Raw genomic sequence first — 55,761 nt, forward strand, 5'->3', positions numbered from 1 at the left:
CAGGGGTTCCCGCCCGGTTTTGCGCATTATCCGCTCTATTTTTCGTCCGCAGAACAAGCGGAGTTGATAGAGGTGGTTAAGCAAGGCGTGGCCCAAGCGCCATTTTTTCAACCTGTAATGCCGCGAACGGGCGCGCCGCTCTCTGTTGTGATGAGTAATTTTGGCGCGCTAGGCTGGGTAACGGATAAAGATAAAGGGTATCGATATGAACCGCGTCATCCCAAGACAGATCAGCCTTGGCCAGAGCTGCCTGCAGCTTTGGGGCGGCTCTGGGATAAGCTCACGGATTATCCAGCCCAGCCCGAAGCCTGCTTGATAAATTGGTATAAAGAAGACAAAGCCTCTAAAATGGGGATGCATGTTGATAATGACGAAAATAATTTGCGCGCGCCCGTCGTCTCGGTCAGCCTCGGCGACCCAGCTATGTTCCGCATAGGCGGGCCTAAACGCGGCGGCCCAACTAAAGGCATAAAGCTCTATTCAGGTGATGTTGTTGTCCTCGCGGATGACGCAAGGCTTTGCCATCACGGCGTGAGCAAAGTTTGGTATGGGAAAAGCGCGGTCGTGCCGCGCGGCGGGCGCATAAATTTGACTATGCGGCGGGTGAATGAGGTCAGCACATCATGACAGTCACCCCCTACGACATTCTCGGCATTGGCGGGGTTATTATAATCTTGCTGGCTTACTTACTGCTTCAGCTTGAAAAGCTTTCCGTTTTGGATTGGCGATATTCAGCGGCGAATGGTTTGGGCGCGATTTTAATTCTTATCTCGCTCTATTTTAGTTTTAACCTTGCCTCATTCATCATCGAAATTGCATGGCTACTCATCAGTATTTTTGGGCTTTTCAAGGCGCTATCTTCACGGCAATAGGTGAGGATAAGAAATTCGCCGCCATAAAGAGCTCCTATGTCCCATATTTTTACGCCCCTCACACTGCCGAATGGACAGACAATATCAAACCGCTTGTGTAAGGCGGCGATGGAAGAAAATATGGCGGAGCCGGGCCAAGTCCCAGGAGAGGCGTTGGTTAATCTCTATCAGCAATGGGCCGATGGCGGCGTCGGCATTATCCTGACGGGCAATGTTATGGTCTCGCCGACCGCTATGACAGGGCCGGGCGGGGTTTATCTGGGCGCCGAGACTTTGGCCCAAGGGGATAATAAGACACGTTTTCAGAGCTGGGCCGCCGCAGGGAAATCTGGCGGCGCGCAGCTTTATATGCAGATTAGCCATCCGGGCCGTCAAATCTATGCCGCTCAAGGCACTGAGCCTGTTTCGGCCTCCGCCACCAAAGTGACAATGGAAGGCCCGGCAGAGAAGATGTTCACGACAGCACGTGCGCTGAGCGGTGATGAAATTCTCGGCATTATTAAGCGCTTTGCCGATACGGCCCATGCTGCCGAGATGTGCGGCTTTGACGGCGTGCAAATTCACGCGGCGCATGGCTATTTGCTAGCGCAGTTCCTCTCGCCTTTGACGAATTTGCGGGAGGATGAGTGGGGCGGGCCACTGGAAAACCGTGCCAAATTATTGCTTGAAATTGTGCGCGAAATTCGCGCGCGCGTGGAGCCCGGCTTTGGTGTTGCGGTCAAGCTAAACTCGGCGGATTTTCAAAAGGGCGGCTATGATATTGGTGATGCGAAACAGGTCGTGGAGTGGCTAAACGGCGAAGACGTGGATTTTGTCGAAATCTCTGGCGGCAGTTATGAGAGCGCCGCGATGATGGGAATGAGTGAGGATGGCCGCGCCCAAAGCACGATTGACCGTGAAATGTATTTCATCGACTTTGCTAAGGATATTGCAAGCTCAGCTAAAATGCCTTTGATGGTAACGGGCGGCGTGACGAAACGCGCCACGGCTGAGGATGCTTTGGCGGATGGTCAGGTTGCGATGGTCGGGATTGCCCGCGCGATGGGCTATAATCCGAATATACCGAATGACTGGAAAGCTGGAGAAAATTTGCATGTGCCGCTACCTGTCGTGAAGTGGAAAAACCAAACTTTCAAAGCTCTGGCAAATATGGCGATGACGAAAATGAACCTTTACCGAATGGGAGACGGCTTCCCGCCCAAAGCCAAGCCCAGCCCATTGGGGTCGTCACTAAAACAGCAATTAAAGAATTCTGCGCAAACCAAGCGCTATAAAAAATGGCTTGAAACGCGCGGGTCTTAACTTATCAGGCCCTAAACATATTTATCTCTAACGGAGTGTTCCATGAAACTTGATTCCTCATTTACAGCTATTGTGACGGGCGGCGCGTCCGGCCTTGGCGAAGCGACAGCACGGGGCCTTGCGGCCAAAGGCGTAAAAGTCGGTATTTTCGATATGAATGAGGAGCGCGGCGAAATGGTCGCCTCCGAGATCGGCGGCACTTTTGCCAAAGTTAATGTCGCCGATACGGAGAGCGTTGATGCCGGGCTGGACGCCCTCAGGGCGGCGAATGGCCAAGAGCGTATTATGGTCAATTGTGCTGGTATTGGCGGCGCGGAGAAAACCGTTGCGCGTAAACGTGATACGGGCGCAATCGTGCCGCATGATATTGAACGTTACGTTCGCATCATCAATATCAATCTTATTGGCTCCTTTATTTGCGCGTCTAAATCAGCCGCTGGCATGATGGCGCTTGAGCCGACTGAGCCCGATGGAGAGCGCGGCATTATCATCAATACAGCGTCTGTTGCGGCGCAAGACGGCCAAATTGGCCAAGTCGCTTACAGCTCGTCCAAAGGCGGCATCCTCGCTATGGCACTTCCTATGGCGCGTGATCTGGCCCGCGAAGGCATTCGCGTAAATACGATCTTGCCGGGTTTTTACGAAACGCCGATTTATCAGCAGATGAATGATAACGTCAAAGACGCCCTGCGCGCCCACGTACAATTCCCCAACCGCTTTGGTAATCCAGCGGAATACGCCCAAGTCGTCGAATTTATGTGCGAGCACACATATATAAACGGCGAATATATCCGCACCGATGCAGGCGCGAGAATGCCCCCGCGCTAGGGTCCAAACTACATCTCTTCAAAGGCGAGCATGCTGTGATATTGGGCTCGCCTTTTTATGGTGCGGTTTAAGCGAGGTAGTTTTTGTCCCATTAGAACGTGTGTGTTTAACGATTTCAGTTACTTGTTGCGCAAAACTGCGCCTCAGCGCTACGGTTGCGTACATGATAAGAGATTATATTGTTAAGGCGGCTACCTTATTGTTATTTGTTGGCTTTGCGAGTGGACTTGTTGGGCAAGTTGAACTTATGAGGCCTGGAATTTCATTCATCAGCCCCGAGTTATGGACTAAAATTTTACCCGTGCATGTTTGGGCGATGATCATATCGACTGCTGTCATTGTCTTAAGTACCATTTCGCTCATTGGAGATAGAACGATTTTAGGGCAATGGGCTATTTGGCTTGGTTTCAGTACAATTGCGCTTTTATGTGGAGCACTGTTAAATTTGGCGCTTTCAAATGTTCAATCTCCTGATAGCTTTATAACGGATACTTATTTTATCACGGCGAACCGACATGCTTACGGAACCGCACTCTTACTTGTTGCGCTAGGAGGATTGAGCGCCTTGCAGAAAGTGAAGTTTGAAAGTCTGCCTCTTAAAACCTCTTTTGTGTTTGCTTTATTAGTCACCAGCACAGGCATTGCACTGGCGTTCTTACAGTCTCAGCTCGGTTTATATGGCTTGCCGAGGCAATACATTGACTATCCAAATGAGTTCGCCTCGTTGCAACTTTATTCTAGCATCGCGGCGATTACTTGCTGCCTTCTATCTGTTGTTTACATAATAATCTTGTGGCATCATTCAAATAAGAAGGTTGGCACAATTGAAGAGGTTTTCTGAGACTAACTTAAGTCAATTTTTGCTACTTTCCTAAGGGACAGAAAATCGTTTCAACTAACACAGTCCGAGTCATTGTGCTGATTATGCTTCCCTAAATTTATTAATTTCCCCAACCACTTGCATTAACCCTAATCTGTCTCGCAATGAAACAGCGGCTTAGCCGCTATGTTACGCCTCAGGGGCGATTCCCTTAAAAACCGCGCGAATCTCTTTCTAAATCTCTCCCTTTTTAGGGGAACGCGCCCTGCGGGACTGGCACGGCTCTTGCTCCCCTTATGAGCGAGACACTTATTAAACCCGTTTACAAGGATTAGGGGAACGCCATGACCAGTAATATTGACCTTCACGTTGGAAAAAGACTTCGCCGCCGCCGCCGCTTGCTTGGCTTAACGCAGCAAAGCCTAGCCGAAGAAGTCGGCATTCGCTTCCAACAAATCCAAAAATATGAATGCGGCGCCAACCGGGTTTCAGCGGCGCGTCTATTTGAACTGTCCGAAGCACTCTCTGTACCGATCCAATATTTCTATGAAGGCCTGTCTGAGAATGATCCGCTCATGCGCGGCACGCCCAATCCTGAAATTATTGCGGCGGATGTATTATCGAAAAAAGAAACAATGGATCTTGTCCGGGCTTATTATTCCATGGGCGAAGGACCGCGGAAACATTTGCTTGATTTGGCCAAATCACTTGAAGCTAATTCAAAGCCTGCAACGGCAGGCTTGCGATTAGTGACGCCATAAATAACTGACATTGATAGAGCCGCGTGATATGCGGCCCTATGACTGATTATTCCGAGACTGAGCTTAAATCCCGCCTCGCCCACATCGAGGTGCTCGCGAAAGCGGCGCGTGATATCACGTTGCCGCTTTTTGCGTCTGATATGGACGTTATCAATAAGGCCGAAGGGTCTGATTATGACCCCGTCACAGCGGCTGATGTTGAAGGTGAGCGGGCCATGCGGACGCTTATTACGACCGCTTTCCCCGATGACGGCATAGAGGGTGAAGAGCTGCCCGATATTCCGGGCCAAAATGACTGGCTCTGGACGCTCGACCCAATTGACGGTACGCGCGGATTTGTGGCGGGCGTCCCTGTTTGGAGCACCTTGATTGCTGTTAGCTATAAAAACCAACCTGTTTTGGGCCTGATTGATGTCGCGGCGCAGGATAAACAGTTTTGGGGCGCACCGGGGCGTGCCTGGCTTGTTCATGGCGGCGAAACAAATCCGCTAAAGACAAAGAGCTGCGGGGGTGATCTGACAGCCGCTATTTTGGGCTGCACGGAACCCCTCGCTATGCTGACCGCGCGAGAGCTTAGCATTTATAATACAATTCGGCGCGACGTACGCTTCTCCCGCTTGGGGCTTGATGCTTATGGTTATGGCCAAGTCGCGGCGGGGCGGATGGATATTATTATCGAGGCGCTTTTAAAGCCCTGTGATGTGCGCGCCTTGATGCCTGTGATAGAAGGCGCTGGCGGGAAGCTCACGAATTGGGAAGGCGGCTCCGCTGTGGATGGAGGACGGGCTGTGGCTGTGGGCGATCCGGATTTACTGCCCGAGCTCTATAAGCGCCTTAAAGACGCGCCGCCAAATTAAAGCGCATTTTTCTCTAGGAATGTTTCGAAAGTTTCAAAGAACTGGTCGCGGTAAACATCGCGTTCTAAAAACAACTCATGCAAGGCGCCGGGGACGACTTTAAAGCTCGCGCGGGCTTTGGCGGCAAATTCCTCATTGGAGGCCGGGTCCACAATCGGGTCAGCCCCTGCGGCCACAATGAGGCAGGGAATATTCAGCTCACCCGCATTACGGTTGACCCAAGCCATGGATTTCAAGGCTTGTACAATCCAGCCATAGGTGGGCGGCCCGACGCGCAGACGCGGCGAGGTTTGAAAATAAGCGGCCCAATGACGATAACGATCTTTGTCAGAGGTCAGCTTGTTAATATTAAACGGAATAGGCAGACCGTTTCGCTGCTTTTGGAAAGGCAAGTTTTTGGCCTTCAAGCCAAGGGCAGAAAGACCCCTGATCGCCCATTTCATGATTGGTGTGTCCAAATCGTAAAGCCCCAGCATAGGCGCGGAGCAGACCACAGCAGAAGGGTTGATAACGCCGCTTAAAACGGCTTGCAGGGCGATGGTGCCGCCCATGGAATGGCCCATAACAATATGAGGTTTAGGCAAAAGTGAGTTTAGCTCTTCGGCGACATAGGCCAGATCATCTGCATAATCTTGGAAGCTATCAACATAGCTTTTCATCTTATCTTCGAGAAGGCGATCTGACAGCCCTTGTCCGCGCGGGTCAACTATCAAGATATTAAAGCCGCGCTCGATAAAGTCTGTCGCGGTTTCAAGATATTTTTCGATAAATTCGGTGCGGCCCGGAGAGAAAATAATAGAGCCGCGGGGTTCATCCACGGCGGCGTTGGCTAGCATTATGCGCAGCCGGATGTCGCCATGTTGTATAAAATAAGTTCCCATACGCGGTTCAAGCGCTTCGGGTATAGGGCGCCCGCCAGGCTGAATAATATCAGCTTTTTCGTATGTAGGAGGTAATCCAGCCATATATAAAGGGGGCAAGACGCCCCCTTCATCAAACCCTATTGGGTCTGATTACATATTTGAGAATATGCTCTGAAGGCCCATAGCGACAGACATGTCACCTGCGACTTTGAGTTTGCCTGACATAAAAGCCATCATCGGATCGAGATTGCCTTCTGCTAAGGCGATGAAGTCATCTTTGGAGACAGAAATGGTGCAATCCGCGTCATTGTCTTCCGTTGTCGCTTCCGTGCCAGAGGCGAAGACTTGACCGTCATCACCAAAATCGAATTTAACTGATTTATCTGTGCCGCCAGCTTTGCCGAGCGCTTCTGTCATCTTTGCGGCGATTTCTGCATTATCCATGATGTATTCCTTTCAGTATATGCAACTTGTTGCACACTATATGGGGCGGGAAGCTCCAAAGTGCTAGATTTATTTTCAGCTCTTAGAGCGGCTTCTGGAATTTAAGTGTTGCGCGGTCAGATTCACCAATATTTTTAAACAATTCAGCATCAAATCCTTCAGGAATCTCTTTTGCATCTTTGGGCACATAAGAGGCAGGCGGCAATGTCCAGACGCCAAAGGGGTGATCGGCTGTATCGCGTGGATTTGCATTGACTTCTGAACTTGCGATAAATTCAAAACCTGCGCGTTTGGCCATATCTTTTATAAAGCTTTCCTGCACATAGCCCGCTCCGCCATCGGGGTCTTGAGTGGCAGATTCTGGCAAGCGGTGCTGAACAATACCCAGAGTGCCGCCAGGCTTAAGGGCTGCATAAAAATCAGCAAAGGCCTTATCGCCATATCCTCCGCGCATCCAACTATGAACATTGCGGAAGGAGAGCAAAACATCAAGATCGCCTGTCTCTAGGATTGGCGTATCTTCACTGCCAAATTTGCCAATCTCAATGGTACCAAAACCCTCAGCGCCAACATATTTATCCGTGAAAGCGGCATTACGCTCAAGGGTGCGCTCGCCAGTGCCTTGGCGTAGAATGGCGACATAGGTTCCGCCGTTTTCAGCCAAGTAAGGGGCAATAACAGGTGTGTACCAACCCGGCCAGACTTCACCGACTTTTTTGCCAGGCGCGACGCCGAAGAATTCTAACGTTTCTTTGGGATTACGGAATTGATCACGGGCTGTGTTTTCCGCGCGGCGGGGATGGGCGAGTACTTCTGCCAAAGTTGCGGGGGCCTGAACGACTTCGGCTTTTGGTGCTTCAGTTTTTGTTTCTGAGCCCGTTCCGCCGGAACAAGCGGTCAGGGCTATTAGCGACGCAGCGGCAGAGGCCGTAAATAAATGTTTTAAAGTCATGATGTCTCTCTCAGTTATGAGCGAGTTTTGTAACTTATGGTCAACGGGGTCAATAATAATTACGAGTGAACGTCCTCCTCCCAGCGTTTTTCAAGAACGCAGGAGCGGGGTGAGGACTTTCATTCTGAAATTTCAGTAAGGTGCCTTGAAACCCAAAAGCGGTTTCTTATCTGGGAGTGTGGGACGCTATTACGGGTCCCGTTTAAACCTAAAGGCCGCTCATGGTGAGGGCCTGAAACTAACATTGCTAAAAGGATGTTTAACATGAGAACTTATGATTTTTCACCGCTTTACCGTTCATTTGTAGGCTTTGACCGCATGGCCGGGTTGATAGATGCTGCCAGCCAGCAAGCCGCCGCGGGTAACGCTTATCCCCCTTATAACGTCGCGCAACTTTCTGAAAATGCTTACCGCATTGAACTAGCGGTCGCTGGATTTTCCGAAGACGAGCTTGACCTTGAAAGCCATGAGAATGTGCTGACAATCTCAGGCCGTAAAGAAGCAAGCGCCGATAATGATGAGGCCGAATACTTACATCGCGGTATTGCCGAGCGCGGTTTTGAGCGCCGTTTCCAACTGGCGGATCATGTCTTGGTCGAAGGCGCTGAGCTTAAAAACGGCCTTTTGGTGGTCTCACTAAAACGTGAACTCCCAGAAGCGCTGAAACCGCGTAAAATAAGCATTAATGACGGAAAATTAATTCAGGCGAAGCCTAGCGGTAAGGCTAAAGCTGCCTAAATAGGATCTATGCAAAAGGGCGCCTCTTCCTTCCTCCCCTGAAGATTTGGCAATTACCCTGCATATGACGCGGCGTCGTGAGAGCTCCTCCCTCCCAGCTCACATGGCGCCGCACTTTTATTTCAGAGGACCTTCAAAAGTTTAAGAATATCCGCCCCGCTCATTTTCGGGGACACACCTCTTTTAAAGGCCGCCTGAACGGCTTCGTAAATCGCCGTATTATAAGGCGCGGTTAGCCCCGTGGACTTAGCAAGCCTGACGATTTCGCCTTGCAGATAATCAATTTCAGAGACGCGGCCCATTTCCAAATCATCAAGCATGGATGAGCGGGCCGCTGCATCAATCTTGACGATTTTATTCATAATGATTTTATAGGCAAAATTGGGTAGGCGCAGGATTTTTATCATCTTTGCAGCGTCTGCTTTGCCAAAGGCGGCGGGCTCTATACCGCTACTTTTTACAACGTTTAAACCTTCCTCGACAACGAGTGCTAAGGCACGGCGATAATCGCGCTGCAGGAGGCCTTGTTTCAAAGTTCCGCCCGTTAGGGTGTTCAGGGCATTATTGAGATTAACCAGAAGTTTCCCCCATTGAACGGCCAAAATATCATGTGATAATGCGAGGCCCTCTCCGGCTTGGTAGAATAGAGTTTGTAATGTCTCCAAGCGGGCATCGCTTAAATGTTCAACGGTTAAGTCGCCTTCGGTCCCGCAATGAAAACGGCCCGGACCTGTTCCCGTAACATTAAAAGGCACAACAGCCCCAAGTACAGTTTGGGAGAGGTTTTCCCGCAGGATATCAGGATTGCTCACCCCGTTTTGAAAGCTAATTATAATCGCATCCGCTTTGGCATGGGGCGCAAGGGACTTTGCGGCTTTGGAGGTATCTTGGGACTTGGTCGTCAGCAAAATAATATCTGCAGAGGCTATATCTTTGGGGGTCAAAGAGAATGTAAATTGATCCGCTGAGAGCGAGATCTCTTCGCGTTCAAAATGGGTCAGGGTGAGGCCATGAGACTCGATATCAGATTTAAAGCGTTGCCGTCCAATAAAGGTAATATTTGCACCCGAATGGGCGAGTTGCCCGCCAAGATAACATCCAATAGAGCCAGCCCCGAAAATGGCGACCCTTAGTCTTGAGGCTTTCATGCTGTTTTCAACGCCTGCTCAATTTGCCAGACGCGGTCTTTGCCGAAATACATCTCGTCGCCTAAGAAAAAAGTCGGCAAACCAAAGGCCCCGCGATCAACACAGGCTTGGGTGGCCTCCATCAAGCTTTGCTTAACAGTGGGATCTTGGGTGGCGGCGACTAAGGCTTGTCCGTCAAGTCCGGCTTCGGTCAGTACCGCGGCTAAGATATCGGGCTGGCTGATATTTTTATCATCCTCCCAAATGGCTTTGAAAATGGCGGGATAAAAAACCTCGTGAACACCGGCCTCTTGAGCGGCGATGGCCGCCCGCATTGATAGCAACGTATTAACTGGAAAGGCCGAATTAAATTTAAAATTTGTCAGGTCATGGCCTTTGATAAAGCGTTGAATTTCCAGCTGCATATATTTCATTTTATTTGGCACATTGCCAAAGGCCTGCCATGGGGGCTGATTGCCTGTGGATTTGAAGATGCCGCCAATCAGGACGGGATGCATAATGACATTCAGGCCCGTGCGTTCGCTCACGCCCTCCAAGGCTTTCCAGGCGAAATAGGCATTGGGACTGCCAAAGTCATAATAGAAATCCAGATCAAGGTTTTGGGTCACCATTTTTCTCCGTAAGGGCGTAAGTCCAGCTCGAATGTCCAGGCATCGCGCGGTTGGTGATGCAGCTGAACATAATTTTTTGCAATATGGTCAGGGTTGAGGATGAGGCTTTTCTCGCGCATCTCATCGACTTTGGGAAATATTTCGCGAATGAAATTTGAATCTATCGCGCCGTCAATAATAGTATGGGCGACGTGAATGCCTTTGGGCCCCAATTCTCGGGCGCAGCTTTGAGCGAGAGCGCGAAGACTGTGTTTCGCAGCGGCAAATGCGGAAAAACCCGCTGCGCCGCGCATAGAGGCCGTCGCGCCCGTAAATATCATCGTGCCGCGCCCACGCGCCGCCATGTGAGGGGCCACATTATGGGCCATCAGAAATCCAGCAAAGCTCGCCATTTCCCAGACCTTGCGAAAGACGCGCGGCGTTGTGTCTGCGATGTTAAACTTTACATTCGCGCCAATGTTGAAAACCGCGACATCTATCGGGCCGATTTGCGTTTCGATTTCAGTAATAAGCGCGGCCATGGCATCTTCATCACGCGCATCCACACCATGCGGCGAGGCTGAGCCGCCTTCCGCCGTAATAGACTCCGCCAGAGCGGTAAGCTTATCCAGTCGTGCGGGCCGCCGCACCACACAGACATGGTGGCCTTCACGAGCAAAGGCCCGCGCAATCGCGCTGCCGGTATCATCTCCTGCGCCAATGATCAGGGCTACATTTTTTTGAATTTCCATCATACGAAGATAAAGCCTTATAATTATGCCGCTGGCAAGGCTATGACGCGTATACAGTTATGAATAATAGGAACGGCTCAATGACCGGATTTAATGAGATAGCAAATAAGCTCACTGTTCAGGGCGAAGGCTATGCCGCGCACATACCCGAAGATTGGCGTCAGGGGCGGACCGCATATGGCGGCTTGACGGCGGGTCTATCGCTTGCCGCCGCGCAAAAGCAATTCCCTGACTTACCGCCGTTTAGAAGCGTCACGGTCAATTTTATTGGACCCGTTTCAGGCCCGCCTGTCTTCACCTCTCGCTTGCTCCGCCAAGGCCGTAATGTCACATCAATAGAAACAGAAGGCCGTGTTGAGGGTAAAGTGGTCTCGTCTTGCACCTTCATTTTTGCGGGCCTACGCGACTCTAGCGTTAGCGTGGACTGCGCCGCTCCTGCGGCTCCCGCCCCGAAGGATTGCGAGCCTTTTACGCCGCCCGGCGCAGAAGGGTTCGTGCCAGCTTTTTTCAACCGCTTTGAGACAAAACTCATTGAGGGCGCCCGCCCAATGAGCGGTGCCGATAGGGGCTATATTCGGACATGGTCGCGCCATGCCGACCCAGCCTCACGCGAGGGGATAGCCAGTCTTTTAACCTTGGGGGATGTCCTGCCGCCTTCGGCTGCGCCGCTCTTTAAGCAACTTGGCGCTATCAGTTCAGTCAATTGGATTTTCACTGTTCTTATGGATGACCCTAAGACAAATGACGGATGGTGGCAGGTTGAAACGGATTTAACGGCCGCTGCCGGAGGTTATTCCTCTCAAGTCATGCGAATTTGGAACACTGACGGAGAGTTAGCTGCCGAAGGGATGCAATGCGTTGCAATATTTATGTAGGCAACGGCTATCCAATGAGGTCTTGAAATTGAGGCTTGGTAATACAGGCTCGGCAATAGGGTTTGGCCGCTTGCGGGTTTTTTAAATGCGCGGCATAAGCTGCCTTAACGGGAGAGATTTATGCAGCTGATATTTGCCGCAGACGGCACGATGTCTGACACGATGGAAATGCTGACAGGCACAGCCGTACGCGGTCTAAACATTCTTGGTTCGTTGTTTTTGTTTGTGCTCGGCATTCTTGCAGCGGCCATCATCATTTTATTTATTATCGACGTAACCCAGACCAAAGATACGGTGCGCCGAAACTATCCTGTGCTCGGCCGCTTTCGGTCTATATTCTCTAAATTGGGTGAGTTTTTCCGCCAATACTTCTTTGCGATGGACCGTGAGGAAATGCCTTTTAACCGGGCGCAGCGCGACTATATCAATGATATATGTGATGATGGGCATGAGACGGTGCCCTTTGGGTCAACCAAAGTTCTTGCCCCGGGCGAAGCGATTTTCGCCAATGGCATGTTCCCTAAATTAGAGGGTATGCATAGCCCCCATGCGCCTTATATTATAGGAGCAGACGCAAAGCGCCCTTATGCGCCGACCAGCCTGTTTAATATTTCCGCTATGAGTTACGGCTCTTTGTCAAAACCCGCTGTGCAAGCCCTCTCCCACGGCGCGCAAATGGCGGGGTGTTGGCTCAATACAGGTGAGGGCGCAGTCTCGCCTTATCACCTTGAAGGAGAATGTGATATTGTCTGGCAGCTCGGCACAGGCAAATTCGGCGCGCGCAATGATGACGGCACACTTAATGCGGATAAATTACGCAAAACCTGTGAAGATAACCCTGATATTAAAATGATGGAAATTAAAATCTCCCAAGGGGCCAAGCCCGGTAAGGGCGGCATTTTGCCGGCTGAAAAAGTCACGGCTGAAATTGCTGAAATTCGAGGTCTCAAAGAAGGGCAAGCCGCGATATCCCCTAACCGTCATGTCGATGCGGGGAGCCCTGCTGAATTATTGGATCTTATCCATGCGGTGCGCGAGGCCTCTGGGCTTCCAACAGGCATCAAATTTGTGGTCGGGAACATTGCGCCCATACATGATTTCGTCAAAGAGATAAAAAAGCGCGGCAAAGCTTCGGCCCCGGATTTCATCGCGGTGGATAGCGGCGACGGCGGGACAGGCGCGGCGCCGCTTCCGCTAATGGATAATATGGGCCTGTCTATTCGCGAAGGCTTGCCGCTTATGGATGATTTGCTTCGAGAAGAGGGCCTGAGAGATCGTATCGCGCTGATTGCGACAGGAAAGCTTATTACGCCCGCTGATGTGGCTTGGGCTTTTTGTGTCGGCGCTGATTTTGTCAATGCCGCGCGGGGGTTCATGTTTGCTTTGGGCTGCATTCAAGCGCTGAAGTGTGATGAAAACACATGCCCGACCGGCATTACGACCCACAACAAACGTCTACAACGCGGGCTAGACCCGACCAACAAAGCGGTGCGCGTTATGAATTATTGTAAGACTATTCAAAAAGAAGTCGAAATGATCGCCCATAGCTGCGGAGTCGATCATCCGCATGAATTGACCCGAGACCATGTCATGATTGTTCAAGCCAGCGGGCGCAGTAAGCCCTTTTCACAGACATGGGATATGTCGCGTTATATGTGAGATGTCTGAGGAAACGCGCAGACATTAGCTGAACGTCTCAAACGCCCCATATAAGAGCTCATTTCGCAGAGAGTCCTGCCTGATTTTATAGGGGGATAGGGTTGAGTGTTGTAAGTATTTAATGTGGCGATAAATCCTCATTGCAGACGTTATCTTAGCGGGTAATTCGCCGAGGATGTTTGATGTTCACATCATTAAACCAGCTTAGCGAATGTCTTTAATGTTTTTTTCTATAAAGTTTTTAAGCTCGAGGATTCTATTAGTGGCTTCCGTCACTAAGTGTTTGCGTTTTTCTTGATCAAATAAAAATTCTCTTTTATCAATCTTACTAAAATCAAATAAAGGTCCATAACATGGCCACCAAAGATTAGATTCATAAAAAAATGTCTTGATTTCTTCGCCATTCTTTGAATGTAAAAGTTTAGTAAGTTCGATAACAGGCTTCTCGCTTTCGTCTAAGACAAGGCCAACAATTAAGTTACTTCTATGGATTTTTGGCTGGCCTTCAATCTTAATATAAAACTCATTGTCCAAATTTGTATGGCAAAGATACATCCCTGAGTAGTTTATTGAAAGATCATCATCATATACAACTTCCCAGTCGTTTGTGGGGTTTTTAGATAGTTCTTTTTCTATCTCATTGAACATGAGTTTGACTGCTGATAATTCAGCTGCCTCGACTGAATTGGCGATAGTGAGTGCGGTGGGATAATTTTCTTTAATCTTAGCGAGTAAATCTTCATTCATTGTTTTGTCCGAGAGTTGATGCGTTAGTTTTTTGACTAGAATGATATATTGGCGAATGCTCTCTCTTAGAATCGAGGAATCATGAGCAATATTTTGGCATTCTACCAGCCATTCAATTACATGTTCAGCATATGATATGCATTTAAAGTCTTTTCTTTCATCCAAATCTCCAGCACTTTCTTTTGAGGGGGATGAACCGAAAAGCGTTAGATAATACACACTATTTTGATTTTGTTTTCGCTTATAATTTACATATCTTTCAATTTGATGTTTCTGGTCAGGGGCATATATCTTATTTTCAATTGAGATTGAGTTGCCCGCAAAATCAGTTATGAAAATGTCAATTCGCCCACCGGTCCGTTGCGAATAATTTACTGGACCAATATATTCTTCCGTATTGACAGTAGCATATTTGGCGTTTTTTCTTAGGCCTCCTTCATATTTAACTGTATCCAAAAATTTTTCTAAGAAAGCAGCTTCCATATTATGCGAACCTTTAGGGTTTAGAAGTTCCGCGATAAACGCTGAATGGGTGGCATCCTCGCGGCTTTCCATCTTCAGAATTGAGAAGAGGTTAAAACTTTCCCCTGTTTCATTCTCTTGTTTTATTTGCTTACAGATAATTTCGTTCGCATCACTAAGCAGACTTTCAATTTTCTTAAGGTTGCGAGAATTCAGATTATATGAAGTCATTATAGTCTTTCCATTTTCGACTTAAATTTAAGTATAGCGGCCATAACCCCATGATATGATCTGGTTGTAAAACTGCTTCTGCCGATTTAAGCTGAACGTCACATTCAGAGATTAAAGATATAGCCGACTCAAGATTAGGAATATTGGGTAACCAAAGGCCATTCATTTCTATTGATTCAGGCTGATAGCCGTCTTGATTGGACAGACTCATCAATTGGGGCACCTTTGACGGTTCCTTGAGGAAAAATACATTTTGGTTAAATTTTTTCGCTGCTTTAGCAAGTAGCGTTGAAAGACCTATATTTCTGTTCGATGTAAAATCTGCTAGCAGCAAATAGGATACGTAGGAACTTGACGATTTTTGAGTGGTATCTTTTAATAACGAGACACGCACTTTTACGACATATAAACCCATTTTGTGAGAATAAGCTAAGAGTAAACCCAAAGCCTTTTCGTTCTGAATTTTTGTTTTATCGGGCTGATAAGCTGAAATAATTCCAAGATCGTGTTCATCCATGATAAGTCGTGAATCTAACGCCTTGCTTTCTTCGTCCATTGTTTCCGACTCCCAGATTATTTGTTTCTTCGACTTAATGGATCTATATTTCGTATTCCACGGAAACTGGAATCTGTCACTTGATGGTTCCCGAGTCGAGAATTCACCGAAACTGTAAAACACGTTACAGTTTTTTATGCCAAGATAAATAAAAAAGCACAACATTCTAAGGTGTGCTGCCACTGCCGTGGCCTTATCCGATTCAAGTAGCACAAAAAAGGGAGCCGTTAGGCCCCCCAAATAATGCACTTAATTTGGTGTGATTTACTCCTCACTCTCCAATGTCTCCATGGCGGCCTCGCTCATTTCGAAATTATGGAAGACGGTTGACACGTCATCGCAATCTTCAAGGGCATCCATAAGGCGTATTACAGATGCAGCTTGGTCAGGATTGTCGATGTTATTTTGGGCTTTCCAGACAAGGTTTACGGATTTGGCTTCTCCAAATGTCTTTTCCAATTCTGCAGCGACCGTGCCCAAATCATCCCGCGCTGTCCAAATCGTGTGAACGGGTTCATATTCGTCCCATTGGTCATCGGCGGCGTCATCGGATTCGCAATCATCTGCGCCCGCCTCAATTGCCGCTTCCATCATGCCGTCTTCATCCGTCACGGCGAGAGGATATTCAATCTTGCCCGCTTGGTCGAACATAAAGGCGACAGACCCTGTTTCGCCAAGTGCGCCGCCATTTTTGGAAAAGGCTGTCCGCACAGCCATGGCCGCGCGGTTTTTATTATCTGTGCTGGCCTCTACGATGAAACCAATGCCGCCCGGGCCAAAGCCCTCATAGCGGATTTCTTCATAATCTTCTCCGTCGCCGCCCGCGCCTTTATCAACCGCACGCTGGATATTATCCTTGGGCATGGATTGGCCTTTGGCGTTTGCAATGGCGAGGCGCAGACGCGGGTTCATATCGGGGTCAGGGCCGCCCATCTTTGACGCAATCGCAATGTCTTTTGCGAGTTTAGAAAAAAGCTTAGAGCGGGCCTTATCCTGGCGACCTTTGCGGTGCTGGATATTGGCCCATTTGGAATGGCCTGCCATGGGAATCCTCTATGTATTTTAATATGACTTATCTAATTTGCTGTGCTCTTAAATGCTCGGAGAGCAAAGAGCAACATTTCAAAGACGCTCGGCTAGCTTAACCTTAGCTCATTCACATCGCGAAGATCGCCTAATTTTCCTTTGATAAAGCTGTTAAATGATACGGAATATCGCGTGTCTTTAGACATATTGGCCTGGACGAAATGCTGAAGACGAGAGGAGAACATAATCAGTTCTCCTTTCTTAGGCGTCACCACATTCATCGTCGTGTTATAGATATTTTTCTTATCATTATCAGGCGTGAGCTGGAGCTGCTGATAGGTGGTGTGACGGTCAAAAATCATACTGGCAACAGGTTTAGGCATATCTGTATAATAAAGGGCACCTGATACAATCGAATTGGAATGGGAATGTCCGTGCATGCCCATATTTGGTTGATTAATCAAAGACCAAGATTGGGTTGGATAGAGCTTTTGCGAAATTCCCATCACTGTCTTGGCATAAATATCCAAAGCCTTTTGTACGGCATTTTTAATGGATTTCAGCTCTTTGTGGTTGAAGATATACAAATCTTCGGAAATCAGATTAGACTTATTTTGAACCATTTTCAGGTTCTTGATAATCTCTACTTGTTTGTCGCTAATCGCATGGCTGATATTCGCCCTGAAAAGTGGCTCCGCGAATAATGGATGCACCTCATACTCTATCTCTGCCACAGTAACTCCCCTAACCATGTGCTTAATTTGGAATGAAATTACACCAATGAGGTTGCGGGGGCAAGTTGCCTGCAATATGCGGTTGGCAAGGCTTACACCTTCAAGACTTCATCTACCCATTGCGGCACTAATGTCCCTGCAGCGCCTAAGCGGCTCTCATCAAAAAAGTGCGAGCCTTGAGAGCGTTCCAAATTAAGCTCTAATGTAGCTTTGCCTATAGAGCTTGCCATTTGCACAAAACCCGCAGCAGGATAAACAGCCCCGCTTGTTCCGATAGAGACAAAGAGATCGCAATCCGACAGGCGCTCTTCTATCACATGCATGGCATAGGGCATTTCCCCGAACCAAACGATGTCAGGACGGGATGTGTTTTTGACATAACATTTTGGGCAAGACAGATGCGGTGAGGCGTCTTCTAAATACTCCCAACGATGCTCACACGTCCCGCAGAGCATAGAGGTTAAAATGCCATGCATATGGATGACCTCTTTTGTGCCGCCGCGCTCATGCAGATCATCAACATTTTGCGTGACAAGGGTGAGCTGACCACCATTTTGTTTTAGCCCGTCTTCCAGCTTCGCCAGAGCGACATGGGCAGCATTCGGTTTCACAGTTTTTAAGGCGGCGCGGCGCAAATTATAAAATCGGTGTACAAGTTCGGGGTCTTTGGCAAAGCCTTCGGGCGTGGCGACATCTTCGACGCGGTGATTTTCCCATAACCCGCCCGCCGCGCGAAAGGTCTCAATCCCGCTTTCGGCGGAAATACCAGCCCCCGTCAGGATAACTATCTTTTTGCTTTTCATATCTTTCAGCCTAGAAGATAATCATGATGCCGCCAATCCTTCCGCCAAAAGTATTATTTATTTGTTTGGGAAATATATGCCGCTCCCCCACGGCTGAGGCTGTGTTTCGGGCACGGGCCAAATCGGCGGGGCTTGACGTCATAATAGATAGTGCGGGCACAAGCGGTTGGCATATAGGCGAGCCGCCTGATCACCGCAGTATCGAAGCGGGCGAGATGCGCGGCTATAGCTTTGCAGGGCAAGCCTCCCGTAAGGTTATTCGAGCTGATTTTGCTAAGTTTGACTATATTCTCGCGATGGACCTGAAAAATGCAGCCGCGCTGAAAAAGATATGTCCCGAGAATTATATTTCGCGTATTGGTTTGTTTCTGGATTATGTGCCTCAAGCAAAGATAAGCGAGGTGCCAGACCCTTATTATGGCGACGGCGATGGATTTACAAAAGTCCTCGACCTCATAGAGCAAGCTAGCGACGGCTTGATTGCGGCTTTAAAGCAATAGACACCACGCCTAAATCCCGCTAATCGGGCGGCAGAATAACAGCTAAGGTTTCGGCTATGACTAAAGGTTTAATCACTGTTTTTGGCGGCTCCGGGTTTCTCGGAAAATATGTGATCCGTGAGCTTGTGAAAGAAGGCTGGCGCGTGCGCGTACCCGTCCGCCGTCCGCATACGGCCCAAGAGCTAAAAGTCATTGGAAATGTTGGGCAAGTTCAGCTCGTTCAAGCTAATTTACGATTTAAAGACTCTGTAGAGCGGGCCGTCGCCGGTTCTGACGCGGTCATCAACTTGGTCGCGCTGCTCTTTGAAGAGGGCAAACAAAGCTTTGAAAATCTTCACGTCAAAGGGGCTGAGACGCTTGCCAAAGCAGCGGCGGCGCAGGGCGTTACGAATTTCGTTCAAGTCTCTGCTATTGGCGCTGATGCTGAAAGTGACAGTGATTATTCACGCACTAAAGCCGAAGGCGAGCGCGCCGTGCGGGACGCGGTGCCAACAGCAGATATTATGCGCCCGTCTATTATTTTTGGCGCTGAAGACCAGTTCTTTAACCGCTTTGCAGCCATGGCACAGCTTGCGCCTGCGCTCCCTCTGATGGGCGGCGGGGATACAACATTCCAGCCTGTCTATGTCGGGGATGTCGCGCAAGCCATTGCCAAAGCTGTAGGACATGGCACGTCGGGTAAAACCTATGAGCTGGGCGGGCCGCGGCGCTATACTTTCAAAGAGCTTATGCAATTCATGCTCGAAACCATTGACCGTAAACGCTTCCTCGTGCCTGTGCCTTGGGCGGCCGCGAATTTCATGGGAGCTATTGGTGAAATCTCTGGCATGGCGCCTTTTGTGAAGCCCTTCCTCACGCGCGATCAGGTCAAAAACCTAAAAGTCGATAATGTTGTCTCAGATGACGCGCTAGGCTTTGCGGATTTGGATATTCGCCTGGAAACCATCGAGGCGATTGTCCCGACCTATTTGGCCCGCTTTCGCAAATACGGACAATTTCACGAAAAACGGGTTTAGAATTATCTGACCTCACAGAGACGCGATTTGCGGCTTTGTTAATTCTCCCCTAAACACCTTCTATATTTACAGGGAGATACGGATATGACTTTAAAAACATTATTTTTGGCCGGGGCGGCTTTAACGCTCGTGGCTTGCGGTAATAGCGCCAGTGACGTCAAAGACGCTGCGACTGAGGCAGCCTCTGATATGGTTGCTGAGGCGAAAACAGCGATGTCCTCACAAGTTGATAGCGCGCGTCTTGAGACGATATTGGCTGCGCAGCCGGATAAAGCCAAAGCCCGTTATGAGGCGCGTCATCCGAAGGAAACGCTTGAATTTTTTGGTATTGCGCCGGGCATGACAGTTGTCGAGGCTCTGCCGGGCGGCGGCTGGTATTCCAAAATCCTTATTCCTTATTTGGGCAATGAGGGGCATCTGGTCGGTGTGGATTATTCGATTAAGATGTGGCCTGAATTTGGCGGCTTCGCGACGCCTGAATTTGTTGAAAAGAGAAAGACATGGGCTGCCGAATGGACCGAAGGCGCGCAGGCCTGGCGCGTTGGGTCAGGTGGCGAGATTTCAGCGTTCACTTTCGGAGATCGTGACACGTCGATGGACGGTACAGTTGATGCCGTGCTTTTCGTGAGAGCCCTTCATAACCTTGCCCGTTTCGAAGATGAAGGCAGTTATTTAAGCGAAGCGATAGCGGACGCCAAAGCCTTGCTGAAATCTGGCGGCATTGTTGGCGTGGTTCAGCATCAAGGCCCTGAAGCAAATGACGACGCATGGGCGGAGGGCGATAATGGCTATCTAAAAAAATCAGATGTCATCGCGAAATTCAAATCAGCGGGTTTTGAATTTGTCAAGGAGTCAGACGTCAATGCAAACCCCAAAGATATCCCGACAAATGACGAGGTGGTTTGGCGATTGCCGCCGTCTTTGCGTGGTAGCCGTGATAATCCCGAATTAAGAGCTGAAATGGAAGCGATTGGTGAATCCAACCGCATGACATTGTTGTTCAAAAAACCTTAAGGCGTTACAAAGCTATAAAGCTATCAAGCCGCTTTTCACGAAGCGGCTTTTTTATGGGCGGTTATCGCTTAAGAGCCGCTTCAACCGCTTCGACTTGTGCGTTCAGGGCCGGGTCTTCTGCCCGTAAAGCATCAATGCGTTTTACCGCATGCATAACAGTCGTATGATCACGGCCCCCAAAGCGGCGGCCAATATCGGGCAGAGAACGTTTGGTGAGCTTTTTGGATAAATACATGGCGACTTGACGCGGGCGCGCAATGATGCGGGCGCGGCGTTTAGAGGTCATGTCTGTCAAGGTGACGCGAAATTCTTCACAGACTGCCTTTTGGATACGGTCCACGGTCAAGCGCTGCCCTGTGGTGTAGCGTGAGTCTGAGAGTGTTTCCTGCACCGTTTCAAGCGTAATGGGCGTACCCAGAAATTCACTTTGCGCTACGATCTGATTAAAGGCCCCTTCAAGGTCACGCGGCGTGGCATTCATGCGGGCGGCCAAGTGATCACGGGCATTTTGAGGAATAGCGAGCGTATCATTTCCGCTGGCACGGCGGCGCGCAATTAAGCGGTCTAATATACGCAAACGCAGCTCATAATCAGCAGAGCTGATTTTACAAACAAGTCCAGAGGAGAGGTAAGATTTTAGCCGCTCAGAGGCTTTTTCAATATGGTCGGGATGGCGGTCTGCCGCGATAAGGATTTGACGTCCCTGATCCACAAGGGAGACAAGTGTATGCAGTAGCTCTTCCTGGCTGCCGGGTTTGTCGGCGATGAAGTGGGCATCATCTATGATGAGAAGGTCTACATCGCGTAGAGAAGATTTAAAGGCTTCAATCGCTTCGCGTCCGTTGCCGCCGCGCACTGAGCTGACAAAAGCGCTGACAAAAGCCTCAGATGAAATCAGTTTCACGCGGTGGTTCGGGTCAGTTTGTTTTACGGCATGTTCTATGGCGTAAAGCAAATGTGTTTTCCCCATGCCATTTGTGCCGTGTATAACTATGGGATTATATTGCGCCGCGCGGCAGCTCGCAATTTGGCGGGCGACGGCAAAGGCAAGCTCATTCGAAGCGCCGACAACAAAATTATCAAATGTGAAGCGATCGCGCGGACTTTCTCCGCCTTTACGGCCTTCAGAGGCGCAGGCCGCATTATCAAACGGTGATGCAGCGGCTGCGGACGAGGCCTGTGCTATAGTGCGAGTTTTCGATACAGCCTGTTCTGCTGGCTTAAGACCTGTTTTAGCGTGTGGCTGACGCATAGGCGCATGTCCTGCCGCGGCAGAAAACATAACGTCACGCGCCGGATCGACCATGTCATGCTTCTTCCACAGGCGCGTGACGGTGTCGGCGTAATTTGTCTCGATTTTGGAGGCGATAAACCGTGTTGGTGCGCTTAGCGTGACAATACGGTCTGTGGCGGAGCTGACGCGCAGCCGTCCTGTCCAAGACCGGTGAATATTTGCGCCAAGCGCATAAGCCAGGTCGTTGCGAACTTTGGCCCAAGTGTTGTGAGCGCTCTGCAGAGGGGGTTCACCCGTATAGAGATCAGGTGCTGGACGATCAATTTTAGTAGGAGCTTTGGAGGCAACTTCAGACACAATTTGATCATTCCCCGACATTGCAAATACTCCGCATGCTCTCATGTGCCTTACCAAGGTAAGTCATTGTTATATAATAATAATTTACGAATTGAAGCCCTGCGAGGGTGTCGCATAGCTTCGTTTCCCAATGTAGGACGAGCGCCCCGTCAGCCCTGTCTACACCTCTTATAAACCGACTCTTTTCGCCTCCGTCAACCGCAATGAATCGTAAAATTCACATCATTTTCGGTTGACAGAAAAAAACCTAAGAATCGCAAAGAACTAGCTGTCAAAAAAAGTTCACACTTTTTTAACTTTTTTTTCGGCTTTCTCTTTAACCCCCATAAAGATGCATATTTGGGCGTAATTTTACAGATTACGCTCAACGAATTTTAGAGTGTCAGCTTCTCTAGAATAACGAAGTTTTGTTATATCATTTCGCGCGCAGATGCTCCGCGCAAAAAAAAGGCCGCTAAAAGCGGCCTTAATTTTAATAATGTCAGCTTAGGCCTAGCCGATAGCTTTCACGCGTTTTGAGAGGCGCGAAATTTTACGCGCCGCTGTATTTTTGTGAAACACGCCTTTAGAGACTGCGCGCATGATTGCGGGTTCAGCAGCTTTAAGAGCGTCTGCTGCAGCGGCCTTGTCGCCTTTTGTGATCGCATCTTCGACGCGACGAAGATTTGTTTTCACCATTGTGCGGCGATTACGGTTTACGTCTGTCTTGCGCGCTTGTGAGCGAACGGCTTTTTTGGCGGATGCAGTATTTGCCATGTAGTCCTCAGATTTTATGCCCAAATTGGCAGATTAGAATTTTGAAAGCGGCCTATAGACGCGCGAGCATTGCGCGTCAACAGGCGTTTTTCATATAAGCTTTTAACTGTAAAGAGCGATCTCCTTTCCCCCGTTCACGGGCGAAGTACCGCGAAGCGGGGATGGGGGGAGCCCCAAGCGCCACTCTAAATTTGGGGGTGGTTCTGCTTTGCTCCCCCCTCCGCCCTTCGGGCACCTCCCCCGTGAACGGGGGAGGAGTCTCTACTACTTATTTTTAAAGTGTGGCTTACGCTTTTCGCTAAAGGCGGCCATGCCTTCTTTTTGATCTTCTGTCGTGAACATAGACTGGAACACGCGGCGTTCTAGGCGGATGCCTTGGGCCAAACTCATCTCAAATGAGGCGTTGATTGTCTCTTTTGTCATCATGGCGATAGGCTGACTTTGCGCGGCAATCTTGGCCGCCGCCTCTTGCGCCGTTTCCATAAGATTATCCAAAGGCACAACGCGGGATACTAAATTAGATGTCAGCGCTTCCTGCGCATCCATCATGCGGCCCGTAAGGCACATATCCATGGCTTTGGATTTGCCAACCGCGCGAATGAGGCGCTGCGTGCCGCCAATACCCGGCATTACGCCCAAATTGATCTCAGGCTGTCCAAATTTTGCGTTATCTGCCGCGATGATGAAATCACACATCATGGCAATTTCACAGCCGCCGCCCAGCGCGTACCCTGCGACGGCCGCAATAATAGGCTTGCGGAAACGGTCAATGGCTTCGTGATTGGCGAATATATCGCCTTTATATATGTCCAGATATTCAAGCTCGGCCATTTCCTTAATGTCTGCGCCTGCCGCAAAGGCTTTTTCGGAGCCCGTCAGGATAACACAGCCAATGGAGTCATCTTTTTCCAGCTTGGTCAGGGCCTTGGCCATTTCAGCCATCATATCGCTGCGCAGCGCGTTTAGCGCTTTGGGACGGTCCAGCTTAATCGTCGCGACTGCGCCATCCGTCGTCAATTCAATCATGTCATAGCCCATGTGGGACTCCGTGTTTGTTTGAAGGCGGCATTTACACCTCGCCCATAGACAGCGCAACCGTGTTATTTTTGGCAAGCCTTACAATAAAAACTGCTGCGCCCGCTTTGAACTATACGCATAATAGAAGCTTCGCAGGCGCCGCACGCTTCCCCCTCGCGTCCGTAAACGTCAAAGCTATGTTGAAAATAGCCCAAATCGCCCTCTGTATTGGCGAAATCTTTGAGGGATGAGCCGCCCGCCTCAATGGCTTGGGCGATAACGTCTTTGATATGACCGACGAGGTTTTCTGTTTCCGCCACCGTCAATCGGCCTGCGGTGCGTTTGGGCGAGATTCGGGCGCGGTAAAGCGCTTCGCAGACATATATATTACCAAGCCCTGCGATAATGCGTTGGTCGAGCAGTGCGGCTTTAATCTTGCTCTTTTTCCCCTTGAGTTTTGCGCGGAGGCCCGGTGCATTAAAACCATTCCCCATCGGTTCAGGGCCGAGGTCGTCGAGGCGGTAAGGCTCGCCCTCACCAATCAGTTCCATAAAACCAAAACGGCGCGGATCATTAAATGTGACGCGCGCACCGCTGCTCATTTCGAAAATGACGTGGTCATGTTTGGGATTAGTGTTGTGCTCATGCACAAATTCGGCTGTGGGATGGGCGTCGATGGTGAAGCGTCCGCTCATGCCCAGATGCATAAAGAGCCGCTCGCCCGAAGACAGTTCAGCTTGGAGAAATTTCGCGCGGCGGGTCAGGCGGGTGAGGGTCTTGCCTTGGATGCGGTCAACAAACCCCTCCGCAAACGGAAAGCGCAGGTCAGGGCGGTTGAGCTGGACGCTAGTAAATTCAAAGCCCTCCATAACGGGGCTAAGACCACGGCGAACAGTTTCAACTTCGGGGAGTTCTGGCATGTCTAAACTATCCCTGTCATCCCGCACAAAACGCGTAGTGTTGCTGATGCGGGACCTAACGATAGAGTGCAAGATTTGAGGTTAGGTCCCACATCGAGCGCGGGATGACAGGGTTTGATTAAAGCCCTTAGGATTTAGCCGGCCCTGTACTGACAGCGACCATGGCCGCGCGTAATGTCCGCTCACCCAGTTTAAAGCCTGTTTGCATCACAGTCGCGACATTTCCCTTGTCCTCATCGCTCGGGATTTGCGCGACAGCTTGATGCACATTCGGGTCAAATTTACTACCAACGCCCGGCACAGCTTTCACGCCATGGCGGGAGAGGGTCAGAATGAGGTCTTTCTCGGTCAGTTCAATGCCTTCTAGCAGGTTTTTAGCATTCTGGCCCATATCCTCTTTGGCTTTACCGTCCAGATTTAGAAGGGCGCGAGAGAGGTTGTCATGCACAGAGAGCATATCCACGGCAAAGCGTTCTATGCCATAAGTCTTGGCGGCGGCCACTTCGCGCTCGGCGCGTTTCTTGACATTATCAGCATCGGCCATGGCGCGCAGGGCTTTGTCTTTTAGCGCGGCGAGCTCAGCTTCGAGCTCTTCGATACGCTTAGCATCGCTATCATCATCGGCTTCGCTGGCCTCCGCGGCGGCTTCGCGTTGAGCCATGCCGTCCATTTCCATATCAATGGCCCGTTGCAGAGCGTCCAGATCCTCTTCAGAGGGGAGGCCGTCTTCACCAAGGTCCATATGCTTCATGTCGATATCTTTGTTTTTCTTACCGGCCATAGTGTCTACCTCTGGGTTTATTTACTTGCGCCGAGCATTCGCCCGACCAATTGCGCGGTGTAATCCACCATGGGAATAACCCGCGCATAATTTATACGTGTGGGGCCAATCACACCGACCGCCCCGATGATATTTTGCTGTGTATCGCGATAAGGCGCGACCACAACGCTACTGCCCGACAAAGAGAATAAGGGGTTCTCTGTGCCGATAAAAATCTTTACGCCATCTGCTGTTTCGGCTCTGTCAAGCAAGGCAATAAGCTCTTCCTTGCGTTCCAAATCCTCAAACAAGAGACGTATGCGCTCCAAATCGGTCTGCGCTTCCAAATTGTCAAGGAGTTGCGCGCGCCCGCGGACGATTAAAGAACGATTTGCTGTGTTTTTTTCTGATTTGCTCTCAGGCCCGGACCAACTCGCCAGACCTTGGGTGATGAGTTTCGTAGCTGCGGCATCGATCTGAGCTTGCCCAGCCTCTATCTCAGCCAAAATATCCGCTCGCGCTTCATCCAGACGTCGTCCTTTAAGTCGGGCCGATAAGAAGTTCCCAGCCCGTTCCAGCGAAGATGGCAGCAGCCCATCAGGGCGCGGCATCAGGCGGTTTTCGACGTGGCCATCGGCATAGACCATGACCACGAGCGCTTGCCCATCATCCAGATTGACAAATTCGACATGTTTAAGTGGCCCCGCCGTTTTAGAGGCTGCAGCAGGTGTTAGTACCAGCCCCGCCCCGCCCGCTAAGCCTGCGAGCAAACCTGAAGCCTGCTCGAGCATAAGCTCAGGCGTCCCGCCGTTCGCGGCGAGTTTGGCTTCCAATGAACGCTGCTCTGTTTTGGATAAGTCCCCGATTTCCAAGAGGCCGTCTACAAAGAGCCGCAAGCCCGCTTGTGTCGGAATGCGTCCGGCGCTGACATGGGGCGAGGCGAGAAGGCCGTAGCGCGTGAGATCCGCCATCGTATTGCGAATGGTCGCGGGCGATAAGGACCGTCCGCCCGAGAGCGCTAATGTGCGCGAGCCCACAGGTTGACCTGATGTCAGGTAGCTTTCTACGATATCACGAAATATATCCCGCGCACGGGTATCAAGATCGGTGAGCGATAATGTCTGAGGTAAAAAACTCATAGCTACCGATATTTGGGGTAAGGGGCGCGGCTGCGCAAGAGGTGATTCAAGGTCCTAAGAGTTTAGCCCTTTGAGAGGACGCGCCCAAGAAAAATAAAGGCAAGGGCGCCAATGCCGTAAAACAAGGCAAAGCCGAGCATGTTAAGAGAAACAGCCCCAATGCCTATTTTTGAAATATCCAAAAAGGGGTAAGGATAAAATCCTGTCATATGCCCTCGAACGAGATTAAAAACGCCATAAGCTATAGGATAAAGCGTCCAATAGGGCGCGGACTTAAAGGCTATCTTATCTTTTGCCGCAATGACGGCCCAATCTAAGAGGTAAAGAACGGGCATTACAAAATGCAGCCCAACATTCATCAACGCAGATATACCCTCGGGATTATGGTCTTTGGCTAAAAGGCCGTAATAAACAATTGCAACAACCAAGATATAAAGTGCAATAGCCGCGCGGACAGATTGCCGTTCAAAGAAACGCCCTATGCGCGTGTCCAGTTTAAGCAAAGGGACTGAAAATGCCAGAGCGACTAGAATATTTGTTGTAACAGTGAAGAACCCAAAATAAGCCAAGCTTGTTCCCGCGACCCCGCCATAAGTACCTTCGCTGAGCAGAACGATATATTGCCCAAGAATTGTTGCCCACCCTAAGAGCGCACAGATTATCCGAAATTTGTCTTTCATGGATATGGGCGTAATCAGCAAACCTTATCAGAGCAAGTGCCTTCTGTTTACGGACCCATTATAGTTTAGCGGAACTAACGTAATGGCTTGGCGTTGGTTTTGTCAGAATTAAAAGGAATATAAAGGACACATTATGACAAAATCATATAGCCAAGGCACCAAAGTTGAGTGGGATTGGGGTAATGGCACCGGAACCGGTAAAGTCGAGACAGTTTATACGAAAAAAGTTACCCGCAAAATTAAAGGCAAAGAGGTCACCCGCGATGCCGATGAAGACAGTCCAGCTTATTACATAAAGCAAGATGACGGTGACGCGGCTTTGAAATCTCATTCGGAAGTTCGCAAAGCGTCCTAGACGTCAAAAATACATAAAATTTTCTGGATATAGTGAGAGGGCTCCGCTACCCACGCGCTATAACAATAAGGAAATTTTATGCGCCCTGAAAACCGCTCCCGTGAGTCTTTACGCCCTGTCACATTTGAGGCGGGTGTCTCCCGCTATGCTGAAGGCTCCTGCCTTGTGAAATTTGGCGGCACCCATGTGCTGTGTACGGCCTCTGTTGACGAGAATGTGCCGCGCTGGATGAAGGGCAAAGGCAAAGGTTGGGTCACGGCGGAATATGGCATGCTGCCCCGCGCGACCCATACGCGAAATTCTCGTGAAGCAGCACGCGGCAAGCAAGGCGGCCGCACCGTTGAGATTCAGCGCCTGATTGGACGTTCCCTGCGGGCGGTTGTTGACCTTGAAAAATTGGGCGAGCGCCAAGTCATTATTGATTGCGATGTGATGCAAGCTGATGGCGGCACCCGCACAGCCTCTATTACGGGCGCGTGGGTTGCGCTGTCACAAGCTTGCGCAGGATTGGTGGAACAAGGTCTTATCGCTGAAAACCCCATTACAGACAAGATGGCGGCGGTGAGTTGCGGGATTGTGGACGGTGAATGCCGCCTCGATTTAGAATATGTCGAGGACAGCGCCGCGCAGGCAGATGCCAATTTCGTGCTGACAGAAAATGGCGGCGTTATCGAAGTGCAAGCTAGCGCCGAGGACACACCCTTTACCGCAGATGAAATGGCAGAGCTGATGCGCCTTGCGGGTGTCGGTATTGGCCAGCTTTGTGAGATGCAAGCGCAGACCCTTAAATAATGAGACGCGCCGCGCTGAAATTTGTTTCTGGCGCAGCACTCATTTGCGGGCTTTCAGCCTGTAACGGCGAGGACGTTATTCAGAACTGCGAGGTAGAATTTATTATTCTCGGCACGGCCCAAGACGCAGGCTCGCCGCAAATTGGAAATAATGATGACCCCGCTTGGAAGGACCGATTTCTAAAAAGCCATGCGACTTCGGCGGCTTTGGTCAATCATCAAAGCGGAGCACGGTACTTATTTGAAGCCACGCCGGATATGCGTGAGCAGCTTTACACCTTGGATATGCTTGCGCCGCCCAAGACGGATGTCGCCTTAGGGATATCAGGCATTTTCCTCACCCATGCCCATATCGGCCATTATGCTGGCCTGATGTTTTTGGGACATGAATCTGCGGGTACGAAAGATTTGCCTGTTTATGCGATGCCGCGCATGGCGGGTTACCTTACTCAAAATGGTCCTTGGTCACAGCTCGTGGACTTTGGGAATATATCGCTACAGCCCTTATCGGCAAGCAAAGCGGCAGAGCTTGGTGGCAGCCTCAGCGTAACGCCCTATCAAGTTCCACATCGTGACGAGTTTTCTGAAACTGTAGGCTTTGAAATCGCTTCGAGTCATAAAGCCGTTCTCTTCCTGCCCGATATTGATAGTTGGGATGAATGGGAAAATTATGGTCAGACAATCGAAACGCGATTAGCAGAGGTCGATTATGCCTTTCTGGATGCAACTTTTTATGATGATAAAGAATTGCCCGGGCGGGACATGTCGGCCATTCCGCATCCGCGCTTAAAAGATTCAATGGACCGATTTGATAAACTCCCAAAATTAGAGCGGGATAAGGTTCGGTTTATCCATCTGAACCACACCAATCCTGCGCGGTTTGAAAATTCGGATATATCGAAAGAGATTGCGCGGCGCGGTTATAAATTGGCCAAAGCCGGTCAGCGTTATTGTTTGGATTAGGCGTTTACTCTGCTGCCGCCTTAACGTCGTTTTCGCCTTCATCGGGTTCATAGACGAGGATATCTGCGGGTTGGCAGTTGAGTTCCCGGCAGAGGGCGTCGAGCGTTGAAAAACGCACAGCGCGGGCTTTACCTGTTTTCAAAATGGACAAGTTCGCTAGCGTAATGCCAACGCGCTCTGCCAATTCGGTGAGGGACATGCGGCGATCCAGTAGCACGCGGTCAAGATTTACGCGAATAGCCATTAAATTGTTAGCTCCGCATCGCGCCGAAGCTCGGCTCCATGGCGGAAAACTTCAGCGAGTGCCGCCATAACGAACACGGCGAACCATGTGCCGGGACGGATATCCAAGACGATTTCATTCTGCATAGAAATATTCATGAATACCATTCTGACAATCTCGGAAAGGGCCACGAGAATCCACATCAATCTGACGCGAGATATATTCTCTACCACAAATGGATCGCCTTCTAATAATGTGCGGACAATCTTCTTCAGTATAAATAAGACAAAGAGCCAAATAGCTGCGACGATTGCGCTTCCCAAGCAGATGATGGCGCTGCTCATGGCGGTTGCGCTGCTGCCTGTTTCAGAAATTTTCTCAATAAGGCTTTGACTGATAGAGTTATCTGTCATGAGTGTTAGCGCGCTACCCAACAATAAAATGACAGCCATAATCACAAAGACAATCGCGATTTTTAAAATAACAGCAAGTCTGCGCGCAACTTGCGTTCCTTTATTGTCGTTCAAAGCATTCATGACTGTCTTTCCGTAGGACCATATTGATAAACAATAATTGTTATATTGCAAGCTGCGATAACACAGCGTAAGTCGAGCGCATGAAAAACATAAGCAAAATTGTTGTCGCGTCGCATAATGAAGGCAAGGTGCGGGAGATACGGGATTTGCTCGCACCTTTCGGCATTGAGACCGTCAGTGCCGGTGAATTGGGCTTAGCTGAGCCTGATGAGACTGAAACAACATTTGCAGGAAATGCGGAATTAAAAGCGCGTGCGGCGGCGAATGCGTCGGGCCTTCCCGCGTTGTCAGACGATAGCGGTCTGGCGGTGGATGCGTTGAACGGAGACCCTGGTATCTATGCAGCGCGTTGGGCCGAGAAGCCCTCATGTGAGGGCGGGGGCCGCGATTTTGATATGGCGATGTGGCATGTGAATGACGGCATTGGCGAGAACCCAGACCGCCGCGCCCGCTTTATCTGTGCGCTCTGCTTGGCCTATCCAAATGGCGAGGCGTACACTTATGAAGGTAAAGTTGAAGGCGACATTATCTGGCCGCCGCGCGGGGATAAAGGCTTTGGTTATGATCCGATTTTCCGCGCAATCGGCGACAGTAAAACCTTCGCCGAAATCGACCCCGCAGAAAAACACGCCAAGAGCCATCGCGCCGATGCTTTTGCTAAGTTTTTAAAAGACCAATTTCCTGATGGATGACACCCCCGATGAACCCTTGGCGGTTTACATCCACTGGCCCTATTGCGTCCGTATCTGCCCCTATTGTGATTTCAATGTATATAAGCAGAAGACGGATGCGGGACTAACGCCGTCTATTTTATCTGATCTACAGGGATGGCGAGATTGGAGCGGGCCGAGGGAAGTTAGCTCTATTCATTTTGGCGGCGGTACGCCTTCATTGATGAGCGCTGAGGATATTTCGAAAACAATTTCACAAGTTAAAACTCTATGGGGCTTAAGTGAGGTTTGTGAAATCGCGATAGAAGCCAATCCGCATGATGCGGATGAAGGCAAATGGAGAGCTTATCGCGAGGCGGGTATAAACCGCCTATCTCTGGGCGTGCAGAGCTTTCATGACCCTGCGCTTAAGCTTTTGGGCCGTGATCATGATGCGGCGCAGGCGCGGAAGGCTTTAAAGCTCGCCGTAGATATCTTCCCATCTGTCTCGCTCGATATTATTTTTGGCTGGGCGGGTCAGAGCGAAACGTTATTAAATGCGGATTTAGACATCGCGCTCTCTAGCGGGGCGCAGCATATCTCCACCTATCAACTTACCATTGAAGACGGCACCGCCTTTGCGAAGGCCGAAGCGCGGGGTGATATAAAAGCGGTGGATAGCGATAAGAGCGCGGATTTTTATGAGGGGGTACGGGAGCGATTAATGGCGGAAGGCTTTGAGCATTACGAAGTCTCGAACTTCGCAAAGCTGGGCCACCGTTCAAAACACAATCTCGCCTATTGGAAAGGCCGTGACTATGTCGGCGTCGGCCCCGGCGCCCATGGGCGATTGACGGTGGAAGGGACGCGATATGCGACTGTAGCGGAAATGCGGCCTCAGGATTATCAGGGGAAGGTCTCGGTATCGGGATTGGGTCTTGCCGAAAAAGAGGCACTATCCCAAACAGCCTGGGCAGAGGAATATTTGCTGATGGGCCTTCGGATAGAGGAGGGGATATCACTTAAACGGTTTGAGGAGATCGCGGGGGTAGCCTCGCGTAAAAAGATTATGCAAGAATTAATTCAAAATGGTCTTTTGCGTCGTGATTGTGATAAATTAAAGGCGACCTCAGAAGGTCGCCTTTTGTTAGATTATGTGATTGAAAATTTATTGATCTGGTAATGGACTAAGCTGGCGCTTTGTATTGTTCAAAAATTTCTCGAGCAAGCTTTTCGAATTCATTTTGATCTTGATATTTTGAAAAATTCAGAGTTTTTTCGACATTGTTTATTTCGTCAAAGAGTTCGATTATAAGATTTAAGGGTAGAGCCTCAAACCCAAATAAATTCCAGTCAAAATTGGTTCCGGCGATAGAGCCGTCTTGATCCATGCCTGTCAGCCAATTCTCCATAAAACTAGATAATATAATTTCTTGAGGGGCGTAATTAGGCCAATATTTCTTTTGACATACACGAGCCCGTTTCCCGTCGGACCAAAAGCAAATTATATTTTCAGGCTCTCCATTTTCATTCTCATAACTATTTGAAGAACTGCTAGCCCATCCTTCATCAGATTGCAGACCCGAAACAATTCCTGATTTAACAACATCGCATACGAATCGTTTATGTTGTTTTTTGATATCTGAAGAATTTTTTAGCATTTTGCCTAAATCAACTAGGCCCCACAACAGTCTTCGGGGCAGGATCAATAATCACGAAACGTCCGTTCTTGATTTGATAGACAGCTAAGCCTCTATTCGGTGTGCCGTCCGCGTTGAATTGCACCAACCCGTCCACACCATAAAAGCCCATAGGTTCTTCGGCGCGGGCTTGACGTCCGCGTGGGTCTCCATCGGCCACATAGGCTCCGACAGCGATGGCGTCATAGGCCAGCGAGGCGAGGCGTGAGGCTTCGTCCCCGTAAGTGCGGTCATAATTATCTAGAAATGGCCGCTTGGCGTCTTGGTCAGCTGCGGCGAATATTCCGCCGTTCAGCGCAGGTTCGCGCACAGTCTCATCATTCTTCCAAAGTCCTGTCCCGAGGAACTGAACTTTTGCCGGGTCCACATCATAATAGGGAAAAAGCGGCGCTAATGAGCGCAAAGCCGTTCCGCCTTCGGGCAGCAGAATAGCTTCATATGACATCGGTGTTGTGCCGCCATTTTCTTTGGCCATAATCTCGCCTTGGCGGTGATATTCGGCAAGGCGTTTGGCCGGTTCTTGCATAACGGAAATATCATTACCGTCATAAATTTCAGAGGCTGTCACTTCGCCGCGATTAGCGCGGACGGCGCCATCAAATTCGCCTTTGACGCGGCGGCCATATTCACTTTGCGGCCCGATATAGGCAAAACGTGTCGCCCCTGTCGTGGCAACATAATCGACGATGCGCTTGACTTCGGCTTCCGGCGGGAATGAGAGCAAATATGTTCCGTTACCTGCAACGGTCTGATCAGTTGAAAAGGCGATAAGAGGTGTCTTGCTGCGGCGGGCTTCAGAGGCGCTGGCCTTGACGGAACCAGCTAAGATCGGCCCAAGAATTACATCCGCGCCGGATTGAATGGCAGAGCGCGTGGCACTCCGTGCCCCGCTAGATGAGCCTTTTGTGTCCAGCGCCATGAGCAAAACATCTGCGTCGCTGCGATTAAACACGGCAAGCTCGGCGGCTTTGAGCATTGAATCCGCCTCTTCGCGCAGACGTGCAGACTTTGCCGAGAAGGGCAGAAGCAGAGCCATGCGTTTAATATCCCGTCCGGCCATATGGGGCGGTGTCAGCCCGCCGCGATTATTGACATAATTGCCGGTGTCATAGCCGGGCTCGGTCGTGGGTTCGGGCTGTTTTGTTTCAACTTCTTTTTCCGCCGTGGGCTGTTCTGTTGGATCTTGCGTTGGTGTTGGAACAGGGTCAACAGGCGGACGTTCGACAACAGGGCGGCGCGGCGGATATTCACCCTGCGGGACAGGCACCGTCTCGCAAGCGCTCATGAAAAGCGCAGCCAGTGACAGTGTTGCAATTCCAAGATGGCCAAAGCCGTTTAATTTCGCCATAACAGCTCTTTCAATAGTAATCGGCCACAGCGTGACTCACCCTAACTCTATAAGCGACACAAATGCTTCGCAACACTTAACAGGCGAAGAATTACAGTCCTTGTCCATCAAAGCCGCGTCTTTGGAGCCCGGGCTTTATGTTGTCGCGACGCCAATTGGCAATCTGCGTGATATCACATTACGGGCTCTGGATGTGCTGAGCGCAGCAGATATGATCTTGGCCGAAGATACACGCCAAACCCGCAAATTGCTGAGTGCCTATGATATTACAACGCCTCTAAGTCCTTATCATGACCATAATGCGGCAAAGCGTGTGTCGGGCGTGATGAAAGACCTTCAAGACGGTAAAGTTATAGCGCTCGTTTCCGATGCCGGAACTCCGCTTGTGTCCGATCCGGGGTTTAAGCTTGTGCGTGCGGCAGTCGCGGCGGGTATAAATGTCTTTCCCTTGCCGGGCGCTTCGGCCGTCTTGGCGGGGTTGGTTAAATCCGGACTGCCTTCTGACCGGTTTATGTTTGCGGGATTTCTTCCGCCCAAATCTGCGGCGCGTAGGACGGCGCTTAATGATTTTATATCCGTCCAAGCGACATTGGTGTTTTTTGAGTCGGGGCCGCGTATTGCGGCTTGCCTTAAAGACATGAAGGACGTCTTGGGCGAGAGGGAAGTTGTCTTAACGCGAGAGCTGACCAAGCGCTATGAAGAGGCGCGGCATGGCAGTTTTGATAGCCTTATAGATTCGGTAAAGGCGGATGCGCCCCGCGGCGAACTTGTGCTCTTGGTCGGGCCGCCGCAGATAAGTGAGCGCTGGAGCGAAGACGAAGTGGTCTCTGCCTTAAATGTTCAAATTGGAGATCTTGGTGTAAAGCGTGCCAGCGCGGAAATTGCAGCGCAATGCGGCTGGCCCAAGCGGGATGTTTATCAATTGGCGCTAAAGCTTAAATGAAGACCGGTTTGAAAACAAAAACTCAGAAACAAGCTTATGAAAAAGCGGGCCGCCGCGCTGAAAACCTGGCCTGTTTTTATTTACGTCTTAAAGGCTACCGCATTTTAGAGCGCCGCTTTAAGGTCAGGCAAGGCGAGGTCGATATTATTGCACGAAAAGGCAAGGTCATCGCCATGGTCGAAGTCAAACAACGCGCGACAGCTTTAGCAGCTGAAAACAGCGTGACATTTGAAAACCAATCCCGCCTCATGGACGCCGCTGAAATCTATATAAATCGCCAACGTGATTTTCAGCATGTGGATTTTGATCTGCGCTTTGATTTTCTCTATGTGATTGGGCGTTGGAAGATCACACACATTACAGGCGCCTTTCAGGGGTATTAAAAGCGCGTCAGATTACAGTTTTGGTAACTATTGGTTCACCACTCACGGGTAAAGCTATCGGCATTATGAAAAGCTTAACCATATTTTCCGCAGCTATTCTTTCGCTCTCACTAGTAGGCTGTACAACCATTACAACGGCCGGCGTAACGAAAGGGGACGAACGAAACTTCGCCCGTTCTGTCAATGACGTCAGCGCCGAACGGGTTATTAAAGCGCGTATGAAACGGGCTGAGGGATTTGAGCTAAAAGGTATCAATGTCGATGTACGAGAAGGCATCGTTCTTTTAGCAGGGAACGCCCCTCGCCAAGAAGACCGTATTGAGGCTGAGCGCATTGCCTGGTCTGCGCCGCGCGTGAATAAGGTCGGCAACGAAGTTATGATCAAAGATAAAAAAGGTTTTGTCCGCGATACCAAAGATCGTTTGCTCACGACCTCGGTTAAAACACGGCTGACGGCTGATAAATATGTCAAAAGCAGAAATCTAAATGTCGAGTCTCATGATGGCATCGTATATCTCTTAGGCGTCGCTAGAAACCAGGCCGAGCTTGAGCGCGCTGCCCAAATTGCGAGCCAAACCAAAGGCGCCCGCGAGATTGTCTCTTATGTCACTGTGGCAGGGATTGAGTCCTCAATTAGTGAAATGAGCCGTGCGGCAAGCGTACAGCCGCCTGTTCAATATGCGCCGGCGCCGTCCCAGCTGCAATATTCAGCGCCTAACCCTGTCGTTCCTCAAAGAGAGCTTCCAGGCTTTTTAACGACGGCGCCCAGCCCAGCTCCCTCGCCCTATAGCGCAACTCCGGGTATCGCTGCGCCGAGTGGAAAGGTAACATCAGGCTCTTTGTCACAGCCTATGCCTTTTTCTTCACCGCCTTTATCAAGCGCCCCTGCGCAAATTGCCAATATGGGAGATCGCCTCAATAAAGAATTCCCGAGCGAGGAAGAATTAGGCAAATACCGTACAGGTGCAGCAGGTGAGGCCGTGTCAATAATTGAAAGTGAGCCTTATTATATTGATCCGGAAACAGGCAAAGAGATCCCTGTTATCTTTAGAGACGGTCAATTTGTGCCCAGAGTTATTAAGTAATTTAGCTTTAGAGACTCAAACGGGGTCATTATAATTCGAACCCGGCTTGGACGTCTTTAGTCCAGCCAACAGTAACCAAAGCGTCCTGCCTCTCGATTACGGGACGTTTAATCAATGTGGGATGCTGCGCCATTAAGGCCACGGCTTTCGTCGCGTTCATATCGGCTTTGTCAGCGTCATCCAATCCGCGCCATGTTGTTGAGCGCGTATTGAGAAGTTTCTCCCAGCCCACAGCCTTTGCAAATCGTTCTAAATCCTGAGCCTGTACACCGTCTGCGCGGACATCAACCAGGCTCAATTCATGTTCCGCGCCTTGCAAAGCCTTAATCGCCTTGCGGCATGTGTCACATGTTTTGAGGTGATAGACAGTCAAGGTCATTAAATATGGCTTTCGATAAAATCAGCGGTGGTTTTGTAAACATCCGCGCGGTGACAATCATTGTGAATTTCATGCTCACAATCTTCATAGGGTTTAAAAGTGCAATTGGGCGCTTTGGCAGCAAAAGCTTCGCTTGCTGCAAACGCGGTCAATTGGTCTTCGCGGGCATGAACAATCAGAAGCGGCTTAGGAAAACGCTCCGCATTGTCCCTGACCCACTCACCGCCTTCGACCATTCCAATGGCAAGCCCTACGCCAAGCTTTCCATGATTAAGCGGATCAGACAGATAGGCCTCTTGCTCGGCGGGAAGCCGCGAGATTTTACTGCCGTCAATTTTATTCCCAAGCGTCATTTTAGGCGCGATCTTACCGAGCATTTTAACAATGGTTCTTTGCACACCCGAAATTCTCTCCGCAGGCGCGATGAAAGGGGCTGAGGCGATCACGCAAGCCATATTTGATTGCAGCGCTTTTAATTGATGATTGAGCACAAGTCCGCCGCCCATGGAATGTCCATAAAGGCATTGCGGGAGGCTTGGCGATAGCTCCCGCCCTTTGGCTAGCAAAGCGTCAACATCGCCGAGCATCATATTATAATTCGGACAATAGCCTCGCGCGCCATCACTGCGCCCATGACCGCGTAAATCAAGCGTTACGACCGAGATGTTACGGCTGTTTAGATAGGCGGCCATATCGGCATAACGCCCGCTATGTTCGCCAAATCCGTGTACAAGATTTAGCATGGCTTTTGGGCTCTCAGCCTCCCATATGTGTCCGCGAAGGAGAGTGCCATCAGAGGTGTTTTGCGTTTCAAAGGATGTCATGATTTTATCTTTACGGCAGTGCCGTAAGCCAAAAGTTCGGCCCCGCCTATTTTTTGCGGCTGCTGCCCGATGGCTGAAAACTCCAACCTTGCATTATAAATCGCATCTGCGCCCAACGCCTCGGCCTCTCTTTGCATGCGGACAACCGCTTCGCGGCGTCCCCGTTCCATAAGGCTTTCAAAACTTCTGAGTTGTCCGCCGAAAACCATCTTAAAGAATGCCGCGATAACTTTGAAATAATCAACCGCAACAACGACATTGCCTGACACCAAGGCTCCACCAGTTTCCAGATTATCTGGCAGAGTCTTGATATTAAAGACTTTGATATGAGAAAGTTCTTCTTCGGCAATGCGCAGCCTTTTAAAGTGATTGCGTTCATTCATGCTGCCAAAAATCAGGCCGATCAGCAGCAGAACGAAAAATGTTATCAGGCCACCCATTATTCAACAACCACAGCCGTGCCATAGGCATAGAGCTCTGATGCTCCTGCGGTGATGGAGCTGGTAGAGAATCTCACATTTAAAACGGCATTTGCGCCTTTATCCAAGGCTTCTCCCATCATGCGCTGCGTGGCTTCTTCGCGAGCATCGGTCAGAAGTTCGGTGTAACCGCGCAGCCCTCCGCCGACGATATTCTTAAGCCCTGCCATGATATCTCGCCCGACATGTTTGGCGCGAACCGTATTGCCTTGCACAATGCCTAGATGCTTTATAATTTGCCGTCCTGGCACGGTTTCCAGATTTGTAACGATGATATCGGTCATAGGGGCTCCTTTTGAATATACATAGATGTGATGTGACCTGTGTTGCAAGAGGCTTGCGAAAGGTTGGCGGCTACGGCAAAAGCGCGGCTTAAACGGAGACTGCCATGACCTTACGCGTTGCTTTTCAAATGGACCCGATGGAGACGGTTGATATTGACGCCGATACGACCTTTGCCTTGGCAGAGGTCGCAGCTGAGCGCGGTTATGAGTTATTTGAATATGCGCCTGAACATCTGGCTTATAATCAAGGCGCTGTTCAAGCGCGGGTGCGCCCTATGACGATACAGCGCGAACGTGGGAACCATGTTCATTTTGGACCGCGCCAAGTGCTTGATCTGGCCAAAGATATTGATGTAGTCTGGATGCGCCAAGACCCGCCTTTTGATATGGCCTATATTACGGCGGCGCATTTACTCGAGCGCTTGAAAGGCGAGACTCTTGTCGTGAATGATCCCGAGTGGGTGCGCTCGTGCCCTGAGAAAATTCTGCCGCTCGATTATCCGCACCTCATGCCTGAGACACTGATAACGCGTGACCGCCAAGCTATTGATGATTTTCGGGAAGAACATGGTGATATCATTCTAAAGCCGTTATTTGGAAATGGCGGAGCCGGGGTCTTCCTCGTTAAAGCGGGTGACAGTAATTATTCATCCCTCATGGAAATGTTTATGGAAAGCTCCCGCGAACCCGTCATCGCGCAGGCTTTCCTAAAAGATGTTTCCAAAGGCGATAAGCGTATTATCATTATTGATGGAGAAGCCGTAGGCGCCATTAACCGCATTCCGCAAAAAGGAGAAACGCGCTCCAATATGCATGTCGGCGGCGAAGCCGTCCCGACGGAATTGACCGCGGATGATTTGAAGATATGCGATGCCATTGGCCCAACGCTCAAAGAGAGGGGTCAAATACTGGTCGGTATCGACGTGATTGGCGATAAAATGACAGAGATTAATATCACCAGCCCCACAGGTGTTCAGGAGCTAAAACGCTTTAGTGGCGTCGACGCTGCGGCGCTGTCATGGGACGCGATTGAACGGAAATTGGGGTAATTTGTTCTTTTTTTGTGCTGTTTGTCAAATGTTCGTCAAATAAATTTAAGAAAAAAGTAACGCTTTTCACCCTCAAAACGCATAATTTTAGTTAAAAGCAAAGGCTTTTTCGATAAAATGTTTCTATTTTGTTCTTATTTTGTATTTATAATCAAATCTTCATCAAATCTTTTGAGTTTCAAACGTAAAATGGAACATATCCAGATTTTGGGTTTTCCATATCTGCCAGTTTAATCAAGTTCCGTTCAACTGCAGAGGCAAAGATTCGTGAGATGCTTGACGCATTCTGGTCTTCTACTCCCAGTCGGCGCCTTAAAGATTTATTGGTCATCTTCTTGCCTTGAGTGTTAAGAAGAGCTGCATGTTGAAAGCAGGCACGTAATTTTTCATCAGTCGACAAATTAGAAAACTTCTTTTGACTCCAATTTTTCACAACTGTATTTTGACTGTTATCCAAAAACTCAGGTGCGGGAAGCTGCCAAAGTTCAGCAGCCCGGACGACTTTATCAATTCCTGTTCCCCCTTCTTCGCAAACTCCGAAACGTCGCATAAGGGCTGCAAGTTCTTCATTCCGGGATTTTGGAGGAAAGTCGATAAAGCGGATGACTGGGTTTAATGGTTGTCCCGCGTTAGTGAATTCAATTCTGTGATCAAAAATATCTATACTTGGGTTCATTCCCGTTACGCTGAAGTCTTGATGAATTATCGTATTTGCTACAAGCTCTCGAATTGCTTCAATCGGAAATTCAGCTCTTTGCTGTCTAATGCCTCCAACCAATATTTCGGAGCTAGGCAAAAGGTTTTCTATTAACTCTAAGGTTCTATCAAATGCTATTGCGTAACCCTCTAAAACATCAATTCGGTTGGTTACTTGGGCTGTACGGTCAACTCCATCGTATTTAGTAATTCGTATCTGCTTACGAGAAATTTTAGTCCCGAATTCTTTCAGTCTTTTGCCGATCAATATCGCTCCGAGGTTTAAAATATTCCACTTGTTTCCATAATCCTCCTCTATAAAACCTTCTCTCATTAACAGTTCTAAAATATTTACTCTACTGCTTGGTGGACTCAGGCCCAACAGCATAAAATATTTATCATAGTCTAACAGCCTGAAGACATCATCTTCTTCTACGCTGTGTATCGCGGCTTCATGTTCCCAAACGTAAGCGCGCAGGTTGGACCACAGCTTTGCTTGTCTGCTAGTGTGGTCAGCAAGCCTTGGGGTGGCTTCACCTATCCTTATATATGCCGTCCTTGCGAATTCTGTTGGGGCTATTGTTGCGCTGGAAATTTCTAAGAATACTATTCTGATTTTTCTTGCGACAGTAACTTCTCTAAATTCAAATAATACCGAAGGATTTAATCTCTGTGAAAGCCATAATTGAAGCGGCTGTCCGTCCGCTTTCTCGTGTAAGGGTTAAACTTTGTGCCTAGTAAATCGAGACTTTCGTTTTCTACTCCCCAGATTAAGAAAGCTGTATTTTTTCCATTAAGGGCCGCTGCGTTTGAAAGAGCCGAAATGTATTTACCGATCATGTGGGGATCAGATTGATTGACTTTAAATTCGAACCATTCTTGTTCTGAACCAATTGATCTTAAATCATTCAGGATGTCCAGATATCGGTCTTGATCATTCATAATTAGTTGATAGGTCAGGAATAGACACCCATCAAATCATTTTGGAATAAAATGTAGAAGCTACCACAAACAAGTTAAAACGGATCTGATAGTTTTTCGTCTGTATAGACATTTGCCCCTGTCAGCGTTTCTAGGAAGGCGACCATTTGAGCCTTTTGCGTGTCTGTCAGGTTCAGGTCCTGTAAATTCCCATTAAAGTTCAAAAAATTATCAATCGTGTTTTGAAATTGGGTGCTGGAGGGATTGGATGTTGTGGCAATGATTTCGTCATAGTGATTAATTACGTCCAGCAAGGTCTCCAGTGACCCATCATGCATGAAGGGGCCATTGGGAGAGCCATCCGGTTTTGAGAGGTCTCGCAAGCTTGGCGCTTTTGTATTGGTGAGATCAAATTCAGTGACAGAATTTGCAACGCCAACTATGCCGTTATGGCGGCTATTAGGCCTGATATCAAATTCGGGAGCACGGTGACAGGTGTGGCATCCGGCTCCGCCTATGCCTGGTTCATCCATAAAGAGCCTTTTGCCGGCATTTTCATCTGCTGTAAAATTCGGAAAATTCTGACGGTTATTTGCGACTTGAGCGCGGCCAACATCATATTTAGCGTCAAAAGATTGGATGCTTTTAACGAACTGCCCCAAGGCCAGTTGAAGCCGATCTTCTGTGATATTGGCATCACCAAAGGCATAGGTGAAAAGCTCTTGATAATAATCTAGCCCTTCGAGTTTTAGAATAAGGTCGTTTAAATCCTCACCTCCATTCATCCCGCTAAAGCCATGCTCATTTTCATCTTGGATAGGCTGCGTAGTTTGCGCTTCAAGGCTTGGCGCGCGTTCATCCCAGAAGAAATTTTGTTCATCGGCAAAGGCCGTATTGATAAGGCGCATAGAATGGCGCCCCGTCATGCCGCCTTCAACGCCGCCGCTCACAAGGCGCGGATCACTAAAGCCATGATCTTGTCTGTGGCAACTCGAACATGAGATAGTGTCATCAATTGAGAGGGCGGGATCGTAAAATAGAACGCGGCCCAATGTAGCGCCTTCATCTGTAATAGGGTTCCCGTTTAAGACGGGAGGCGCAATGTAAGCTGGCACAGCTTGGTTCGCGTAATTTGCCAGATTGTTCATGTCGATTTGACCAGAAAACTTTGCTTGTATGGCAGATTGTCCCGTTGTTGCGGTTGAAACCGTGATGTTGAAGACGTCAATGGCTTCGAGTCCGTTGCCGTCATTCACTCTGACGGTGGTTTCAATTGTCCCCGCCATTGACGGGGTTCCACTGATGACCCCTGCGCTATCCGTTAAACCTTGAGGTCCCGGATCATACTCAACACTATAAGTCAGCGTGTCGCCATCAGCGTCCGAAAAAGTTGTGCCTGATTGCGTCGCGTCATAGTTAAATGCAATGCCAACAATGGCTGTTTGATCTTCATTTGGCGTAATTACAGACGGGCCGCGATTGGTCGGGGGCGTTGTGCTTGTCGGTGGAGTCGTCTGCAGCGGAGAGTCTGAGCTTCCACCGCAAGCGACAAGTAAGGGAACTGTAAGGCAGGTGATGAGTAAATTTTTCATAACCTCTTAAACGCTTTAATGGTTTATATTGGCTTAAAGTAGCTGCTTAAGCTGATGCCATAATTTCAAGCTCGCTTGCCAGAATTGCTCCGGAGATTTAAGGTAAAAACGAATATCACCTCTTTCCCCTTAAGCCATTCCCGTCTAAACCCCGCCTCATGTCTAAGAAGAACAAACCCTTTCGTCCGAAGGCGCGGCGTCCGCGCGGATTTGAAGATAAACCGGCTGAGCTGTTGCGGGCGGAACGCCGCCTGATTGAGGCCGCTTTTTCTGTGTATGACCTACACGGCTTTGAACCTCTGCAAACACCTGCCTTTGAATATGCGGATGCGCTAGGCAAGTTTTTGCCTGATGAAGATCGTCCCAATGTGGGAGTTTTTGCCTTGCAGGATGATGATGAGCAGTGGCTCTCTTTGCGCTATGATCTGACGGCGCCGCTCGCCCGTTTTGTGGCCGAGAATTATGATGCGCTTGCCAAGCCTTATCGCCGTTATCAAGCAGGTTCTGTTTACCGTAATGAAAAGCCCGGTCCGGGCCGTTTCAGAGAATTTGTGCAATGTGACGCGGATAGTGTTGGCGCGGCTGGCCCCGCGGCGGATGCGGAAATGATAATGCTCGCTGCTGACGTCATGCGAGCGGCAGGTTTGAAAGACGGACAATATGCTATTCGTGTGAATAACCGTAAATTATTGGACGGTATTCTGGAGTCCTCAGGCGTGCCCAATACAGATGAGGGGGCTGTTCAACGGCTGCAGGTTTTACGGGCCATTGATAAATTAGACCGCCTTGGCGCCGAGGGGGTGGAAGCTTTGCTCGGTGAGGGCCGCGAAGATGAAAGCGGGGACTATACCAAGGGCGCAGGTCTTAATGCGGCAGGTATTAAAGCCGTCCTCGGGTTCACAACGGCTTCGGACACGGATCGCGGCCAAACAATTGCGGCGCTTGAAACCCTCGTCGGCACATCCGAGCGCGGTATGGATGGCGTGAAAGAGCTCTCAATGATTGATAGTATTTTGACGTCAACAGGATTTGGGCCGGATCGGGTCAGTTTTGACACCTCTATCGTGCGCGGTCTTGGCTATTATACAGGCCCAGTTTTTGAGGCCGAGTTATTAGCCGATATTCGTGATAAAAAAGGCCGTCCAGTGCGCATTGGCTCTATTGGCGGGGGCGGGCGTTATGATGATTTGGTTTCGCGTTTTCGCGGCCAAGCGGTTCCCGCCACAGGCTTCAGCTTTGGCGTGTCACGTTTCTTGACGGCGCTTGAACGTATGGACGCGCTTGAACAATCTGTGAAACCGCCAGTCATAATCTGTGCTTTTGACCGCTCGCTAATGGGGCAATATTTTAAAATGGCTGAAGAGCTTCGCGCAGACGGTATTCGCGCTGAAGTCTTTGTCGGCTCAGGGAATGTAACTAAGCAGATGAAATATGCAGATCGCCGAAATGCTCAAGTGGCTGTATTGATGGGTGAGGATGAATTGGCCAAAGGTGAAGTCACGCTTAAAGATCTCTATTTGGGCGCTGAGATGGCCAAAGCCATTGCTTCAAATGAGGAATGGAAAGAGTCGCGTCCCGCACAAGAAACAGTCTCGCGGGACCATTTTGTGGCGGCTGTGAAAGCGATGCTAACGTGAATTTGCGACTCTTTGTCTAAGCCGTAATTTTACCTTTTAATTTGGAACAAATACCCTATCTCCCCGTTGCAAAATTGTGCAATCCAAGGAGATTTTATTTATGCGTAATACAGTTCCAAATGTCACTTTCAAAACGCGAGTGCGCGACGAAAACGTTGAAGGCCCGAACAAATTTGACTGGAAAGATCTGACAACGGACGAGATATTTAAAGGTAAAAAGGTTGTGTTTTTTGCGTTGCCTGGCGCTTTCACGCCCACCTGTTCCACAACACATCTGCCGCGTTATGAAGCGCTATATGCAGATTTTAAAGCAGAAGGCATCGATGAGGTCATCTGCCTGTCTGTAAATGATGCCTTTGTCATGTATCAGTGGGGCCTTCACCAGGGGCGCGAAAATGTCTTCCTGCTCCCAGATGGGTCAGGCGAGTTTTCTCGCAAAATGGGTATGCTTGTGGACAAAGATAATCTTGGGTTTGGATATCGGAGTTGGCGCTACTCTATGCTCGTAAATGACGGGAATATTGAGAAGATGTTCATTGAGCCAGATTTTGGAGATAATTGCCCAACAGACCCATTTGAAGTTTCAGATGCAGACACAATGCTCGCTTATATTCGCGGATCCGTGAAAGCGGCTAATGCGGCGTAAGCGAATAAATTTAAATTATTAATCGCTTAAGACGCTCGGTTTTGCCGGGCGTTTTTTGTTTCGATAAGGATAAATATTTTTTGCAAAGAAAAAGGGTTGGCATTGTTTCATACCAACCCTTTTTACAAGTAACAGGTTTTGTCTGGGCTGGGGGTAAGACCAACCTGTTTCAATATAGAGAAATTTGTTGAGGGTCAGCCAAATTTCTCGAGACTTTTGTTTAACGCTATTGAATCTAACAGGAGCCATACTGTTTTGTTACAAAAAAGTAAGTCATTGAGAAAAGGCCGAAAAAGGGCGGCAAGCCCAATGGCCGCCGCCAGTTCGAAGGGGAATCCAATGAATTGGATGATTGTCTTATACATGGCGCAACATGACTGTAGTATGAAGCTTTGCTAACAATTTTGTTATGATTGGGGAGCGTAGCGTTACATAGTCGTTATGTTCAGACCGCAGATAAAGAAAACCCTGCCCGCAGGGACAGGGTAAGTTTAAAAGAGAGACAACTCATCAAAAGAGAGAGTGATAAGTTGATACCCGTATAGGAATTCGCCCCTGAATGTTTGCTGAACGGTTTTACTTGACGCTATGGCCCCGATTGGGCGACATAGAATTCATGGCCCAACTTGATCTTAGACTTATCCCTGTCACCCCATTTCAACAGAATTGTAGTTTACTGTGGGATACAAACTCCATGGAGGGCGTGCTTGTCGACCCCGGCGGGGAGGCTGATAAGTTGATGGAGGCCGCGAAAGAGCTTGGCGTTACGTTAAAAGAAATATGGCTGACACATGGGCATCTGGATCATGCCGGTGGGGCCGAAGATATTCGTGCCAAGCTCGGTGTTCCTGTGATTGGACCTCATAAAGACGATCAATTTTGGATGGATACGATTGAACAGGCATGGTCGCAATATGGTCATGCCGGGATGGGCAAGAATGTTGTTCCGGACAGATATCTCGAAGATGGTGAGACCCTTGAGCTTGGCGGCGTAAAATTTGGTGTTGTTCACACCCCAGGCCATACACCGGGTCATGTAGTGATATATAATCAGGATATAAAAATTGCATTTGTTGGAGATGTCTTATTTAGAGGCTCTGTCGGACGAACAGATTTCCCGAAAAGCAATCCGCAAGACCTAATAGACTCTATTCGCACAAAGCTTTGGCCCTTGGGCGGAGATATGCGTTTCGTGCCGGGTCACGGCCCGATGAGCACTTTTGGGGCAGAGCGTGCAGATAACCCTTTTGTCGGGGATCGCGTGATTGGAACTGTGGGCGGAAATAGCTCTGGCGTCATGTAAGGTGAATTTCACCTTTTCAAGCCTTAGCAAATCATATTAAAAGCCCTCCATATCGGAGGAATTCATGGCTGAACTATTAACGCTCGAAGCGCTATTTACACTCTTTATGCTAATCTTGCTGCAGGCCGTATTGGGCTTTGACAATCTGCTCTATATTGCGATTGAGAGTAATAAGGTCGGCGATGAAAATGACGCCAGAAAAGTTCGTAAATGGGGCATTGGTATTGCTGTCTTATTACGGATTGTATTGCTTTTCCTCATTGTCAATTTGTTTAGCCTTCTTGCGGAGCCTCTTTTTGGGATTCATCTTGAGAAAATATTAGAAGGCGAATTTACCGCGCAAGCCCTGATCACGCTCGTTGGCGGCGGCTTTATTATTTATACCGCTATCAAAGAGATCCATCACCTTTTGCAAGTTGATCATATTGAACATTCTGAAGGCGGCGGTACGCGAACAGTCATGGGTGCGATTGCATTAATTGTGGCGATGAACCTTGTTTTTTCGGTTGATTCAATCCTATCCGCCATGGCAATTGCCAGTGTGGACGCTGCAAATATCGTTGATGATGCAGGCGCAATTTTGGGACAATTCACTGGCACAATTGTTGATTGTAAAGCCGCGCTGATTGCTGACCCTATTGCGGGGGCAGTTGGGTGCGAGCCGACTAAGACCTATCAAGTGCCGCTTATGGTCATTGCTATTTTACTCTCAGGCCTTGCCATGATCTTGCTAGCGGACCGGGTCACAGAATTTTTGAAAAAGAACCGCATGTATCAGGTGCTCGGTCTCTTCATCTTATTCCTTGTGGGTGTGTTGCTTGTCACCGAAGGTGCGCATCTTGCGCATCTGAAGATATTTGGCTTTGCGATTGCGGCTATGAGTAAGTCGAGCTTCTACCTCGTTGTGTTCGTGTTGATTGTTACGGACGTCCTATCCAACCGCTATCAGAAACGTCTCTGGGCTCAGAAAGAGGCGGAGATTCGCGGCAATAGCGAGGTAGCGGGCCGCGAAGCTGTGGACGCGTTTAAAGCGGGTGACAGGCCGTCACATTAGGTTTGAAATGAGGCAGATTACACTTACACGTAATAAAGGTTGGTTCGGTAGAGCTCGCACATTGAAGCTCTATGTTGATGGCAAAGAGGTGGGCGCGATTAAAGCTGGCAAAACAGTCTCATTGAATATTCCAGATGGCGCACAGGAGCTTTATGGAAAAATGGATTGGGGAAAGACTAATAAATATTCATTAACCTTTTTAGAAGATGGGGATGCATTATTTGCTAATGGGCGATTTACATTCAATCCGCTTAGAAATTTTGCCCTCATTGAGGTTCCTATTCAAATTCAAAACGAAGCGAAATAATTTAGTCCCGCAGCAACTCATTTACGCCCGTTTTGCTGCGTGTTTTGGCATCCACAGTTTTGACGATAACGGCGCAAGCCAAGCTGTGAGTGCCGTCCTTACTCGGTAAGGTTCCCGGAACAACCACAGAAAAGGCGGGGACTTCACCGTAGCTAATTTCGCCTGTGGCGCGGTTAAGAATTTTTGTCGATTGGCTGATAAAGACGCCCATAGCCAGAACCGCGCCTTCGCGGATAATAACGCCTTCGACAACTTCGGAACGTGCGCCAATAAAGCAGTTATCTTCAATAATGGTCGGGTTCGCTTGTAGGGGTTCTAACACACCGCCAATGCCGACACCGCCCGAGAGATGAACATCCTTACCGATCTGTGCGCAGGATCCAACTGTAGCCCATGTGTCGACCATTGTGCCTTCGCCGACATTCGCGCCAATATTGACATAGCTGGGCATGAGCACCGCATTTGGTGCTATATATGAACCGCGGCGGACTGTGGCGGGCGGTACAACACGGAAGGCTGCTTTTTGGAAATCAGCTTCGGTCCAACCTTCAAACTTGCTGGGCACTTTATCATAAAAATGACCATCTTGTGGGCCGCCTGTCATGACGGCATTAGGATGAATTCGAAAGCCCAGAAGCACGGCTTTTTTGAGCCATTGATGCACGACCCAATCGCCATTTCCTGCTTTGGAGGCCACGCGCATTTCGCCTGAGTCCAGCGCCATGATCGCTGCTTCAATAGCGTCCCGTGTTTCGCCTTTGATTTCAGGCGAAAGGGAGGCGCGGTCCTCCCAAGCGGCATTGATAAGGGTTTCGAGTTGGCGTGTCATTGAGCTGTCCTTTTATAAGTCGTCGGCAACATAGAGCCGGCATGTCTGGCGTCAATTAAGAATTTTGGCGTTTTAATTTTTCAAGCGTGACATGAAGCGATTCCAAAAATTTTGAACGGTCTTTATGTGTGAAAGGCGGCGGCCCGCCCATATTAGGCATATCCGCTCCAGCGCGAAGGTCTGCCATAATGGCCCGCGTCGCAATTGCGCCGCCTATAGAATCCTTGGTGAAGGCTTTGCCATTTGGCGCTAGGACTGCGGCGTCTTGCTTTAAACACCTTTCAGCCAACAATATATCAGAGGTTACAACAACCGAGCGCGCATTGGCCCGCTCCGCAATATAATCATCAGCGGTGTCAAATCCGTCTGAGACGGCTATAAATGTAATGAGCGGCTCGCGCGGTACGCGCAGGAAAGAATTGCTAACGACAATAACGGGTACTTCATGCCGCCTTGCGACTTTGTAACATTCCTCGCGCACGGGACAGGCATCAGCGTCAATATAAAGGGTAAGCGTCATAATATGTGCATAAGGCAAGTCTGTTGGGCTGTTAAGCCGTTAAGAGTTAACACATTCTTTAGGCCCCGCTGTGATAGACTCCTCACAAGAGCGTGACAGCCTTAACTGTGAAAGAGAATTGACATTTCAGGTTCGAAAACCGCACACTTACATCTGTAATTTCCGGAGACCTATTGTGGCTTTGAAAAGATTATTGACGACAACAGCGCTTGTGCTTTCTACGGCCTTGTTAGTCTCTTGTGGAGGCGGCGGCAGCAGCAATAGTACGGGCGGCGGAGGCTCCGCTGTCGTGCCACCACCACCACCGCCACCTCCTCCTCCAACCGTTTTCGGAGATATTATACCGCCTGTTGTCAGCTTCAGTCCTTCGACATTGACTGTTGCGTCGGGCGATACAGGAAGCGCGTCGCCTTCTGCTACTGACAATATAGGTGTCACATCTGGGCCAACGGTCACATGTACGAAAGGTGGAAGTTTTTCAAACGGGACCTTCACAGCTCCTCAATCACGATGCTTTGATGTTACGAGCGTGTGCACGGCAACGGCGCGTGATGCAGCCGGGAATACTGGGTCTGCGACTTTAACCGTAACAACCCCTAAGCGCTCTTTACCTGTCGGTGACCGCAAAATTTCGGGCCGTTTAACATTTGATCTTGTCCCGCTCAATACATCCACAAATGGTTTGAATTATTCGGCGATTTCGCAAGAACCAGCGCGGGGCATAACCATTGAGGCGCTTGATGCATCAAACGCGTTATTGTCTTGCGGTGTTACGGATGCAAATGGGAATTATGAAGTTTCTGTAAATTCAAACACGGATGTTCGTATTCGGGCGAGAGCCGAAATGATGCAGACCACAGGGCCTAAATGGGATGTCAGCGTTATTGATAATACAAGCAGCAATGCGCTCTATGCGCTTAATGGAAGCCTTGCCTCTTCTGGAACAGTTGATTCTACCCGTAACCTTAATGCGGCCTCGGGTTGGGGAGGTAGCAGCTATACGGGGACACGTGCTGCAGCCCCATTTGCTATCTTAAATCCGATTTATGATGCGCTTCAACAAATCTCGGTGATTGATCCGGATGTGGTCTTCCCGCCTAATGAATTTGGCTGGAGCGTTAATAATCGCCCTGCCAATGGTAATGTTGCTAATGGCGAAATTTCGACGTCTTCCTATGTTGGCAATGGGCGCGTGAATATTCTAGGCGCGGCCGATAATGATACGGATGAGTATGATGATCATGTCGTCATCCATGAGTGGGGGCACTATTTCGAAGACCAACTCTCGCGTTCAGATTCTCTTGGCGGACCTCACTCAGGGAGTGACCGCTTAGACCCTCGCGTTGCCTTAGGCGAAGGCTTTGGGAATGCTCTTTCGGGTATGATTACGGACGACCCGTTCTACCGGGACAGTAGCGGCAGCCAACAAGCGAATGGGTTTTCTATTGATGTTGAGAGTAATTCAGCCTCTCCTGAGGGGTGGTTCAACGAATTTTCTGTGCAATCTATTCTCTATGACCTTTATGATAGCGCCGATGAGGGGGCTGACACGATTACATTGGGGCTGGGCCCGATTTATAATGTCCTGACGGATCCTGATTATACAGGCCAATCTTTGTTTACGACGATTTTCAGTTTTTTAGATGAGGTTCGGAGTGCAGAACCCGGAAACGTAACGGCCATAAATGCATTAGCGGCGGCGCAAAGCATAGACGGCACAGGTAAAGATGGTGCAGGCGAGAGCAATAACGGTTCGACGGCGAATTCATTGCCCGTTTACAAAACCGCCTCAGTAAACGGGGCGGCTGTGCAAGTCTGCTCAGCGGGCACAAACTCCCCTGCAACTAATCCAGTGCTATTTAATAAGCTTCGTAATCGTAATTATGTAAGATTTACCATTACAAATGCTGGAACGCATACGGTGAGCATGACACGAACTTCGGGGTCAACCTCCCGCGATCCTGACTTCATTATCTATAGAGATGGCGTGCCAGTGTTGCGGGCTGAAAGTGCTCCTGGCGAAAGAGAGGCTGTGACGGTTTCCCTGACCGCGGGTGACTATGTTGTTGATGCTTATGATTTCTTCAATTTGGGCCAAGGCGGCTCAGGCACTCCGGGTAATGCGTGCTACGATTTCACAATCACTCAGTAGGAGATAATGATGTATAAATTGATATTAATCGCGCCTGCGATAATGGCTTTGACTATAGCGTCAGCCTGTGCTGCGAAGCCAAATGTTCCACATAAAAATGTTCAAAAATCAGCTATGGCGTCTCAAAATTACATTAAGCCCGGGGCGGGGATTGGCTACGCGCACAATTTGAAATCACAATATAATGTAGGTGAAACCACGACTTTTAAGCTTTATTTGGGCGAATCCTACGATAGCGGCGTAATGCGCGTGACTGTAACGGCAACAGGCGTTCAGCTTTTGGCGGCAGACCCGAAAGACTTTGATATGAGTATAGGCGGGGATCACGAGATGACAGTATCCTTCACTGCGAATTTCAATGGGCGTCATTATATAAATGTTCAAGCGCTGGCCGACATAGGTGATGGAAATTCTATGAGCCGTGTGTTCTCAATACCCGTTCAAGTCGGGCCGGTCACTACACAGAAACCCAACCCTGACATGAAGACGATGGCTGACGGCGAAAATATTATCGAAATGACCGCCGAAGAAGAGATTAAGTAAACCTCACATCGTGTCATGACATTAAAGACAATGGCCATGACACGTTTTCATTTGCTTTCATGATTTTTTGCGTCCTACCGTATAACTAATACGGAAGGGATTCCCATGAAGAAAACTGAGAAAATAGAAGTGCGTCTGTCGCATGAAGAGAAAACAGCGCTCACGAATTTGGCGGAACAAGAAGGCCGAAGCGTGAGTGATCTCGTGCGCGGCCTTATTGAGCGCTACATGTCCATCAATACAACGCGCTTACCGCGTAAGATGCCGTGGCTCTTACTGATGGCGATAGGTATAGCGGGGTTTTTTGTAGGCCACATTGCGACCTATTTGATAGCCAAATCCCACCATCATACACCCATTTATGATATGCGGGTTGAGCTTGGCGGTGACGGCATAAGCTTTCCGCTCTTGGCTAAACCCGGACAGGGTTCAGTATTTACGATTCCGGCAAAAAGCGGAGATATCCTCATCAAGCCCAATATCGAGAGCGTCCCTGAAAACCTGACGAGCGTGACGGTGTCCCTTTGCCGTCAATCAGGAACAAGCTGCGAGTTTATTGCTGCGCCTAAGCTTCAATTTAATCCAAATCGGCAAAGCGCTATCTCCTTCAAAGAAGATAGCGGACAGGAGGTTTATATCTATCTGCATAAAACGCGGCAGCCCGGCAAATAAATTACTCTGCGGCAGCCTGGGTTAAAGGTATTTTCAATCGGCTCAACATTTCCTTTGGTATGACTTGCCAGAACTTACCCCGTTCTAGGTCCCATTCTGTCAGTAATTTCTTGGAAAATTCGGACCCAGTCAGCGCCACATGTCGGCGAATGAGGTCTAGACACTCTTCCTCATAATGCTCCGCATCAAAGCGCTGCCAGACGACGCTGTCAGGGTTCACAGCCTTTTCAAAGGTGTTATCCTCATCATAAATATAGGCCATGCCTCCCGTCATACCTGCACCGAAATTATCACCGACTTTGCCAAGGATAACGGCAGTGCCGCCTGTCATATATTCGCAGCCATTCGTGCCGCAGCCTTCAATCACTGTAATAGCGCCTGAGTTTCGGACGGCAAAACGCTCACCAGCGCGGCCCGAGACCATAAGTGTGCCGCTCGTCGCGCCGTATAGGCAGGTATTGCCGATAATGGCACTCTCGTGATGCTCAATAGGTGTACTGCCCTGCGGGGCGACAATGATCTCGGCGCCTGAGAGGCCCTTTCCGACATAATCATTGGCGTCTCCATCGACGATAAGGCGAAGGCCTTTCATGCCAAATGCGCCAAGGGACTGTCCGGCTGAGCCGCGAAGGCGGACGGTTAATTGCCCGTCGGGCAAGCCTTCTGCGCCAAAGCTTTGGTAGATATGTGAACTTGTGCGCGTCCCGACAGCGCGGTGCGTATTTTCAACGGCATAGGTTAGATAAGTTTTCTCCCGCCGTTCAAAGAGCTGACGCGAATCTGCGATAATATTTGTGTCCAGTGTTTCTGGCACCTCGATACGCTCTCTGCGCGTATCTTTGATTCTGGAATTATCAACACGGGCGAGAATGGGGTTGAGGTCTAAATCGTCAAGGTTTTCCGACCCGCGAGAAACCTGGGCCAATAAATCCGTGCGGCCAATAATTTCATCAAGTGTTTCAACACCGAGTTCTGCCAGTATTTCGCGCACGTCTTCGGCGATAAAGGTCATTAGGTTAATAACTTTCTCAGGCGTGCCTGTGAATTTTTCGCGAAGACGCGGGTCTTGAACGCAGACGCCAACGGGGCAAGTATTAGAATGGCACTGACGCACCATGATGCAGCCCATAGCCACAAGGCTAAGCGTGCCAATGCCATATTCCTCTGCGCCTAAGAGAGCTGCGATTACAATATCGCGGCCTGTTTTCAGCCCGCCATCTGTCCGCAATGTCACGGAATTACGCAGATTATTCAGCTTTAACACCTGATGCGCTTCTGACAGGCCAAGCTCCCAAGGAATACCCGCATATTTAAGGGATGTATTGGGCGAGGCTCCTGTACCACCATTATGTCCTGCAATAAGGATGGTGTCGGCTTTCGCTTTCGCAACACCTGCCGCAATGGTTCCAACCCCGGAAGAGGCCACAAGCTTTACCGCCACACGGGCCGTGGGATTGATTTGCTTGAGGTCGTAAATCAGCTGCGCCAAATCTTCGATAGAATAAATATCGTGATGCGGCGGCGGCGAGATAAGCGTCACGCCAGGCGTCGCATTTCTGAACTTGGCAATCATTTCCGTGACTTTAAATCCAGGCAGCTGCCCACCTTCGCCCGGTTTAGCGCCTTGCGCGACTTTAATCTCAATTTCGCGGCATTGATTTAAATATTCCGCCGTTACGCCAAAACGTCCTGACGCTATTTGTTTCACGGCAGAGTTTGGATTATCACCATTGGGCAAGGGGACATATCGCGCGCGATCTTCTCCGCCTTCGCCAGACACGGATTTTGCACCAATACGGTTCATGGCAATGTTGAGCGTGCCATGGGCTTCGGGCGACAGAGCGCCGAGCGACATGCCGGGCGTACAGAAACGGCGGCGAATTTCATTGACACTTTGCACGCGGCGTAGAGGCAGGGGTTTCCCGGCCGCTCTTATATCGAGCAGGTCTCTGATTTGAATGGGCTTTTCATTATTCACAACATGAGCATATTTTTTGTAAAGCTCATAATCTTCAGACCCGACGGCTTCTTGTAGCATGTGGATCATTTCAGCTTTGTAAGCATGGCGTTCGCCCTTGGCGCGAACCCGGTAAAGCCCGCCAACAGGAAGGCGGACAACTGAGGGCTCATAAGCCCGCTCATGAGCTTCGAGTGCTTTGGCCTCAAGACCCGCAAGTCCGATGCCGGATATACGGGATGTCATGCCCGGAAAATTTTCTCCAACCAAAGCCCGCGATAGGCCCAACGCTTCAAAATTATTACCACCTCGATAGGACGAAATAACCGAAATACCCATCTTGGAAATAATTTTCAGCAGGCCGCCTTCAATAGCTTTCTTATATTGAGCTGTGGCTTCATCAACGCTCATATCCAGAAGGCCGCGATTCACGCGATCAGCAAGACTATCTTGCGCCATATAAGCATTAACCGCAGTCGCCCCGGCGCCAATCAATACAGCAAAATAATGGGTGTCCAAGCATTCCGCTGAACGGACGATAATAGAACAGGAGGAGCGCAGACCATGGGAGACAAGATGTGTTTGCACGGCACCCGTACAGAGGATAATGGGCGCGGCCACATTATCATCATCTGTATATTCATCCGTGAGAATGATATTCTCAACGCCGCGCTTTACGGCTTCCTCGGCTTCGGCTTTAACGCGCTGCAGTACAGCTTTAAGCGCCGCGCCTTTATCGGAGGACACATCAGAGACAGCGAATGTGCAATCAATGATGTGGGCTTTCTTAGGCCCAGCCAATTTCTTAAATTTCGTGAGCATACCTGTCGTCATGACAGGGCTTTCGAGAACCAGCATTTCAGTGGTTTGGGAGCTGTCTTCCGCCAGGATGTTCCGCAGATTCTTAAAGCGGGTTTTTAACCCCATAACGCGTGTTTCGCGTAACGGGTCAATAGGCGGGTTCGTGACTTGGCTAAAGTTTTGGCGGAAGTAATGTGATAAAGGTCTGTAAATATCAGAGAGTACGGCAAGGGGCGTATCATCACCCATGGATCCGACAGTTTCTTTGCCCATCTCGGCCATAGGCCCAAGGATAAGTTCTAAATCTTCGAGGGTCTGGCCACAGGACACTTGCCGCCTTGCAAGGCTTTCGCCTGTTAGGGCGGGGGCCGGTTCTTTGCCTTCTAGTTTTTCGTCCAGACTAACAACCTTTTTAAGCCATTTTTTATAAGGCCGCTTTTCAGAAAGTTCATTCAGGATCTCAGTGGAGTCGTAAAACTTGCCGTCCTCCAAATCGACAGCGATCATACGGCCGGGTTTTAACGCACCTTTTTGAACAATCGTTTTCTCTTCCATAGGGCACATGCCGGCTTCGGAGCCAACGGCTAAAACTCCGTCATTTGATATAGAGTAGCGCAAAGGACGAAGGCCGTTTCGGTCCAAACCTGCCATGACCCAGCGCCCGTCATAGGCGGCCAAGGCCGCAGGGCCGTCCCATGGCTCCATCACGCCATTACAATATTCATA

At 49.4% G+C, this 55,761-nt stretch carries 62 protein-coding genes (2 of these 62 cut by a window edge); 30 read left to right on the forward strand and 32 right to left on the reverse strand.

What is annotated here, in order from left to right:
• The 7 genes from F569_RS0115215 to F569_RS0115245 all read left to right on the forward strand — a co-directional run.
• Nucleotides 1-627: the 3' portion of an alpha-ketoglutarate-dependent dioxygenase AlkB family protein gene (locus tag F569_RS0115215; protein WP_026942896.1), read on the forward strand. It extends 21 nt beyond the left edge of the window; only the last 627 of its 648 coding nucleotides appear in the window; its start codon lies off the left edge, out of view; the stop codon is at nt 625-627.
• Nucleotides 624-872: a CBU_0592 family membrane protein gene (locus tag F569_RS0115220; protein ID WP_026942897.1), complete on the forward strand. Its 249-nt coding sequence runs from the start codon at nt 624-626 to the stop codon at nt 870-872. The genes F569_RS0115215 and F569_RS0115220 overlap by 4 nt, the downstream gene beginning before the upstream one ends.
• A gap of 36 nt (nt 873-908) precedes the next feature.
• Nucleotides 909-2,174, forward strand: a complete 1,266-nt coding sequence (locus F569_RS0115225; protein ID WP_026942898.1) for an NADH:flavin oxidoreductase/NADH oxidase family protein — start codon at nt 909-911, stop codon at nt 2,172-2,174.
• Between the two features lie 42 nt (nt 2,175-2,216).
• Entirely contained in the window at nt 2,217-3,002 is a 786-nt protein-coding gene (locus tag F569_RS0115230) for an SDR family NAD(P)-dependent oxidoreductase (RefSeq protein WP_026942899.1), read from the forward strand.
• 163 nt (nt 3,003-3,165) lie between these two features.
• Nucleotides 3,166-3,843, forward strand: a complete 678-nt coding sequence (locus tag F569_RS0115235; protein WP_026942900.1) for a heme-copper oxidase family protein — start codon at nt 3,166-3,168, stop codon at nt 3,841-3,843.
• A gap of 323 nt (nt 3,844-4,166) precedes the next feature.
• On the forward strand, nt 4,167-4,583 hold the full coding sequence (locus F569_RS0115240) for a helix-turn-helix domain-containing protein (protein WP_026942901.1): 417 nt from the start codon (nt 4,167-4,169) through the stop codon (nt 4,581-4,583).
• Nucleotides 4,584-4,621: 38 nt separating this feature from the next.
• Nucleotides 4,622-5,440 (forward strand): inositol monophosphatase family protein, encoded by an 819-nt coding sequence (locus F569_RS0115245; RefSeq protein WP_026942902.1) that lies wholly within the window; start codon nt 4,622-4,624, stop codon nt 5,438-5,440.
• Here F569_RS0115245 and F569_RS18520 read toward each other — a convergent pair.
• The 3 genes from F569_RS18520 to F569_RS0115260 form a co-directional block, all read right to left on the reverse strand.
• Nucleotides 5,437-6,420, reverse strand: coding sequence for an alpha/beta fold hydrolase (locus F569_RS18520; RefSeq protein WP_162143794.1), 984 nt, complete (start codon nt 6,418-6,420; stop codon nt 5,437-5,439). The genes F569_RS0115245 and F569_RS18520 overlap by 4 nt on opposite strands.
• A gap of 33 nt (nt 6,421-6,453) precedes the next feature.
• The gene (locus F569_RS0115255; RefSeq protein ID WP_026942903.1) at nt 6,454-6,747 is read right to left on the reverse strand and encodes an SCP2 sterol-binding domain-containing protein; all 294 of its coding nucleotides are present in this window, start codon (nt 6,745-6,747) and stop codon (nt 6,454-6,456) included.
• Between the two features lie 82 nt (nt 6,748-6,829).
• Nucleotides 6,830-7,699, reverse strand: coding sequence for a class I SAM-dependent methyltransferase (locus F569_RS0115260; protein WP_026942904.1), 870 nt, complete (start codon nt 7,697-7,699; stop codon nt 6,830-6,832).
• 264 nt (nt 7,700-7,963) lie between these two features.
• On the opposite strand from F569_RS0115260, the gene F569_RS0115265 reads away from it, so the two are divergent.
• Complete coding sequence (locus F569_RS0115265) at nt 7,964-8,437, forward strand: Hsp20 family protein (RefSeq protein WP_026942905.1); 474 nt, start codon at nt 7,964-7,966, stop codon at nt 8,435-8,437.
• Nucleotides 8,438-8,559: 122 nt separating this feature from the next.
• Here the strand turns inward: F569_RS0115265 and F569_RS0115270 are convergent, their stop codons facing one another.
• From F569_RS0115270 to F569_RS0115280, 3 genes are read right to left on the reverse strand one after another with little or no spacing between them, the layout of a single operon-like run.
• Entirely contained in the window at nt 8,560-9,585 is a 1,026-nt protein-coding gene (locus tag F569_RS0115270; protein WP_026942906.1) for a 2-dehydropantoate 2-reductase, read from the reverse strand.
• Complete coding sequence (locus tag F569_RS0115275; protein ID WP_026942907.1) at nt 9,582-10,196, reverse strand: 2-hydroxychromene-2-carboxylate isomerase; 615 nt, start codon at nt 10,194-10,196, stop codon at nt 9,582-9,584. Before F569_RS0115275 ends, F569_RS0115270 begins: the two co-directional genes overlap by 4 nt.
• Nucleotides 10,190-10,927 (reverse strand): SDR family NAD(P)-dependent oxidoreductase, encoded by a 738-nt coding sequence (locus F569_RS0115280; protein ID WP_026942908.1) that lies wholly within the window; start codon nt 10,925-10,927, stop codon nt 10,190-10,192. Before F569_RS0115280 ends, F569_RS0115275 begins: the two co-directional genes overlap by 7 nt.
• A gap of 80 nt (nt 10,928-11,007) precedes the next feature.
• Here F569_RS0115280 and F569_RS0115285 point away from each other — a divergent pair, with 80 nt between their 5' ends.
• Nucleotides 11,008-11,802, forward strand: a complete 795-nt coding sequence (locus F569_RS0115285; protein WP_026942909.1) for a thioesterase family protein — start codon at nt 11,008-11,010, stop codon at nt 11,800-11,802.
• A 120-nt stretch (nt 11,803-11,922) separates the two neighbouring features.
• A complete protein-coding gene (locus F569_RS0115290) occupies nt 11,923-13,461 on the forward strand; it encodes an FMN-binding glutamate synthase family protein (protein ID WP_084169062.1) in 1,539 nt (512 codons plus the stop codon).
• Nucleotides 13,462-13,665: 204 nt separating this feature from the next.
• On the opposite strand, the gene F569_RS19225 is transcribed toward F569_RS0115290, so the two are convergent.
• The 5 genes from F569_RS19225 to F569_RS0115315 form a co-directional block, all read right to left on the reverse strand.
• Nucleotides 13,666-14,901 carry a PDDEXK-like family protein gene (locus F569_RS19225; RefSeq protein WP_051279964.1) on the reverse strand — a complete coding sequence of 412 codons (1,236 nt, stop codon included), beginning with the start codon at nt 14,899-14,901 and terminating at the stop codon, nt 13,666-13,668.
• Complete coding sequence (locus F569_RS0115300; protein ID WP_154813772.1) at nt 14,888-15,457, reverse strand: hypothetical protein; 570 nt, start codon at nt 15,455-15,457, stop codon at nt 14,888-14,890. Before F569_RS0115300 ends, F569_RS19225 begins: the two co-directional genes overlap by 14 nt.
• A 264-nt stretch (nt 15,458-15,721) precedes the next feature.
• A complete protein-coding gene (locus F569_RS0115305) occupies nt 15,722-16,501 on the reverse strand; it encodes a YebC/PmpR family DNA-binding transcriptional regulator (protein ID WP_026942912.1) in 780 nt (259 codons plus the stop codon).
• A 92-nt stretch (nt 16,502-16,593) separates the two neighbouring features.
• Nucleotides 16,594-17,217: a TIGR02466 family protein gene (locus tag F569_RS0115310; RefSeq protein ID WP_026942913.1), complete on the reverse strand. Its 624-nt coding sequence runs from the start codon at nt 17,215-17,217 to the stop codon at nt 16,594-16,596.
• A 92-nt stretch (nt 17,218-17,309) separates the two neighbouring features.
• Nucleotides 17,310-18,020, reverse strand: coding sequence for an NAD-dependent deacylase (locus F569_RS0115315; RefSeq protein ID WP_051279965.1), 711 nt, complete (start codon nt 18,018-18,020; stop codon nt 17,310-17,312).
• 23 nt (nt 18,021-18,043) lie between these two features.
• Between F569_RS0115315 and F569_RS0115320 the strand changes: the two genes are divergently transcribed.
• From F569_RS0115320 to F569_RS0115330, 3 genes are all read left to right on the forward strand, one after another.
• Entirely contained in the window at nt 18,044-18,520 is a 477-nt protein-coding gene (locus F569_RS0115320) for a low molecular weight protein-tyrosine-phosphatase (protein WP_233353702.1), read from the forward strand.
• A gap of 56 nt (nt 18,521-18,576) precedes the next feature.
• Nucleotides 18,577-19,536, forward strand: a complete 960-nt coding sequence (locus F569_RS0115325) for a complex I NDUFA9 subunit family protein (protein WP_026942916.1) — start codon at nt 18,577-18,579, stop codon at nt 19,534-19,536.
• A gap of 84 nt (nt 19,537-19,620) precedes the next feature.
• Nucleotides 19,621-20,550: a class I SAM-dependent methyltransferase gene (locus F569_RS0115330; protein WP_026942917.1), complete on the forward strand. Its 930-nt coding sequence runs from the start codon at nt 19,621-19,623 to the stop codon at nt 20,548-20,550.
• A gap of 61 nt (nt 20,551-20,611) precedes the next feature.
• Here the strand turns inward: F569_RS0115330 and dnaA are convergent, their stop codons facing one another.
• The 7 genes from dnaA to F569_RS0115365 form a co-directional block, all read right to left on the reverse strand.
• Nucleotides 20,612-22,162: a chromosomal replication initiator protein DnaA gene (gene dnaA / locus F569_RS0115335; protein WP_051279966.1), complete on the reverse strand. Its 1,551-nt coding sequence runs from the start codon at nt 22,160-22,162 to the stop codon at nt 20,612-20,614.
• 471 nt (nt 22,163-22,633) lie between these two features.
• Nucleotides 22,634-22,897, reverse strand: a complete 264-nt coding sequence (gene rpsT / locus F569_RS0115340; protein WP_026942919.1) for a 30S ribosomal protein S20 — start codon at nt 22,895-22,897, stop codon at nt 22,634-22,636.
• A gap of 264 nt (nt 22,898-23,161) precedes the next feature.
• Nucleotides 23,162-23,935, reverse strand: coding sequence for an enoyl-CoA hydratase (locus F569_RS0115345; protein ID WP_026942920.1), 774 nt, complete (start codon nt 23,933-23,935; stop codon nt 23,162-23,164).
• A gap of 62 nt (nt 23,936-23,997) precedes the next feature.
• Nucleotides 23,998-24,834, reverse strand: coding sequence for a bifunctional DNA-formamidopyrimidine glycosylase/DNA-(apurinic or apyrimidinic site) lyase (gene mutM / locus F569_RS0115350; RefSeq protein WP_026942921.1), 837 nt, complete (start codon nt 24,832-24,834; stop codon nt 23,998-24,000).
• Nucleotides 24,835-24,961: 127 nt separating this feature from the next.
• Nucleotides 24,962-25,615 carry a nucleotide exchange factor GrpE gene (gene grpE, locus F569_RS0115355; protein WP_233353704.1) on the reverse strand — a complete coding sequence of 218 codons (654 nt, stop codon included), beginning with the start codon at nt 25,613-25,615 and terminating at the stop codon, nt 24,962-24,964.
• Between the two features lie 17 nt (nt 25,616-25,632).
• Nucleotides 25,633-26,733: a heat-inducible transcriptional repressor HrcA gene (gene hrcA, locus F569_RS0115360; RefSeq protein WP_026942923.1), complete on the reverse strand. Its 1,101-nt coding sequence runs from the start codon at nt 26,731-26,733 to the stop codon at nt 25,633-25,635.
• Nucleotides 26,734-26,795: 62 nt separating this feature from the next.
• Nucleotides 26,796-27,413, reverse strand: a complete 618-nt coding sequence (locus tag F569_RS0115365; RefSeq protein WP_026942924.1) for a Pr6Pr family membrane protein — start codon at nt 27,411-27,413, stop codon at nt 26,796-26,798.
• A gap of 133 nt (nt 27,414-27,546) precedes the next feature.
• Here F569_RS0115365 and F569_RS0115370 point away from each other — a divergent pair, with 133 nt between their 5' ends.
• The 3 genes from F569_RS0115370 to F569_RS0115380 all read left to right on the forward strand — a co-directional run bounded on the left by F569_RS0115370 (nt 27,547) and on the right by F569_RS0115380 (nt 29,522).
• Nucleotides 27,547-27,768, forward strand: a complete 222-nt coding sequence (locus F569_RS0115370; protein WP_026942925.1) for a hypervirulence associated TUDOR domain-containing protein — start codon at nt 27,547-27,549, stop codon at nt 27,766-27,768.
• A gap of 78 nt (nt 27,769-27,846) precedes the next feature.
• Nucleotides 27,847-28,560: a ribonuclease PH gene (gene rph / locus F569_RS0115375; RefSeq protein ID WP_026942926.1), complete on the forward strand. Its 714-nt coding sequence runs from the start codon at nt 27,847-27,849 to the stop codon at nt 28,558-28,560.
• Entirely contained in the window at nt 28,560-29,522 is a 963-nt protein-coding gene (locus F569_RS0115380; RefSeq protein WP_034389192.1) for an MBL fold metallo-hydrolase, read from the forward strand. Before rph ends, F569_RS0115380 begins: the two co-directional genes overlap by 1 nt.
• 4 nt (nt 29,523-29,526) lie before the next feature.
• Here the strand turns inward: F569_RS0115380 and F569_RS0115385 are convergent, their stop codons facing one another.
• Nucleotides 29,527-29,766: a helix-turn-helix domain-containing protein gene (locus F569_RS0115385; RefSeq protein WP_026942928.1), complete on the reverse strand. Its 240-nt coding sequence runs from the start codon at nt 29,764-29,766 to the stop codon at nt 29,527-29,529.
• Entirely contained in the window at nt 29,766-30,281 is a 516-nt protein-coding gene (locus F569_RS0115390) for a DUF2975 domain-containing protein (protein WP_026942929.1), read from the reverse strand. The genes F569_RS0115385 and F569_RS0115390 overlap by 1 nt, the downstream gene beginning before the upstream one ends.
• Before the next feature lie 80 nt (nt 30,282-30,361).
• Here F569_RS0115390 and rdgB point away from each other — a divergent pair, with 80 nt between their 5' ends.
• Together rdgB and hemW are read left to right on the forward strand one after the other, a co-directional pair.
• Nucleotides 30,362-30,973: an RdgB/HAM1 family non-canonical purine NTP pyrophosphatase gene (gene rdgB / locus F569_RS0115395; protein WP_026942930.1), complete on the forward strand. Its 612-nt coding sequence runs from the start codon at nt 30,362-30,364 to the stop codon at nt 30,971-30,973.
• Complete coding sequence (gene hemW, locus F569_RS0115400) at nt 30,966-32,114, forward strand: radical SAM family heme chaperone HemW (protein WP_026942931.1); 1,149 nt, start codon at nt 30,966-30,968, stop codon at nt 32,112-32,114. Before rdgB ends, hemW begins: the two co-directional genes overlap by 8 nt.
• Nucleotides 32,115-32,118: 4 nt before the next feature.
• Here hemW and F569_RS0115405 read toward each other — a convergent pair whose 3' ends face one another.
• Both F569_RS0115405 and F569_RS18530 read right to left on the reverse strand, forming a co-directional pair.
• Nucleotides 32,119-32,592, reverse strand: coding sequence for a DUF2750 domain-containing protein (locus tag F569_RS0115405; RefSeq protein WP_026942932.1), 474 nt, complete (start codon nt 32,590-32,592; stop codon nt 32,119-32,121).
• 10 nt (nt 32,593-32,602) lie between these two features.
• Nucleotides 32,603-33,979 carry a penicillin-binding protein activator gene (locus tag F569_RS18530; RefSeq protein ID WP_051279967.1) on the reverse strand — a complete coding sequence of 459 codons (1,377 nt, stop codon included), beginning with the start codon at nt 33,977-33,979 and terminating at the stop codon, nt 32,603-32,605.
• A 31-nt stretch (nt 33,980-34,010) separates the two neighbouring features.
• On the opposite strand from F569_RS18530, the gene rsmI reads away from it, so the two are divergent.
• From rsmI to F569_RS19230, 3 genes are all read left to right on the forward strand, one after another.
• Nucleotides 34,011-34,922, forward strand: coding sequence for a 16S rRNA (cytidine(1402)-2'-O)-methyltransferase (rsmI, locus tag F569_RS0115415; RefSeq protein ID WP_233353706.1), 912 nt, complete (start codon nt 34,011-34,013; stop codon nt 34,920-34,922).
• Complete coding sequence (locus tag F569_RS0115420) at nt 34,919-35,305, forward strand: YraN family protein (protein ID WP_026942934.1); 387 nt, start codon at nt 34,919-34,921, stop codon at nt 35,303-35,305. The genes rsmI and F569_RS0115420 overlap by 4 nt, the downstream gene beginning before the upstream one ends.
• Before the next feature lie 65 nt (nt 35,306-35,370).
• Nucleotides 35,371-36,390 carry a BON domain-containing protein gene (locus tag F569_RS19230; protein WP_051279968.1) on the forward strand — a complete coding sequence of 340 codons (1,020 nt, stop codon included), beginning with the start codon at nt 35,371-35,373 and terminating at the stop codon, nt 36,388-36,390.
• A gap of 28 nt (nt 36,391-36,418) precedes the next feature.
• Here F569_RS19230 and F569_RS0115430 read toward each other — a convergent pair whose 3' ends face one another.
• The 4 genes from F569_RS0115430 to F569_RS0115445 are packed head-to-tail and all read right to left on the reverse strand — an operon-like array spanning nt 36,419 to nt 38,347.
• On the reverse strand, nt 36,419-36,769 hold the full coding sequence (locus tag F569_RS0115430) for a Spx/MgsR family RNA polymerase-binding regulatory protein (RefSeq protein ID WP_026942935.1): 351 nt from the start codon (nt 36,767-36,769) through the stop codon (nt 36,419-36,421).
• Nucleotides 36,769-37,593 (reverse strand): alpha/beta hydrolase, encoded by an 825-nt coding sequence (locus F569_RS0115435; RefSeq protein ID WP_034389195.1) that lies wholly within the window; start codon nt 37,591-37,593, stop codon nt 36,769-36,771. Before F569_RS0115435 ends, F569_RS0115430 begins: the two co-directional genes overlap by 1 nt.
• The gene (locus F569_RS0115440; protein WP_026942937.1) at nt 37,590-38,033 is read right to left on the reverse strand and encodes a YbjQ family protein; all 444 of its coding nucleotides are present in this window, start codon (nt 38,031-38,033) and stop codon (nt 37,590-37,592) included. Before F569_RS0115440 ends, F569_RS0115435 begins: the two co-directional genes overlap by 4 nt.
• Nucleotides 38,033-38,347, reverse strand: coding sequence for a YbjQ family protein (locus tag F569_RS0115445; RefSeq protein ID WP_026942938.1), 315 nt, complete (start codon nt 38,345-38,347; stop codon nt 38,033-38,035). The genes F569_RS0115440 and F569_RS0115445 overlap by 1 nt, the downstream gene beginning before the upstream one ends.
• A 113-nt stretch (nt 38,348-38,460) precedes the next feature.
• Between F569_RS0115445 and gshB the strand changes: the two genes are divergently transcribed.
• Nucleotides 38,461-39,405: a glutathione synthase gene (gshB, locus tag F569_RS0115450; protein ID WP_026942939.1), complete on the forward strand. Its 945-nt coding sequence runs from the start codon at nt 38,461-38,463 to the stop codon at nt 39,403-39,405.
• 178 nt (nt 39,406-39,583) lie between these two features.
• Here the strand turns inward: gshB and F569_RS19235 are convergent, their stop codons facing one another.
• The 3 genes from F569_RS19235 to F569_RS18545 form a co-directional block, all read right to left on the reverse strand.
• Nucleotides 39,584-40,435 (reverse strand): ATP-binding protein, encoded by an 852-nt coding sequence (locus F569_RS19235; RefSeq protein ID WP_051279969.1) that lies wholly within the window; start codon nt 40,433-40,435, stop codon nt 39,584-39,586.
• A 329-nt stretch (nt 40,436-40,764) separates the two neighbouring features.
• Nucleotides 40,765-41,043 (reverse strand): AlbA family DNA-binding domain-containing protein, encoded by a 279-nt coding sequence (locus tag F569_RS19240; RefSeq protein ID WP_051279970.1) that lies wholly within the window; start codon nt 41,041-41,043, stop codon nt 40,765-40,767.
• 74 nt (nt 41,044-41,117) lie between these two features.
• Nucleotides 41,118-42,614 carry a cytochrome c peroxidase gene (locus tag F569_RS18545; protein ID WP_051279971.1) on the reverse strand — a complete coding sequence of 499 codons (1,497 nt, stop codon included), beginning with the start codon at nt 42,612-42,614 and terminating at the stop codon, nt 41,118-41,120.
• Between the two features lie 158 nt (nt 42,615-42,772).
• Here F569_RS18545 and hisS point away from each other — a divergent pair, with 158 nt between their 5' ends.
• The 5 genes from hisS (at nt 42,773) to F569_RS0115495 (ending at nt 47,561) form a co-directional block, all read left to right on the forward strand.
• Nucleotides 42,773-44,251: a histidine--tRNA ligase gene (hisS, locus tag F569_RS0115465; protein WP_026942940.1), complete on the forward strand. Its 1,479-nt coding sequence runs from the start codon at nt 42,773-42,775 to the stop codon at nt 44,249-44,251.
• Nucleotides 44,252-44,351: 100 nt separating this feature from the next.
• Nucleotides 44,352-44,897 carry a peroxiredoxin gene (locus F569_RS0115470; protein ID WP_026942941.1) on the forward strand — a complete coding sequence of 182 codons (546 nt, stop codon included), beginning with the start codon at nt 44,352-44,354 and terminating at the stop codon, nt 44,895-44,897.
• Between the two features lie 616 nt (nt 44,898-45,513).
• A complete protein-coding gene (locus F569_RS18550; RefSeq protein WP_034389307.1) occupies nt 45,514-46,200 on the forward strand; it encodes an MBL fold metallo-hydrolase in 687 nt (228 codons plus the stop codon).
• Between the two features lie 64 nt (nt 46,201-46,264).
• A complete protein-coding gene (locus F569_RS0115490; protein ID WP_034389205.1) occupies nt 46,265-47,254 on the forward strand; it encodes a TerC family protein in 990 nt (329 codons plus the stop codon).
• Between the two features lie 61 nt (nt 47,255-47,315).
• Nucleotides 47,316-47,561, forward strand: coding sequence for a hypothetical protein (locus F569_RS0115495; RefSeq protein WP_154813773.1), 246 nt, complete (start codon nt 47,316-47,318; stop codon nt 47,559-47,561).
• A 1-nt stretch (nt 47,562) separates the two neighbouring features.
• Here F569_RS0115495 and dapD read toward each other — a convergent pair whose 3' ends face one another.
• Nucleotides 47,563-48,390: a 2,3,4,5-tetrahydropyridine-2,6-dicarboxylate N-succinyltransferase gene (gene dapD / locus F569_RS0115500; protein ID WP_026942944.1), complete on the reverse strand. Its 828-nt coding sequence runs from the start codon at nt 48,388-48,390 to the stop codon at nt 47,563-47,565.
• A 55-nt stretch (nt 48,391-48,445) separates the two neighbouring features.
• Nucleotides 48,446-48,910, reverse strand: a complete 465-nt coding sequence (locus F569_RS0115505) for a YaiI/YqxD family protein (protein WP_026942945.1) — start codon at nt 48,908-48,910, stop codon at nt 48,446-48,448.
• A 175-nt stretch (nt 48,911-49,085) separates the two neighbouring features.
• Here F569_RS0115505 and F569_RS18555 point away from each other — a divergent pair, with 175 nt between their 5' ends.
• The 3 genes from F569_RS18555 to F569_RS0115520 all read left to right on the forward strand — a co-directional run bounded on the left by F569_RS18555 (nt 49,086) and on the right by F569_RS0115520 (nt 52,277).
• Nucleotides 49,086-51,062 (forward strand): DUF5011/hyalin repeat domain-containing protein, encoded by a 1,977-nt coding sequence (locus F569_RS18555; protein WP_154813774.1) that lies wholly within the window; start codon nt 49,086-49,088, stop codon nt 51,060-51,062.
• Between the two features lie 6 nt (nt 51,063-51,068).
• Nucleotides 51,069-51,605 (forward strand): hypothetical protein, encoded by a 537-nt coding sequence (locus F569_RS0115515; protein ID WP_026942946.1) that lies wholly within the window; start codon nt 51,069-51,071, stop codon nt 51,603-51,605.
• 105 nt (nt 51,606-51,710) lie between these two features.
• A complete protein-coding gene (locus F569_RS0115520) occupies nt 51,711-52,277 on the forward strand; it encodes a ribbon-helix-helix domain-containing protein (RefSeq protein WP_026942947.1) in 567 nt (188 codons plus the stop codon).
• 1 nt (nt 52,278) lies between these two features.
• Here F569_RS0115520 and gltB read toward each other — a convergent pair whose 3' ends face one another.
• Nucleotides 52,279-55,761 carry the 3' portion of a glutamate synthase large subunit gene (gene gltB / locus F569_RS0115525; protein WP_026942948.1) on the reverse strand. 1,038 nt of this gene lie beyond the right edge of the window, so the window shows 3,483 of its 4,521 coding nt (coding positions 1,039-4,521); the start codon falls outside the window, past its right edge; its stop codon occupies nt 52,279-52,281.

It is taken from the genome of Hellea balneolensis DSM 19091, from assembly GCF_000428525.1.
Taxonomy (GTDB): domain Bacteria; phylum Pseudomonadota; class Alphaproteobacteria; order Caulobacterales; family Maricaulaceae; genus Hellea; species Hellea balneolensis.

Bases quoted from the DNA above. Each gene is read 5' to 3' on its own strand.
- F569_RS0115240 (WP_026942901.1), top strand. From the start codon at position 4,167: ATGACCAGTAATATTGACCTTCACGTTGGAAAAAGACTTCGCCGCCGC.
- F569_RS0115220 (WP_026942897.1), top strand. From the start codon at position 624: ATGACAGTCACCCCCTACGACATTCTCGGCATTGGCGGGGTTATTATA.
- F569_RS0115520 (WP_026942947.1), top strand. From the start codon at position 51,711: ATGAAGAAAACTGAGAAAATAGAAGTGCGTCTGTCGCATGAAGAGAAA.
- rpsT (WP_026942919.1), bottom strand. From the start codon at position 22,897: ATGGCAAATACTGCATCCGCCAAAAAAGCCGTTCGCTCACAAGCGCGC.
- F569_RS0115235 (WP_026942900.1), top strand. From the start codon at position 3,166: ATGATAAGAGATTATATTGTTAAGGCGGCTACCTTATTGTTATTTGTT.
- F569_RS0115390 (WP_026942929.1), bottom strand. From the start codon at position 30,281: ATGAATGCTTTGAACGACAATAAAGGAACGCAAGTTGCGCGCAGACTT.
- F569_RS0115280 (WP_026942908.1), bottom strand. From the start codon at position 10,927: ATGGAAATTCAAAAAAATGTAGCCCTGATCATTGGCGCAGGAGATGAT.
- F569_RS0115325 (WP_026942916.1), top strand. From the start codon at position 18,577: ATGACTAAAGGTTTAATCACTGTTTTTGGCGGCTCCGGGTTTCTCGGA.
- F569_RS0115345 (WP_026942920.1), bottom strand. From the start codon at position 23,935: ATGGGCTATGACATGATTGAATTGACGACGGATGGCGCAGTCGCGACG.
- F569_RS0115405 (WP_026942932.1), bottom strand. From the start codon at position 32,592: ATGCTAAAAAATTCTTCAGATATCAAAAAACAACATAAACGATTCGTA.
- F569_RS19235 (WP_051279969.1), bottom strand. From the start codon at position 40,435: ATGAGAGAAGGTTTTATAGAGGAGGATTATGGAAACAAGTGGAATATT.
- rph (WP_026942926.1), top strand. From the start codon at position 27,847: ATGCGCCCTGAAAACCGCTCCCGTGAGTCTTTACGCCCTGTCACATTT.
- F569_RS0115320 (WP_233353702.1), top strand. From the start codon at position 18,044: ATGATGCCGCCAATCCTTCCGCCAAAAGTATTATTTATTTGTTTGGGA.
- F569_RS0115380 (WP_034389192.1), top strand. From the start codon at position 28,560: ATGAGACGCGCCGCGCTGAAATTTGTTTCTGGCGCAGCACTCATTTGC.
- F569_RS0115230 (WP_026942899.1), top strand. From the start codon at position 2,217: ATGAAACTTGATTCCTCATTTACAGCTATTGTGACGGGCGGCGCGTCC.
- F569_RS0115420 (WP_026942934.1), top strand. From the start codon at position 34,919: ATGAAGACCGGTTTGAAAACAAAAACTCAGAAACAAGCTTATGAAAAA.
- F569_RS0115370 (WP_026942925.1), top strand. From the start codon at position 27,547: ATGACAAAATCATATAGCCAAGGCACCAAAGTTGAGTGGGATTGGGGT.
- F569_RS0115255 (WP_026942903.1), bottom strand. From the start codon at position 6,747: ATGGATAATGCAGAAATCGCCGCAAAGATGACAGAAGCGCTCGGCAAA.
- F569_RS0115305 (WP_026942912.1), bottom strand. From the start codon at position 16,501: ATGGCAGGCCATTCCAAATGGGCCAATATCCAGCACCGCAAAGGTCGC.
- F569_RS0115330 (WP_026942917.1), top strand. From the start codon at position 19,621: ATGACTTTAAAAACATTATTTTTGGCCGGGGCGGCTTTAACGCTCGTG.
- F569_RS19240 (WP_051279970.1), bottom strand. From the start codon at position 41,043: ATGAATGATCAAGACCGATATCTGGACATCCTGAATGATTTAAGATCA.
- F569_RS0115260 (WP_026942904.1), bottom strand. From the start codon at position 7,699: ATGACTTTAAAACATTTATTTACGGCCTCTGCCGCTGCGTCGCTAATA.
- hrcA (WP_026942923.1), bottom strand. From the start codon at position 26,733: ATGAGTTTTTTACCTCAGACATTATCGCTCACCGATCTTGATACCCGT.
- hemW (WP_026942931.1), top strand. From the start codon at position 30,966: ATGGATGACACCCCCGATGAACCCTTGGCGGTTTACATCCACTGGCCC.
- F569_RS0115430 (WP_026942935.1), bottom strand. From the start codon at position 36,769: ATGACCTTGACTGTCTATCACCTCAAAACATGTGACACATGCCGCAAG.
- F569_RS0115315 (WP_051279965.1), bottom strand. From the start codon at position 18,020: ATGAAAAGCAAAAAGATAGTTATCCTGACGGGGGCTGGTATTTCCGCC.
- F569_RS0115385 (WP_026942928.1), bottom strand. From the start codon at position 29,766: ATGGCTATTCGCGTAAATCTTGACCGCGTGCTACTGGATCGCCGCATG.
- F569_RS19225 (WP_051279964.1), bottom strand. From the start codon at position 14,901: ATGACTTCATATAATCTGAATTCTCGCAACCTTAAGAAAATTGAAAGT.
- F569_RS0115275 (WP_026942907.1), bottom strand. From the start codon at position 10,196: ATGGTGACCCAAAACCTTGATCTGGATTTCTATTATGACTTTGGCAGT.
- hisS (WP_026942940.1), top strand. From the start codon at position 42,773: ATGTCTAAGAAGAACAAACCCTTTCGTCCGAAGGCGCGGCGTCCGCGC.
- F569_RS0115490 (WP_034389205.1), top strand. From the start codon at position 46,265: ATGGCTGAACTATTAACGCTCGAAGCGCTATTTACACTCTTTATGCTA.
- F569_RS0115290 (WP_084169062.1), top strand. From the start codon at position 11,923: ATGCAGCTGATATTTGCCGCAGACGGCACGATGTCTGACACGATGGAA.
- dnaA (WP_051279966.1), bottom strand. From the start codon at position 22,162: ATGTCGGGGAATGATCAAATTGTGTCTGAAGTTGCCTCCAAAGCTCCT.
- F569_RS0115515 (WP_026942946.1), top strand. From the start codon at position 51,069: ATGATGTATAAATTGATATTAATCGCGCCTGCGATAATGGCTTTGACT.
- F569_RS18530 (WP_051279967.1), bottom strand. From the start codon at position 33,979: ATGGCGAAATTAAACGGCTTTGGCCATCTTGGAATTGCAACACTGTCA.
- F569_RS0115245 (WP_026942902.1), top strand. From the start codon at position 4,622: ATGACTGATTATTCCGAGACTGAGCTTAAATCCCGCCTCGCCCACATC.
- F569_RS0115285 (WP_026942909.1), top strand. From the start codon at position 11,008: ATGACCGGATTTAATGAGATAGCAAATAAGCTCACTGTTCAGGGCGAA.
- F569_RS18545 (WP_051279971.1), bottom strand. From the start codon at position 42,614: ATGAAAAATTTACTCATCACCTGCCTTACAGTTCCCTTACTTGTCGCT.
- rdgB (WP_026942930.1), top strand. From the start codon at position 30,362: ATGAAAAACATAAGCAAAATTGTTGTCGCGTCGCATAATGAAGGCAAG.
- F569_RS19230 (WP_051279968.1), top strand. From the start codon at position 35,371: ATGAAAAGCTTAACCATATTTTCCGCAGCTATTCTTTCGCTCTCACTA.
- mutM (WP_026942921.1), bottom strand. From the start codon at position 24,834: ATGCCAGAACTCCCCGAAGTTGAAACTGTTCGCCGTGGTCTTAGCCCC.
- F569_RS0115365 (WP_026942924.1), bottom strand. From the start codon at position 27,413: ATGAAAGACAAATTTCGGATAATCTGTGCGCTCTTAGGGTGGGCAACA.
- F569_RS0115440 (WP_026942937.1), bottom strand. From the start codon at position 38,033: ATGGGTGGCCTGATAACATTTTTCGTTCTGCTGCTGATCGGCCTGATT.
- F569_RS18550 (WP_034389307.1), top strand. From the start codon at position 45,514: ATGGCCCAACTTGATCTTAGACTTATCCCTGTCACCCCATTTCAACAG.
- dapD (WP_026942944.1), bottom strand. From the start codon at position 48,390: ATGACACGCCAACTCGAAACCCTTATCAATGCCGCTTGGGAGGACCGC.
- F569_RS0115300 (WP_154813772.1), bottom strand. From the start codon at position 15,457: ATGGACGAAGAAAGCAAGGCGTTAGATTCACGACTTATCATGGATGAA.
- F569_RS0115470 (WP_026942941.1), top strand. From the start codon at position 44,352: ATGCGTAATACAGTTCCAAATGTCACTTTCAAAACGCGAGTGCGCGAC.
- F569_RS0115435 (WP_034389195.1), bottom strand. From the start codon at position 37,593: ATGACATCCTTTGAAACGCAAAACACCTCTGATGGCACTCTCCTTCGC.
- F569_RS0115225 (WP_026942898.1), top strand. From the start codon at position 909: ATGTCCCATATTTTTACGCCCCTCACACTGCCGAATGGACAGACAATA.
- F569_RS0115505 (WP_026942945.1), bottom strand. From the start codon at position 48,910: ATGACGCTTACCCTTTATATTGACGCTGATGCCTGTCCCGTGCGCGAG.
- gshB (WP_026942939.1), top strand. From the start codon at position 38,461: ATGACCTTACGCGTTGCTTTTCAAATGGACCCGATGGAGACGGTTGAT.
- F569_RS0115270 (WP_026942906.1), bottom strand. From the start codon at position 9,585: ATGAAAGCCTCAAGACTAAGGGTCGCCATTTTCGGGGCTGGCTCTATT.
- grpE (WP_233353704.1), bottom strand. From the start codon at position 25,615: ATGGCCGGTAAGAAAAACAAAGATATCGACATGAAGCATATGGACCTT.
- F569_RS0115265 (WP_026942905.1), top strand. From the start codon at position 7,964: ATGAGAACTTATGATTTTTCACCGCTTTACCGTTCATTTGTAGGCTTT.